This is a genomic window from Caballeronia sp. GAFFF1 (genome assembly GCF_023630705.1).
In the GTDB taxonomy this organism is placed as follows: domain Bacteria; phylum Pseudomonadota; class Gammaproteobacteria; order Burkholderiales; family Burkholderiaceae; genus Caballeronia.
On record NZ_JALQEM010000016.1, the window covers coordinates 1 to 55,520 of the forward strand.

The 55,520-nt window shown below is 64.5% G+C and carries 55 protein-coding genes, 2 tRNA genes, 1 other RNA gene and 1 pseudogene (1 of these 59 running past the window's edge); 29 read left to right on the plus strand and 30 right to left on the minus strand.

Going from position 1 to position 55,520, the window contains the following annotated elements; all coding sequences use genetic code 11:
- The 3 genes from NCR37_RS07465 to surE (NCR37_RS07475) all read right to left on the minus strand — a co-directional run.
- Positions 1-495 (minus strand): LysM peptidoglycan-binding domain-containing protein (locus NCR37_RS07465; RefSeq protein WP_250472452.1); only part of this gene is annotated, 495 nt, incomplete at its 3' end.
- Between the two features lie 5 nt (positions 496-500).
- Positions 501-1,517: a protein-L-isoaspartate(D-aspartate) O-methyltransferase gene (locus NCR37_RS07470; RefSeq protein WP_250472453.1), complete on the minus strand. Its 1,017-nt coding sequence runs from the start codon at positions 1,515-1,517 to the stop codon at positions 501-503.
- Complete coding sequence (surE, locus tag NCR37_RS07475; protein ID WP_250472454.1) at positions 1,514-2,272, minus strand: 5'/3'-nucleotidase SurE; 759 nt, start codon at positions 2,270-2,272, stop codon at positions 1,514-1,516. The genes NCR37_RS07470 and surE (NCR37_RS07475) overlap by 4 nt, the downstream gene beginning before the upstream one ends.
- A gap of 103 nt (positions 2,273-2,375) precedes the next feature.
- On the opposite strand from surE (NCR37_RS07475), the gene NCR37_RS07480 reads away from it, so the two are divergent.
- Entirely contained in the window at positions 2,376-3,350 is a 975-nt protein-coding gene (locus tag NCR37_RS07480) for an NADPH:quinone oxidoreductase family protein (protein ID WP_250472455.1), read from the plus strand.
- A 12-nt stretch (positions 3,351-3,362) separates the two neighbouring features.
- Here the strand turns inward: NCR37_RS07480 and NCR37_RS07485 are convergent, their stop codons facing one another.
- From NCR37_RS07485 to ffs, 9 genes are all read right to left on the minus strand, one after another.
- Positions 3,363-4,187 (minus strand): ABC transporter permease, encoded by an 825-nt coding sequence (locus tag NCR37_RS07485; protein ID WP_250472456.1) that lies wholly within the window; start codon positions 4,185-4,187, stop codon positions 3,363-3,365.
- 10 nt (positions 4,188-4,197) lie between these two features.
- Complete coding sequence (locus tag NCR37_RS07490; protein WP_250472457.1) at positions 4,198-5,028, minus strand: ABC transporter ATP-binding protein; 831 nt, start codon at positions 5,026-5,028, stop codon at positions 4,198-4,200.
- A gap of 3 nt (positions 5,029-5,031) precedes the next feature.
- Positions 5,032-6,069, minus strand: coding sequence for an ABC transporter substrate-binding protein (locus tag NCR37_RS07495; protein ID WP_250472458.1), 1,038 nt, complete (start codon positions 6,067-6,069; stop codon positions 5,032-5,034).
- A gap of 93 nt (positions 6,070-6,162) precedes the next feature.
- Positions 6,163-7,368, minus strand: coding sequence for a CaiB/BaiF CoA transferase family protein (locus tag NCR37_RS07500; protein WP_250472459.1), 1,206 nt, complete (start codon positions 7,366-7,368; stop codon positions 6,163-6,165).
- 31 nt (positions 7,369-7,399) lie between these two features.
- Positions 7,400-7,624, minus strand: coding sequence for a DUF1653 domain-containing protein (locus tag NCR37_RS07505; protein WP_244846502.1), 225 nt, complete (start codon positions 7,622-7,624; stop codon positions 7,400-7,402).
- Positions 7,625-7,634: 10 nt separating this feature from the next.
- Complete coding sequence (gene recR / locus NCR37_RS07510; protein ID WP_250472460.1) at positions 7,635-8,231, minus strand: recombination mediator RecR; 597 nt, start codon at positions 8,229-8,231, stop codon at positions 7,635-7,637.
- Between the two features lie 50 nt (positions 8,232-8,281).
- Positions 8,282-8,608, minus strand: a complete 327-nt coding sequence (locus tag NCR37_RS07515; RefSeq protein WP_159836360.1) for a YbaB/EbfC family nucleoid-associated protein — start codon at positions 8,606-8,608, stop codon at positions 8,282-8,284.
- Between the two features lie 135 nt (positions 8,609-8,743).
- Positions 8,744-11,437 carry a DNA polymerase III subunit gamma/tau gene (gene dnaX / locus NCR37_RS07520; RefSeq protein ID WP_250472461.1) on the minus strand — a complete coding sequence of 898 codons (2,694 nt, stop codon included), beginning with the start codon at positions 11,435-11,437 and terminating at the stop codon, positions 8,744-8,746.
- 163 nt (positions 11,438-11,600) lie between these two features.
- Positions 11,601-11,699, minus strand: an RNA gene (gene ffs / locus NCR37_RS07525) — signal recognition particle sRNA small type.
- A gap of 333 nt (positions 11,700-12,032) precedes the next feature.
- Between ffs and trxA the strand changes: the two genes are divergently transcribed.
- The 10 genes and pseudogenes from trxA (at position 12,033) to NCR37_RS07570 (ending at position 20,465) form a co-directional block, all read left to right on the plus strand.
- On the plus strand, positions 12,033-12,359 hold the full coding sequence (trxA, locus tag NCR37_RS07530) for a thioredoxin TrxA (protein ID WP_008349330.1): 327 nt from the start codon (positions 12,033-12,035) through the stop codon (positions 12,357-12,359).
- A gap of 262 nt (positions 12,360-12,621) precedes the next feature.
- Positions 12,622-13,887, plus strand: a complete 1,266-nt coding sequence (gene rho, locus NCR37_RS07535; RefSeq protein ID WP_159836362.1) for a transcription termination factor Rho — start codon at positions 12,622-12,624, stop codon at positions 13,885-13,887.
- Between the two features lie 150 nt (positions 13,888-14,037).
- Positions 14,038-14,865: a M90 family metallopeptidase gene (locus NCR37_RS07540; protein ID WP_250472462.1), complete on the plus strand. Its 828-nt coding sequence runs from the start codon at positions 14,038-14,040 to the stop codon at positions 14,863-14,865.
- 141 nt (positions 14,866-15,006) lie between these two features.
- Positions 15,007-15,261 carry a type B 50S ribosomal protein L31 gene (locus NCR37_RS07545; protein WP_250472463.1) on the plus strand — a complete coding sequence of 85 codons (255 nt, stop codon included), beginning with the start codon at positions 15,007-15,009 and terminating at the stop codon, positions 15,259-15,261.
- A 259-nt stretch (positions 15,262-15,520) separates the two neighbouring features.
- Positions 15,521-17,284, plus strand: a complete 1,764-nt coding sequence (locus tag NCR37_RS07550) for an ArnT family glycosyltransferase (protein ID WP_250472464.1) — start codon at positions 15,521-15,523, stop codon at positions 17,282-17,284.
- A 43-nt stretch (positions 17,285-17,327) separates the two neighbouring features.
- Positions 17,328-18,689, plus strand: a complete 1,362-nt coding sequence (locus NCR37_RS07555; RefSeq protein WP_250472526.1) for an MATE family efflux transporter — start codon at positions 17,328-17,330, stop codon at positions 18,687-18,689.
- 85 nt (positions 18,690-18,774) lie between these two features.
- Positions 18,775-18,915, plus strand: coding sequence for a hypothetical protein (locus NCR37_RS28695; RefSeq protein WP_502800499.1), 141 nt, complete (start codon positions 18,775-18,777; stop codon positions 18,913-18,915).
- An 8-nt stretch (positions 18,916-18,923) separates the two neighbouring features.
- Positions 18,924-19,136: pseudogene (locus NCR37_RS28700) on the plus strand (hypothetical protein); the annotation flags it as partial.
- Between the two features lie 266 nt (positions 19,137-19,402).
- Complete coding sequence (locus NCR37_RS07565) at positions 19,403-19,966, plus strand: ComEA family DNA-binding protein (RefSeq protein WP_250472465.1); 564 nt, start codon at positions 19,403-19,405, stop codon at positions 19,964-19,966.
- Between the two features lie 31 nt (positions 19,967-19,997).
- Entirely contained in the window at positions 19,998-20,465 is a 468-nt protein-coding gene (locus tag NCR37_RS07570; protein ID WP_175940464.1) for a YidB family protein, read from the plus strand.
- Between the two features lie 169 nt (positions 20,466-20,634).
- On the opposite strand, the gene clpB is transcribed toward NCR37_RS07570, so the two are convergent.
- Together clpB and NCR37_RS07580 are read right to left on the minus strand one after the other, a co-directional pair.
- A complete protein-coding gene (clpB, locus tag NCR37_RS07575) occupies positions 20,635-23,232 on the minus strand; it encodes an ATP-dependent chaperone ClpB (protein ID WP_250472466.1) in 2,598 nt (865 codons plus the stop codon).
- 186 nt (positions 23,233-23,418) lie between these two features.
- Positions 23,419-23,910, minus strand: a complete 492-nt coding sequence (locus tag NCR37_RS07580) for an Rrf2 family transcriptional regulator (protein WP_250472467.1) — start codon at positions 23,908-23,910, stop codon at positions 23,419-23,421.
- A 268-nt stretch (positions 23,911-24,178) separates the two neighbouring features.
- Between NCR37_RS07580 and NCR37_RS07585 the strand changes: the two genes are divergently transcribed.
- On the plus strand, positions 24,179-24,721 hold the full coding sequence (locus NCR37_RS07585) for a group III truncated hemoglobin (protein ID WP_250472468.1): 543 nt from the start codon (positions 24,179-24,181) through the stop codon (positions 24,719-24,721).
- A 10-nt stretch (positions 24,722-24,731) separates the two neighbouring features.
- Here NCR37_RS07585 and moaE read toward each other — a convergent pair whose 3' ends face one another.
- From moaE to NCR37_RS07600, 3 genes are read right to left on the minus strand one after another with little or no spacing between them, the layout of a single operon-like run.
- Entirely contained in the window at positions 24,732-25,205 is a 474-nt protein-coding gene (moaE, locus tag NCR37_RS07590) for a molybdopterin synthase catalytic subunit MoaE (protein WP_250472469.1), read from the minus strand.
- 1 nt (position 25,206) lies between these two features.
- A complete protein-coding gene (gene moaD / locus NCR37_RS07595) occupies positions 25,207-25,464 on the minus strand; it encodes a molybdopterin converting factor subunit 1 (RefSeq protein ID WP_250472470.1) in 258 nt (85 codons plus the stop codon).
- A 13-nt stretch (positions 25,465-25,477) separates the two neighbouring features.
- Positions 25,478-26,704 (minus strand): molybdopterin molybdotransferase MoeA, encoded by a 1,227-nt coding sequence (locus NCR37_RS07600; protein WP_350029053.1) that lies wholly within the window; start codon positions 26,702-26,704, stop codon positions 25,478-25,480.
- Between the two features lie 193 nt (positions 26,705-26,897).
- Here NCR37_RS07600 and NCR37_RS07605 point away from each other — a divergent pair, with 193 nt between their 5' ends.
- The 6 genes from NCR37_RS07605 to NCR37_RS07630 all read left to right on the plus strand — a co-directional run bounded on the left by NCR37_RS07605 (position 26,898) and on the right by NCR37_RS07630 (position 32,009).
- Positions 26,898-27,443, plus strand: a complete 546-nt coding sequence (locus tag NCR37_RS07605; protein ID WP_175940470.1) for an NUDIX hydrolase — start codon at positions 26,898-26,900, stop codon at positions 27,441-27,443.
- 16 nt (positions 27,444-27,459) lie between these two features.
- Positions 27,460-28,200 (plus strand): leucyl/phenylalanyl-tRNA--protein transferase, encoded by a 741-nt coding sequence (aat, locus tag NCR37_RS07610; RefSeq protein ID WP_250472472.1) that lies wholly within the window; start codon positions 27,460-27,462, stop codon positions 28,198-28,200.
- Between the two features lie 132 nt (positions 28,201-28,332).
- Positions 28,333-29,160 carry an arginyltransferase gene (locus tag NCR37_RS07615; protein WP_250472473.1) on the plus strand — a complete coding sequence of 276 codons (828 nt, stop codon included), beginning with the start codon at positions 28,333-28,335 and terminating at the stop codon, positions 29,158-29,160.
- A 96-nt stretch (positions 29,161-29,256) separates the two neighbouring features.
- On the plus strand, positions 29,257-30,288 hold the full coding sequence (locus tag NCR37_RS07620; RefSeq protein ID WP_250472474.1) for a quinone-dependent dihydroorotate dehydrogenase: 1,032 nt from the start codon (positions 29,257-29,259) through the stop codon (positions 30,286-30,288).
- 114 nt (positions 30,289-30,402) lie between these two features.
- Positions 30,403-31,203, plus strand: a complete 801-nt coding sequence (locus NCR37_RS07625) for a cystine ABC transporter substrate-binding protein (protein ID WP_250472475.1) — start codon at positions 30,403-30,405, stop codon at positions 31,201-31,203.
- Between the two features lie 146 nt (positions 31,204-31,349).
- Entirely contained in the window at positions 31,350-32,009 is a 660-nt protein-coding gene (locus tag NCR37_RS07630; RefSeq protein ID WP_175940475.1) for an amino acid ABC transporter permease, read from the plus strand.
- Between the two features lie 28 nt (positions 32,010-32,037).
- Here the strand turns inward: NCR37_RS07630 and NCR37_RS07635 are convergent, their stop codons facing one another.
- The 4 genes from NCR37_RS07635 to NCR37_RS07650 form a co-directional block, all read right to left on the minus strand.
- Positions 32,038-33,009, minus strand: coding sequence for a Gfo/Idh/MocA family protein (locus NCR37_RS07635; protein ID WP_250472476.1), 972 nt, complete (start codon positions 33,007-33,009; stop codon positions 32,038-32,040).
- Positions 33,010-33,165: 156 nt separating this feature from the next.
- Positions 33,166-33,927 (minus strand): FadR/GntR family transcriptional regulator, encoded by a 762-nt coding sequence (locus tag NCR37_RS07640; RefSeq protein ID WP_175940477.1) that lies wholly within the window; start codon positions 33,925-33,927, stop codon positions 33,166-33,168.
- 548 nt (positions 33,928-34,475) lie between these two features.
- A complete protein-coding gene (locus tag NCR37_RS07645) occupies positions 34,476-35,627 on the minus strand; it encodes a glycosyltransferase family 4 protein (protein WP_250472477.1) in 1,152 nt (383 codons plus the stop codon).
- Between the two features lie 126 nt (positions 35,628-35,753).
- Positions 35,754-36,287: a GNAT family N-acetyltransferase gene (locus NCR37_RS07650; RefSeq protein ID WP_250472478.1), complete on the minus strand. Its 534-nt coding sequence runs from the start codon at positions 36,285-36,287 to the stop codon at positions 35,754-35,756.
- 271 nt (positions 36,288-36,558) lie between these two features.
- On the opposite strand from NCR37_RS07650, the gene NCR37_RS07655 reads away from it, so the two are divergent.
- The 4 genes from NCR37_RS07655 to NCR37_RS07670 all read left to right on the plus strand — a co-directional run bounded on the left by NCR37_RS07655 (position 36,559) and on the right by NCR37_RS07670 (position 40,914).
- Positions 36,559-36,711, plus strand: coding sequence for a hypothetical protein (locus NCR37_RS07655; protein WP_250472479.1), 153 nt, complete (start codon positions 36,559-36,561; stop codon positions 36,709-36,711).
- Positions 36,712-36,793: 82 nt separating this feature from the next.
- On the plus strand, positions 36,794-37,780 hold the full coding sequence (locus tag NCR37_RS07660; protein ID WP_250472480.1) for a DUF1839 family protein: 987 nt from the start codon (positions 36,794-36,796) through the stop codon (positions 37,778-37,780).
- A gap of 958 nt (positions 37,781-38,738) precedes the next feature.
- On the plus strand, positions 38,739-39,485 hold the full coding sequence (locus NCR37_RS07665) for a Crp/Fnr family transcriptional regulator (protein WP_159836384.1): 747 nt from the start codon (positions 38,739-38,741) through the stop codon (positions 39,483-39,485).
- Positions 39,486-39,513: 28 nt separating this feature from the next.
- Positions 39,514-40,914 carry an undecaprenyl-phosphate glucose phosphotransferase gene (locus NCR37_RS07670; protein ID WP_250472527.1) on the plus strand — a complete coding sequence of 467 codons (1,401 nt, stop codon included), beginning with the start codon at positions 39,514-39,516 and terminating at the stop codon, positions 40,912-40,914.
- Positions 40,915-40,993: 79 nt separating this feature from the next.
- Here NCR37_RS07670 and rpiA read toward each other — a convergent pair whose 3' ends face one another.
- The 5 genes from rpiA to rnr all read right to left on the minus strand — a co-directional run bounded on the left by rpiA (position 40,994) and on the right by rnr (position 46,323).
- The gene (gene rpiA, locus NCR37_RS07675) at positions 40,994-41,680 is read right to left on the minus strand and encodes a ribose-5-phosphate isomerase RpiA (RefSeq protein WP_250472481.1); all 687 of its coding nucleotides are present in this window, start codon (positions 41,678-41,680) and stop codon (positions 40,994-40,996) included.
- Between the two features lie 79 nt (positions 41,681-41,759).
- Positions 41,760-42,155, minus strand: a complete 396-nt coding sequence (locus tag NCR37_RS07680; RefSeq protein ID WP_250472482.1) for a SirB2 family protein — start codon at positions 42,153-42,155, stop codon at positions 41,760-41,762.
- 23 nt (positions 42,156-42,178) lie between these two features.
- Entirely contained in the window at positions 42,179-43,003 is an 825-nt protein-coding gene (locus tag NCR37_RS07685) for an N-acetylmuramoyl-L-alanine amidase (protein ID WP_250472483.1), read from the minus strand.
- Positions 43,004-43,013: 10 nt separating this feature from the next.
- Complete coding sequence (gene rlmB, locus NCR37_RS07690) at positions 43,014-43,757, minus strand: 23S rRNA (guanosine(2251)-2'-O)-methyltransferase RlmB (protein ID WP_250472484.1); 744 nt, start codon at positions 43,755-43,757, stop codon at positions 43,014-43,016.
- A gap of 97 nt (positions 43,758-43,854) precedes the next feature.
- The gene (gene rnr / locus NCR37_RS07695; RefSeq protein WP_250472485.1) at positions 43,855-46,323 is read right to left on the minus strand and encodes a ribonuclease R; all 2,469 of its coding nucleotides are present in this window, start codon (positions 46,321-46,323) and stop codon (positions 43,855-43,857) included.
- Positions 46,324-46,564: 241 nt separating this feature from the next.
- Between rnr and NCR37_RS07700 the strand changes: the two genes are divergently transcribed.
- The 7 genes from NCR37_RS07700 to NCR37_RS07730 all read left to right on the plus strand — a co-directional run bounded on the left by NCR37_RS07700 (position 46,565) and on the right by NCR37_RS07730 (position 51,271).
- Positions 46,565-46,651 (plus strand) — tRNA-Leu (locus NCR37_RS07700).
- A 135-nt stretch (positions 46,652-46,786) separates the two neighbouring features.
- Positions 46,787-46,873, plus strand: a tRNA-Leu gene (locus NCR37_RS07705).
- A gap of 327 nt (positions 46,874-47,200) precedes the next feature.
- On the plus strand, positions 47,201-48,421 hold the full coding sequence (locus tag NCR37_RS07710) for an MFS transporter (RefSeq protein WP_250472528.1): 1,221 nt from the start codon (positions 47,201-47,203) through the stop codon (positions 48,419-48,421).
- Between the two features lie 140 nt (positions 48,422-48,561).
- Entirely contained in the window at positions 48,562-49,443 is an 882-nt protein-coding gene (locus NCR37_RS07715) for a DUF1571 domain-containing protein (RefSeq protein ID WP_250472486.1), read from the plus strand.
- A 170-nt stretch (positions 49,444-49,613) separates the two neighbouring features.
- Positions 49,614-49,853, plus strand: a complete 240-nt coding sequence (locus NCR37_RS07720; protein WP_175940487.1) for a hypothetical protein — start codon at positions 49,614-49,616, stop codon at positions 49,851-49,853.
- Between the two features lie 71 nt (positions 49,854-49,924).
- Complete coding sequence (gene surE / locus NCR37_RS07725; RefSeq protein ID WP_250472487.1) at positions 49,925-50,713, plus strand: 5'/3'-nucleotidase SurE; 789 nt, start codon at positions 49,925-49,927, stop codon at positions 50,711-50,713.
- A 108-nt stretch (positions 50,714-50,821) separates the two neighbouring features.
- Complete coding sequence (locus NCR37_RS07730; protein WP_250472488.1) at positions 50,822-51,271, plus strand: DUF2147 domain-containing protein; 450 nt, start codon at positions 50,822-50,824, stop codon at positions 51,269-51,271.
- A gap of 75 nt (positions 51,272-51,346) precedes the next feature.
- On the opposite strand, the gene NCR37_RS07735 is transcribed toward NCR37_RS07730, so the two are convergent.
- From NCR37_RS07735 to odhB, 4 genes are all read right to left on the minus strand, one after another.
- Positions 51,347-51,763, minus strand: coding sequence for a transposase (locus NCR37_RS07735; protein WP_250472489.1), 417 nt, complete (start codon positions 51,761-51,763; stop codon positions 51,347-51,349).
- A gap of 148 nt (positions 51,764-51,911) precedes the next feature.
- Positions 51,912-53,009 (minus strand): cell division protein ZapE, encoded by a 1,098-nt coding sequence (gene zapE, locus NCR37_RS07740; RefSeq protein WP_175940491.1) that lies wholly within the window; start codon positions 53,007-53,009, stop codon positions 51,912-51,914.
- Between the two features lie 89 nt (positions 53,010-53,098).
- Positions 53,099-54,529, minus strand: coding sequence for a dihydrolipoyl dehydrogenase (lpdA, locus tag NCR37_RS07745; protein ID WP_250472490.1), 1,431 nt, complete (start codon positions 54,527-54,529; stop codon positions 53,099-53,101).
- 87 nt (positions 54,530-54,616) lie between these two features.
- Positions 54,617-55,520 carry the 3' portion of a 2-oxoglutarate dehydrogenase complex dihydrolipoyllysine-residue succinyltransferase gene (gene odhB, locus NCR37_RS07750; RefSeq protein ID WP_250472491.1) on the minus strand. The gene runs 410 nt beyond the window's last position, so only the last 904 of its 1,314 coding nucleotides appear in the window; the start codon falls outside the window, past its right edge; the stop codon is at positions 54,617-54,619.

Consider the following 55,520-nt stretch of genomic DNA (forward strand, 5'->3'; position numbering starts at 1 on the left):
GCCGGAACTCGGCCCGTAGTAAGGCGGCTGCGCCGCGCCCGGCGTGGCGCCCGGCTGCTGCGCGCCGCCGTTGAGCGGCTGCGCTTCGACCGCGCCACCCCCGCTGGGCGCGGTCGACACGCCCGGCGTCGCAGCGGCGACATTCGCTCCCGGCGGCGCGACGCGCACCAGCTGACCGACCTCGATTTGGTTCGGGTTGGTCAGATTGTTCCAGGCAGCGATGTCGTGATAATTCTGACCGTTTTCCAGTGCGATCCGATATAGGGTGTCGCCCGGTTTCACGCGATAGAAGCCCGGCGGCGGCGGACCGTTGGACGCGGCGGCCTGGGCGGCATCCGTGCCGATGGGCGCGCCGGTTCTATCCACCACCGGCGCCATGTCCATGCGCGTCGAACACGCCGCCAGCACGGTTAGCGCAACGACGCACACGCTGCGCTGCGCCGCCGTCAGGCGAACGTTCGCACTCCCTACTCGCCAAGCACGCAAGATACTCATCGGTGTCAAATCACTCCGGATTTCAAAGGTACAAAGAAAACGCGATCCAGTTGCGACTCGCGCCACTGCGTCGCCGAAACACGCGTGACGAGCGTCAGCACCTGCGACTGCGCGGCCTGCGATCCGACCGGCGCGACGAGTCTGCCGCCGACCGCCAGTTGATCCAGCAAGGCTTGCGGCACGTCGAGCCCCGCGCACGCGATGACGATCGCATCGAACGGCGCGGCCGCAGGCAGGCCGAGACGGCCGTCGCCGTAGTGCAGCCGGATGTTCGGCACGCGCAGCGGCCGAAGATTGAGCTTCGCGCGCTCGGACAGCGGCCGCACGCGCTCGATCGAATAAACCTCGGTTGCGACCTGCGACAGCACCGCCGCCTGATAGCCGCAGCCGGTCCCGATCTCCAGCACCTTGTCGAGCGTGCGGCCGGCCGCGACCAGTTCGATCATGCGAGCGACCACGGAAGGCTTCGAGATGGTCTGATGGTGACCGATCGGCAGGGCCGCGTCTTCGTATGCCTGCGCGGCGAGCCCGGGATCGACGAACATGTGGCGCGGCACGACCGACATGGCGTTCAGCACGCGCGGATCGGTGATGCCGTTCCCGCGCAGCCGCTCGACCATACGCTCGCGCACGCGTTCGGAGGTGAGCGTCTGCGTGCTCGTCAGCGCGACGTTCGGCGCGCCCTTCTTCGTCGCGGCGTTGGCGTTGGCGTTGGCGTTGGCGTTCGCGTTCGCGTCGCGCTCGGCGGGACGCTGCATGGTGCGCAACGCGCTCGTTCTTGGATGCGGGGCCTGCGCCGGACTGCGCGCTACAGGAGAAGTCGCTGCGGGAACCGGTTTCCCGTTTGCCGTTTTGGCAGCGAAGGCGGACGCCGCTTTCTGCGCGCCGCCCGCCGAACGCAACGCGCCCGGCGTGACCGCGGGCTTCACGCGCGACGCATCGGCGCGGCCGGCCGGCTTGCGCGGCTCGCGTACCAGGTCCGCGAGCGCCAGCGGAAAGCGCTTGGCGCGCTCGTCCGTCATGAGCGGCGGCTCCCGGCGGCGGCCCATTCGCGCGTCTCGGCCATGAGCTTCGTGTGCGTCAGGTCGAGCTGCAGCGGCGTGATGGACACATAGCCGTTCGCCACGGCGTGAAAATCGGTGCCTTCGCTGGCATCGAGCGCATCGCCCGACGGCCCGATCCAGTAGATCGGATTGCCGCGCGGATCAGTCTGGCGGATGACCGGCTGCGAAGGATGCCGCTTGCCGAGGCGCGTCACGCGCCATTCGCCGAGCTGGTCGTACGGCAGGCTGGGAATATTGACGTTCAGCAACGGATGACCCGGCATCGGATGATCGAGAAAATGCGCAACGATTTCCGCCGCGACGCGCGCCGCATCTTCCAGATGAAGCCAGTCGCGGCCGACGAGCGAAAACGCGATGGCCGGAATGCCGAACATGAAGCCTTCGGTGGCGGCGGCGACCGTGCCCGAATACAGCGTGTCCTCGCCGACGTTCTGGCCGTTGTTGATACCTGACACCACGAGGTCCGGCTGCTCGTCGAGCATGCCGGTGAGCGCGATATGCACGGAGTCGGTCGGCGTGCCGTTCACGAAGTTGAAACCGTTCGCCGCGCGATGAATGCTCAACGGCCGCGACAGCGTGAGCGAGTTCGACGAGCCGCTGCAGTTCTGCTCGGGCGCCATCACGGTCACGTTGCCGAGCGGCTGCAAAGCGTCGTGCAGCACGTTGATGCCGCGCGCCAGATAGCCGTCGTCGTTGCTGAGTAGGATTCGCATCTGACGATTGTAACCGAGGAAAGATGACGCGCGAACGCGCGCGCGGGCTCGTCCGGACCGCTGCCGTGCCCTACACTGACCGCCTCGACGACGAGGAGACGACATGCGCGCCGTTCGCTGCAATCAACACGGATTACCCGACACGCTCACCATCGAGACGTTGCCGGACCTGCACCCTGAAGCCGGGGAAATCATCATCGACGTGAAGGCGGCGAGCGTCAATTTTCCGGACGTGCTCATCGTTCAGAACAAGTATCAATTCAAGCCGCCGCTGCCGTTCACGCCGGGCGCGGAGTTGGCGGGCGTGGTACGCGAAGTGGGCGCGGGCGTGACGCGCTTCACGCCCGGCATGCGCGTGGCCGCCTACACGGCGCACGGCGCGTTCGCCGAACAGGTGCGCGCGAGCGAGACGGCGTGCATCGCGCTGCCCGATCACGTCGATCTCGCACAGGCCGCCGCGTTCACGCTCGCCTATGGCACGTCGTATCACGCGCTCGTGGATCGCGGTGAGCTGAGAGCCGGCGACACGCTGCTCGTGCTCGGCGCGGCGGGCGGCGTTGGGTTGGCGGCGGTGCAGATCGGCAAGATCGTCGGCGCGAGGGTGATCGCGGCGGCATCGAGCGCGGAGAAGCTCGCGTTCTGCCGCGAGCACGGCGCGGACGATGTCATCGACTACACGAAGGAAGACTTGCGCGAGCGCATCAAGGCGCTGACAGGCGGCAATGGTCCGGATGTCATATTTGATCCCGTCGGCGGCGCGTATGCGGAACCGGCGTTTCGCAGCATCGCGTGGCGCGGGCGCTATCTCGTCGTCGGCTTTGCGAACGGAGAGATTCCGAAGCTGCCGCTCAACCTCGCGCTCCTGAAAGGCGCGAGCATCGTCGGCGTGTTCTGGGGCGATCACATGCGCCGCGAGCACGCGCTCGCGGACCGCGAATTCGCGACGATGGTCGAGTGGATCGAAGCGGGCAAGCTGCGCCCCGTCGTCACGAAGCGTTATACGCTCGAAGAGACGCCGCAAGCGCTCGAAGACATGATGAATCGCCGCGTGACGGGCAAGGTCGTAATCGAGCCGTAGACCGCTGCTATCTCACAGCTTCTCGGTATCGCCGGTTTTCGGCTGCCATTTCATGAGCCGCCGCTCGACGAGCGCAACGAGCCCGTCGAGCACCAGCGCGAACGCGGTCAGCACGAGAATGCCGGCGAACACGGTGTTGATGTCGAACGTGCCTTCCGCCTGCAGAATCAGATAGCCGACGCCGCGCGCCGAACCGAGATACTCGCCCACCACCGAGCCGACGAACGCGAGCCCGACCGACGTATGCAGGCTCGAAAACACCCAGCTCGTCGCGCTCGGCAGATACACATGACGCAGCAGTTGCTTGCGGTTCGCGCCGAGCATGCGGGCGTTCGCGAGCACGACAGGGCTCACTTCCTTCACGCCCTGATAGACGTTGAAGAACACGATGAAGAACACGAGCGTCACGCCAAGCGCGACCTTCGACCAGATGCCGAGCCCGAACCACACGGCGAAGATCGGCGCGAGAATCACGCGCGGCATCGAGTTCGCAGCCTTGATGTAGGGGTCGAGCAGTGCGCTAGTCGTCGGCGCGAGCGCGAGCCAGAGGCCGACCGCGAGCCCCGACACCGTGCCGATGACGAAGGCGAGCACCGTCTCGATCAGCGTCACCCAAAGGTGGATATAAATTTCGCCGCCGCTGAACCATTCCCAGATGCGCACGAGCACCTTCTGCGGCTCGCCGAAGAAGAACGCGGCCTTGTTTGCGTCGTCGAAATAGAAAGGCGGCAAGAGCGTCGGGCTCGTGAGCACGTACCACACGATGAAGCACGCGAGGAGCAGCAGCCACTGCCACAGAGCGAGATTGGCCCGATTGGGGCGCAGCTTGTTCCACATGTTCGTTTTCTTAATTTGCGACGGCGGGCTTCAATTGCTGCTGATAACCCTTGAGCACTTCTTCGCGCAGCACGCCCCAAATCTGCGCGTGCAATTCGACGAAGCGGGGATGCGAGCGAATCTCCGCGACATCGCGCGGACGCGGCAGGTCGATCGCGAATTCGCCGATGGGATGCGTGCCCGGCCCCGCCGACAGCACGACGACGCGATCGGACATGGAGATGGCTTCGTCCAGATCATGCGTGATGAAGAGCACCGCCTTGCGCTTCGCAGCCCACAGTTCGAGCAGCTCGTTTTCCATCAACTGCCGCGTCTGGATGTCGAGCGCGGAGAACGGCTCGTCCATCAGGATGATGTCGGGGTCGAGAATCAGGGTCTGCGCCATCGCGACGCGCTTGCGCATGCCGCCCGACAGTTGATGCGGATACCGGTCGCCGAAGCCGGACAGCCCCACGCGCTTCAGCCAGGCTTCGCCGCGCGAGCGCGCTTCGTCTTTCGGCATGCCTTCGAACGCGAGGCCCGCGGTCACGTTGTCGAGCGCGGAGCGCCAGGGCATCAGCGCGTCCGCCTGAAACATGTAGCCCGCGCGGCGGTTGATGCCTTTCAGCGGTTCGCCGAACACGCTCACCGTGCCTGACGACGACTGCAGCAAGCCCGCCGAGATGTTGAGCAGCGTGGACTTGCCGCATCCGGTCGGGCCTACCACGGACACGAACTCGCCCGGCGCAATCAAAAGCGTGGTATCGCGAACGGCGGTATAGCGGTCGCGGCGATTCTCGCGCGACGCGAACGTGCAAGTGACGTCCTGCAGCGCGAGCGCGGGTTGGTCGGGCGTCGCCATCGGCTACGCCTTGACCGAGGCGAGCGCCTTCTTCACGAAGTCGTTCGTCCAGGTCTTCGACACGTCGATCGGCTTGCCCTTCACGGTCTCGTCGAACGCCTGGAGCGTCTTGAGTGACGTGGCCGGGCCGTCTTCCGGCATCAGGCCATCGGGCGACATGGCTTCCTTCACGTGCTGCCACGAATCGAGATACAGCGCGCGGTCGCCGAGCAGATAGCCTTCCGGCACCGTCGCGATCAGTTCCTTTCCCGATGCCGTTTGCAGCCACTTGAGCGCGCGCACCATCGCGTTGGTCAGCGCCTGCGTCGTATTCGGATTCTTGCTGATGAAGCTCTGCGACGCGTAGAGACACCCCGCGGGCATGTTGCCGCCGAACACCGTGCGCGTATCCGCGAGCGTGCGCGTGTCCGAGACGATGCGAATCTCGCCCGCGCGGTCGAGCTTGGTCATCACGGGATCGAGGTTCGCCATGGCGTCGATCTGGCCGGACTCCAGCGCGGCGATCGCGCCCGCTCCCGCGCCGACGCCGATAAACGAGACGTCCGTCGCCTTGAGACCGGCCTTCGCGAGCACGAAGCTCGCCATGATCGACGTCGACGAACCCGGCGCCGTCACGCCGATTTTCTTGCCCTTCAGATCCGCAACGGACTTGTAGTTCGGCATCGCCTTCTTTGATACGGCGAGCACGATCTGGGGCGCGCGACCTTGCAGCACGAATTCGCGGAAATACTGGTTCTTGGCTTGCAGTAGCAGCGTGTGCTCGAACGCGCCGGACACGACGTCCGCGCTGCCGCCGACCGCCGCCTGCAACGCCTTCGCGCCGCCCGCGAAATCGGCGACCTCGATATCGAGTCCTTCGTCCTTGAAGTAGTTGCGGCGCTCCGCGATGGTGAGCGGCAGATAGTAGAAAAGGTTCTTGCCGCCGACGGCGATCGACACCTTCGTCTGTTCCGGCTTGCCTTGCGCGAACGCGAGCGGCATGCCCGACACTGCGCTACCCGCGAGCACGGCGCCGCTCGCGATGAACGTCCTGCGTTTCATCGTTGTTGTCTCCTGTCCACCGGATGTCGCATGAATTGCGCTCCGGTTGCTTGTCGTTCTCGTCTGCGCTGCCGGCCGGGTGACGCAATTCGCTCAGATCACCTTGGCCGCCCGCAGTCGCGCGATATCGTCAGGATGATACCCGAGCGTTGTAAGGACTTCATCGGTGTGTTCACCGAGTTGCGGCCCGAGCCAGCGCGTCTCGCCGGGCGTGTCGGACAGCTTCGGCGTGACGTTCGGCAGCGTGATCTCGCGGCCGTCCTGCCAGGGGAAGCGTTGCAGCATCTGCCGCGCGATGTACTGCGGGTCCGTGAACATGTCCGCGACGCTGTAGATGCGCCCGGCCGGCACGTCGGCGGCGTTCAGCACGGCGAGCGCCTCGTCGATGCTGCGCGTCGAAAGCCACGCGGCGATGGCGTCGTCGATTTCCTGCGTGCGCGGCACGCGCCCGTCGTTCGAGGCGAGCGCCGGATCGTTCGCGAGATCGGCGCGGTCGATGGCGGTCATCAGCCGCCTGAAGATGGGATCGCTATTGCCGCCGATGACGATGCTGCCATCGCGGCACGGATACGTGTTCGACGGCACGATGCCCGGCAGCGACGCGCCCGTGCGCTCGCGTACGAGGCCATAGACGCCGTATTCCGGCACGACGCTCTCCATCATGTTGAAGACGGCTTCGTAGAGCGCGACATCGACCACCTGCCCTTTGCCGCCGTTCACCTGCCGATGATGCAGCGCCATCAGCGCGCCGATGACGCCGTGCAGCGCGGCAATCGAATCGCCGATGGAAATGCCGATGCGCGGCGGCGGCAAGTCCGGATAGCCTGTGATGTGCCGCAGGCCGCCCATCGATTCGGCAATCGCGCCGAAGCCCGGACGGTCTCGATACGGCCCGGTCTGGCCGTAGCCGGAGAGCCGCACCATCACGAGACCGGGGTTTTCGGCTGAGAGCGTTTCATAGCCGAGACCGAGCTTTTCCAATAGACCCGGCCGGAAGTTCTCGATGACGATGTCCGCTTCCTTCGCGAGCCGCCGGACGATTTCCTTGCCCTCTTCGGCCTTCAGGTTCACGGTCACGGACTTCTTGTTGCGCGCCTGAACCGCCCACCAGAGCGACGTGCCGCCGACTTCTGGATACAGCTTGCGCCACTTGCGCAGCGGATCGCCGCCGTTCGGGTCTTCTATCTTGATGACGTCCGCGCCGAACTCGCCCATGAAGCGCGCGGCGAACGGCCCCGCGATGAGCGTGCCCAGTTCGAGCACCTTGACGCCGGCGAGCGGCCCCGCGATTGCGCTCATGTTGTCGTCTCCTTTGTTCTTGTATGGGCTTTCAGAGCGGCAGATCCAGCGGCTTGAAGCGCGGCGTGCCATCGGCGAGCGTCTCGTTGAACATCGCGGCGGGCCGCACCCACAAACCGCGCTCGTGCGGCCACAGGTGTTCGTAGACGATCATCGCTTCTTCCGTTTCGGAGTGCCGGGCCACGCCGATCACGCGATACAGCCCGCCCTTGTAATGCCGATGCGTGGCGAGCGCGAGTGCTTCGGTTTCTGTCATGAAGTCTTCCTTATACGGAGCGCCGGTCGAGCATCGCCCGCGCGATAGTGCCCGCATCGACATATTCGAGCTCGCCGCCCACCGGCACGCCGCGCGCGAGCCGCGTGACCTTCAGCCCTTTCGACTTGAGCGTCTGCGCGAGGTAATGCGCGGTGGCTTCGCCTTCGTTGGTGAAGTTCGTTGCGAGCACGACCTCTTGCACGGCGCCATCCAGCGCGCGGCTGATCAGGCGCTCGAAGTGAATCTCCTTCGGCCCGATGCCGTCGAGCGGACTCAACCTGCCCATCAGCACGAAATACAGCCCGCGATACGTGAGCGTCTGTTCGAGCATGATCTGGTCGGCCGGCGTCTCGACGACGCACAGCAGAGCCGGATCGCGCTCCGGATCCAGACAGACTTCGCAGATCGGCGCCTCGGTGAAGGTGTTGCACTTCTCGCAGTGGCGCAGATGCTCGGTCGCGAACAGCAGCGAATTGCCGAGCTTCTCGGCGCCGGCGCGGTCGTGCTGCATCAGGTGATACGCCATGCGCTGCGCGGATTTCGGGCCGACGCCCGGCAGCGCGCGCAGCGCCTCGACGAGCGCCGAGAGGGCGGAAGGTTGTTTCATGTGTCCTTCGTTGGCATCGAAACGCGCCGAATGCGCTTCGGCGCGCGCGATCAGAACGGCAGCTTGAAGCCCGGCGGCATCGGCATGCCGGCGGTCATGCCGCTCATCTTCTCTTGCGTGGTGGCTTCGGCCTTGCGCACGGCGTCGTTGAACGCGGCGGCGACGAGGTCTTCGAGCATGTCCTTGTCGTCCGCGAGCAGGCTCGGGTCGATCTGCACGCGCTTCACGTCGTTCTTGCAGGTCATCGTCACCTTCACGAGACCGGCGCCCGACTGGCCCTCGACCTCGATCAGCGCGAGCTGATCCTGCATCTTCTTCATGTTTTCCTGCATCTGCTGAGCTTGCTTCATCAGCCCGGCGAGTTGGTTCTTCATCATGGTGCGGCTCCTTCCTGAAAAGCGGATATGCGGATGGCGGCGAGCGCGCCGCGACGTGCGGCGGCGCGCTTCGGAATTTAAGCCGCACATGCGGCGAGTGTGCGGCGTGTCTTGCTGCTTACTGTACCGTGCCCGTCAGGCGGATGCGCCCGGCGTATGTCCGCCCGATTCGGCAAGCGGCCTGATCGAGCCTTGCACGATGCTCGCGCCGAAATCGCGGATGAGCGACTGCACGAACGGATCGCGCTGGATCTCCTGCTCGGCCTCCTGCTGCTTCTTCGCGCGTTCGGCTGCGTCGAGCGCGGCTGCCGTGCGGCGCGCGGGACCGACGCTCACGTTGACTTCGACGGCGCGGCCGAGCTTCTCGGCAAGCGCGCTCTTGAGCTTCGCGACGTGGCCGGCGTCCTTGTACATGGGCACGGCGACAGTGAGCGTGACCGAATTCGCGTCGCAGGCGGTCAGTTCGCTGTTGAACGCGAGTTGATACGCGACACCTTTGAGCGGCAGATCGACGGCGAGCGCCGCCCATTCGATGTCGACGCCAAGCGCATCGAGCTCGACGGCGGGCGGCAACGGCGCGGTGTCGACTTTCGGGACTGACTTCGGCGCGGGTTCGCTGCGAAAGCGCATGTCGTCGGGGCCGTTGTCGAACGCGGGGATGTAACCGTCGTCGGGCGGCATGAAGTACGCATCTTCCGACGATGCCGGGGCGTAGTCGTCCGGCGGCATGTCCTCCCACGGCGGAACGACTTTCGCGGCGGGTTTCGCTTGCGGCTCGGGCGCGGCTGCGGGTGCCGACGCAGGTGCCGACGCGGATGCCGCTTGAGCCGCCGGGCGGCGCGGCTCCGGGACCTGAACTTTCACAGCGGGCTTGGCAACGGGCTTGGGCGCAGCGGCCGGCGCGTTCCCCTGCCCTGCTGCCGATCCGCGCCCCGGGCGATCCGACGACAGCCGCAAGCCTGCGCTGCGCAGCACTTCGAGCGCGGCGCTCGCTCCGCTTCCGGCGCGGGAAGGCGCGGGAGATTCCACGGATGCAGCGGCGTCGACCGTCTGTCGGGCGGCGGCGGAAAGTGGCGCGGGCGCGGCTGGCGGATCGTCGGCTGCGTTGGCTGCGTTGGCTGCGTTGTCGTCTGCCCGCGTCGCGGAGACGAGCGATGCGGCTGGCGCTGCGTTGTCCGCATCGGCGGCTTTGTCTTCCGAGCGATTCGCGGAAACGCGCGACGCGGCTGACGGTGCGTTGTCTCTCTCGCCGGCTTTGTCTTCCGAGCGAGTCGCCGACACAAGCGACGCAGCTGGCGGCGCGTTGCCAGCATCGGCGGCTTCGTCTTCCGGGCGATTCGCGGAGACGCGCGACGCGGCTGACGGTGCGTTGTCTCTCTCGCCGGCTTTGTCTTCCAAGCGAGTCGCCGACACAAGCGACGCAGCTGGCGGCGCGTTGCCCGCAACGGCGGCTTCGTCTTCCGAGCGATTCGCGGAAACGCGCGACGCATCCGAGCGTTCGCCGTTCGCCGCGGATGCTTCGTCGCGACCATTCGATGCAGGCGATGCGTACGCCGAAACGACGCTACGATTACGGGCCTGCGCTTGCGGCTCGTGCGTCGCCGCAGATGCCCCGCTCGGCGCCTTTGCAGCAACCGGCGCGGGCGCCACCGCGCGTTCGGCCATCGCGCCGGCGAGCGCCGCGCTGCGCTGCGGCTTCGTTGCTTGCGGCGCGTTCACCGCGAGGCCGCCACCGCCGGGCCCGCCTGCAGGCTCGAACGCCAGCATGCGCAGCAGCGTCATCGTGAAGCCGGCGTATTCGTCCGGCGCGAGGCCCAACTCACTTCGGCCGACGGTCGCGATCTGATAGAACAACTGCACCTGCTCGGCGGACAGCGCATCCGCGAAGCGGCGGATATCGTCGGCTTCGGGCCACTCGTCCAACACCGACGACGGCGCGAATTGCGCCCATGCGATTCGGTGCAGCAAGCTCGCCAGATCCTGCAACGCAGTCGAGAACGACAGGCTGCGCAGCGCCATTTCGTCCGCAATGGCGAGCACGCCCGCGCCGTCGCCGGCGGCGAGCGCGTCGATGAGACGGATCAGATAGCTTTGATCGAGCGCGCCGAGCATGCCGCGCACGGCTTCTTCGGTCACCTGATTCGCCGAATAGGCGATAGCCTGATCGGTCAGCGAAAGCGCGTCGCGCATGCTGCCGTCCGCCGCGCGCGACAAAAGCCGCAGCGCCTGCGGTTCGAACGGTATGTGCTCTTCGCCGAGAATGTGCTCGAGATGCGAGACGATATGCCCCGCCGGCATCTGCTTGAGGTTGAACTGAAGGCAGCGCGAGAGCACCGTCACCGGAATCTTCTGCGGATCGGTGGTGGCAAGAATGAATTTGACGTGCGGCGGCGGCTCTTCCAGCGTCTTCAGCATGGCGTTGAAGGCGTGGTTCGTGAGCATGTGCACTTCGTCGATCATATAGACCTTGAAGCGCGCATCGACCGGCGCATACACCGCGCGCTCCAGAAGCGCGGCCATTTCATCGACGCCGCGATTGCTCGCCGCATCCATTTCCACATAGTCGACGAAGCGGCCTTCGTCAATTTCCCGGCACGCGCGGCACACGCCGCACGGCTTCGAGCTCACGCCGGTCTCGCAGTTGAGCGCCTTCGCGAAGATGCGCGAAAGCGTCGTCTTGCCGACGCCGCGCGTGCCCGTGAACAGATAGGCGTGATGCAGACGGCCGCCGTCGAGCGCGTGCGTGAGCGCGCGAACGACATGCTCCTGGCCGACGAGCGACTCGAACGATTTCGGCCGCCATTTGCGTGCGAGAACTTGATAGGTCATGCGCGAAATTGTATCAGCAACGACTTGCGGGAAACGCGCGAGAGCGGCATGCGGCAAGCGTCCAGGGAGGCTGTCGCCGCACTGGAAAAACCGGGGGAATGCTGGGGGGAAAGACGACAGGAAAAGCGGACAACAGGCAAGGCGAACAACAAGAAAAGCGGAAGGTGACGAGCCCGACCCTCGGCACTGGTGGAAAGCGGCTGTGGCTGCTTCGTTCCCGACCTGACCAGGTTGACCGCGCCACCATGCGAGGAGGCCCGTCACGACGAATTGTATCACGCACCGCGCGCCGCCCGGAAGGCTCGCCGCGAACCTCGCTGTAAAGGCGCGACCGTGCTCTTGTGCTTCGTGCTTTCGCCCTCAGATCGTCGCTATCGGGCACGGGCAACGGATAGCAAAGTAGGCTAAGATGGCATGTGACTTACCTGTGACCGTGCGTGCCCGGGCCCGAATCGGCGGGCGCGGTGGCGGGACATTCGTTCGCTCATGAACTGTAGATTCAGCGGCAAAATGAGCGGCGAAATCCTTTTTCAGTTTTCGTGTATCGTGGCGAGCATTCCAACGCGGGCCTCGAATCAATAGAGGTATTCAGACAATGAGCGAATCAATCAAGCACATCAGCGACGCTTCTTTCGAACAGGACGTCGTCAAGTCGGATAAACCTGTCCTGCTCGACTTCTGGGCCGAGTGGTGCGGTCCGTGCAAGATGATTGCCCCGATCCTCGACGAAGTCGCGAAGGATTACGGCGATCGCCTGCAGATCGCGAAGATCAATGTGGACGAACACCAGTCGACGCCGGTCAAGTTCGGCGTGCGCGGCATTCCCACGCTGATCCTGTTCAAGAACGGCGCGGTCGCCGCGCAGAAGGTCGGCGCCTTGTCGAAGTCGCAACTGACCGCGTTCCTCGACAGCAACCTGTAACTGCACCAACGGCGGGCGCCCGGCTTTCTGCGGCGCTCGCTTCGCGCGATTCCAATGAAAAGCGCGAGAACCGATGTTGTCGCACGACAACATCGGCCGAAAAGCCCCGCCCCCGGCCTATCCGAGGCCTGCGCGGCGTGTGCTATGCTAGAATCACAAGACTTCAAGAAGTATTAACTAGCAGTATTAAGTCTAGAGCGGTTCCGCTCACCTCTTCCCCAAATCTTTCTGTCGCACCTCTTCTCCCCGGCGGGAAATCCGTATGCATTTATCCGAGCTCAAGTCTCAGCACGTGTCTGCACTGATCGAGATGGCCAATGGCCTGGAGATCGAAAACGCGAACCGCCTGCGCAAGCAGGAATTGATGTTCGCGATTCTTAAAAAGCGCGCCAAGGCTGGCGACACGATTTTCGGCGACGGCACGCTCGAAGTGCTGCCCGACGGCTTCGGGTTTCTGCGCTCGCCCGAGACTTCGTATCTCGCGAGTACGGACGATATCTATATCAGCCCGTCGCAGATTCGCCGTTTCAATCTGCATACCGGCGACACCATCGAAGGCGAAGTGCGCACGCCGAAAGACGGCGAGCGCTATTTCGCGCTGGTGAAGGTCGACAAAGTCAACGGGCAGCCGCCCGAGGCCTCGAAACACAAGATCATGTTCGAGAACCTCACGCCGCTGCATCCGAATAAGCCTTTGCCGCTCGAACGCGAAATGCGCGGCGAGGAAAACGTCACGGGCCGCATCATCGACATGATCGCGCCGATCGGCAAGGGCCAGCGCGGGCTGCTCGTCGCGTCGCCGAAGTCGGGCAAGACCGTGATGCTTCAGCACATCGCGCATGCGGTGAAGGCCAATCATCCGGACGTCGTGCTGTTCGTGCTCCTGATCGACGAGCGTCCCGAGGAAGTCACCGAAATGCAGCGTTCGGTCGCGGGCGAAGTGATCGCCTCGACCTTCGACGAACCTGCCGCGCGTCACGTGCAGGTGGCCGAAATGGTCATCGAGAAGGCGAAGCGCTTGGTCGAAATGAAGCATGACGTCGTGATCCTGCTCGACTCCATCACGCGTCTCGCGCGTGCCTACAACACGGTCGTGCCGGCATCGGGCAAGGTGCTGACGGGCGGTGTCGATGCGAACGCACTGCAGCGTCCGAAGCGCTTCTTCGGCGCGGCGCGCAACATCGAGGAAGGCGGGTCGCTTACCATCATCGGCACGGCGCTGATCGAAACCGGCAGCCGCATGGACGACGTGATCTACGAAGAGTTCAAGGGCACCGGCAACATGGAAGTGCACCTCGAGCGCCGTCTCGCGGAAAAGCGCGTGTATCCGTCCATCAACCTGAACAAGTCGGGCACGCGCCGCGAAGAACTGCTGATCAAGCCGGATCTGCTGCAAAAGGTCTGGGTGCTGCGCAAGTTCATTCACGACATGGACGAAGTCGAAGCGATGGAATTCCTGCTCGACAAGATTCGTCAGACGAAGAGCAACTCCGAGTTCTTCGACCTGATGCGTCGCGGCGGGGGTTGATTCCCGTTCCGCTTCGCGCTTTCAAGGAACCGCCTGCATCGTCAGGCGGTTTTTTATTGACGCGTGGGCGCCCGGTCACGATGCCGCCGGGCTCGCATCCGTACAATCCGGTCTGTTCCTGCGCGATCCCGCGCACCACTCGACCGACCGATGCCCAACCTCTTCACCCGCTGGTTCGGCGCGCAACGCCGCGAACGCGCGCTGCGCAAGTACGCCATCGACGACGCCCTCTGGCAGCGCACGCTCGACGCCTTCCCGTTTTTTGGCCACCTGAGCGCGACCGACCGCGAACAGCTGCGCGAACTGACGAGCCTTTTCATCGCGCAGAAGTCGTTCTCCACCGCGCACGAACTGGAACTGACCGACGAGATGATCGTCGCGATCGCCGCGCAGGCGTGCCTGCCGGTGCTCAACCTGAGCCTCGATCTGTACGACGGCTGGGTCGGCGTGATCGTCTATCCGGGCGAGTTCGTCATCAGAAAGACCGTGGAGGACGAAGCCGGCGTGGTGCACGAGATCGAGCACGACGCGAGCGGCGAGGCGTGGGAAGGCGGCCCGGTCGTGCTGTCGTGGGAGGACGCGCAGATGGCGGACGGCTCGGACGCGTACAACGTCGTGATTCACGAGTTCGCGCACAAGATCGACATGGTGAACGGCGAGGCTAACGGGCATCCGCCGCTTTTTCGACGCTGGCACGCGCCGCTCGACCACGCCGCGTGGTCCGACGTGTTCGACAACGCGTACGACCAGTTCTGCGCCCGCGTCGACGCCGTGCCGAAGCGCCGCTGGAGCCGTTTCGAGCGCGAATCGCTGATCGATCCGTATGCGGCCGACCATCCGTCGGAATTCTTCGCGGTATGCAGCGAGGCGCTCTTCGTCACCCCGCAGGCTTTCGAGGCCGAGTATCCCGAGTTGTATCGACTGCTCGCGCGCTATTACCGCCAAGACCCGGCGAACGTGGGCGCGCTGGCGGGTTGACTCCTGCAGACGTCTCGGAAAAAGTATCAACCGACTGATTTTCTGGCATAATCTTTGTTTTTCGACCCCCAGGCAAGTGACTCGCTAAAGCCACCGTGAACGGTGCAGCGGGTTGGCTACCGCCAGATACCAGGAAAGATCATGAAAGAAGGCATTCACCCGAATTACCGCGAAGTCCTGTTCGTCGACATGTCGAACGACTTCAAGTTCGTGACCCGCTCGACCATCCAGACGCGCGAAACCGCCGAGTACAACGGTAAGACGTACCCGCTCGCGAAGATCGAAGTGTCGTCGGAATCGCACCCGTTCTACACCGGCCAGCAGAAGATCATGGACACGGCCGGCCGCGTCGAGAAGTTCAACAACAAGTTCGCGCGCTTCTCCACCAAGAAGTAAGTCGGGCTTCAGGTTTCAGCAAAAAGGGCAGCTTTGGCTGCCCTTTTTTGTCCCTGCATCTTTGGCAGCGCATCTTTCGGCGGCCGTCCGCGCCCGCCTCGTCGGCTGCAACGGGTAAGCGTCGTTGCGCGCGGTTACATGCCGACGCGGCAAGACGCTACGCAAGCCGCTGCCCGACTACAATGCCGGATGCTCCGGCCCCGCCGCGCTTTTTTGCGCACGCCTCTTGGCGGTCCGTCTCTCCATCAAGCCTTCTCGCATGCGATCTGTCGTTCGTCTGACCGCCTCCGCCACCAGCGCCCTGCCGCGCTGGCTCTTGCTCGCCATCTGCATCACGTATGCGTCGTTCGGCCTCTTCGGCCGCGATCCCTGGAAGAACGAAGACGCAGCGGGCTTCGGCGTGATGTGGACGATGGCCAACGGCGACGCCCGCGACTGGCTTCTGCCGAACCTGCTCGGCAAGGCGCCGACCGCCGACGGACCGCTGATGTACTGGCTCGGCGCGACGTCGATCCGCCTCCTGAGCCCGTGGGTCGATGCGAGCAACGCGTCGCGCGTCGTGACGTGCCTGCTCTTCTGTCTCGCGTGCGCGTTCGTCTGGTATTCGACGTATCTGCTCGGCCGCCGCGAAGAAGCGCAGCCTTTCAAATATGCGTTCGGCGGCGAGCCGGAACCGCGCGACTACGGCCGCACGCTCGCCGATGGCGCGCTCCTGATCCTGCTCGCGTGCTTCGGCCTCGCCGAGCGCGGCCACGAAACCACGCCGCAGCTCGCGCAGTTCGCCGGCACGGCCATGCTCATCTACGGCCTCGTGCGCAGCCTCGACAAGCCGGTACACGGCGCGCTCGTGTGGGGCGCGGCGATCGGCGTCGTCGGACTGTCGAGCTCGCCGGTGCTCGTCTTCGCGCTGCTGCTCTGCACGCTCGCCATGACGATCATCGTGCGTCAGGTGCGCGCCGCGCCCTTGCTGATCTACGGCCTTCCGGTCGCCGTCGTGCTGATCGCCGCCTGGGTGTTGCCGACGCTGCACTTCTTCCCCGACGACGGCGAGTGGTGGCTGCGTCAGTGGTGGCGCACGAGTTTCTATACGTTCTCCGGCCCGCCGTCCATCGTCTTCGGCTACGCGATGAAGAACCTGCCGCTCTTCGCCTGGCCCGCGTGGCCGCTCGCGGTGTGGGCGTTCGTGAGCTGGGGCGGCATGCGCCGCTCGCCGCACGTGGCGGTGCCGTTGTCGATCATCGGGCCGCTGCTCGTGCTCGTCGTGCTCCAGGCGCACGAGACCAACCGCCTCTTCCTGCTGCTTTTACCGCCGCTTTCCGTGCTCGCAACGTTCGCGCTGCCGACGCTCAAGCGCGGCGCGATCAACGCGATCGACTGGTTCGCGATGCTCAGCTTCACGATCATCGGCTCGCTGGTGTGGCTCGTGTGGACGGCGGGCATGATCGGCTTTCCGGCGCCGATGGCGCGCAACCTCGCGCGTCTCGTGCCGGGCTTTCACCCCGAGTTCAAGCTCATTTCCTTCGTGTGCGCGGTGGCCGTGACGGTCTGCTGGTTCCTGCTCGCCCGCTGGCGGCTTGCGCGTCATCCGAAGGTGCTGTGGCGCAGCGTCGTGTTGTCGAGCGCGGGCACCACGCTGATGTGGGTGCTGCTCATGACCCTTTGGCTGCCGGTCGTCAACTACAGCCGCACGTATCGCGACGTCGCCGAGCAGATCGCCGAGCATCTTCCGCCCGATTACACGTGCATTTCGCCCGTGCGTCTCGGCGATGCGCAGATCGCGACCTTCGCCTATTTCGGCGGCATGCACTTCGCGTTCGACGAAGATTGCGATGTGATCCTTCGACAGGACCGCGCCGATTACGGCGATCCGCCGTCCATCTCGACGTTCCAGTGGAAGCTCGTGTGGGAAGGCCGCCGCGCCGCCGACCGCGACGAACGCTTCCGCCTCTACGTGCGCATCCAGCGCCCCGCGCCGCCGGCAAAGAAGCCGCTGCGCCCGCGAGCGCTGCGCCGGACCCAGTAAGGCCATGCTCCGCAAGCTCTCGATTCCGAACGGCCAGGCCAGCATGTGGCGCGACGTGCGCACCATCGCCGCGCTCGCGTGGCCGGTGCTGATCGGCCAGCTCGCGGTCATCGCGTTCGGCGTGATCGATACCGCGATGGTCGGCCGCTTCTCCGCCACCGACCTCGCCGCGCTCGGCCTAGGCTCCTCGGTCTATATCTCGATCTACATCGGCCTGACGGGCATTCTCGTCGCGCTTCAGCCGATTGCCGGACAGCTTTTCGGTGCGGGACGCGAGAGCGAGATCGGCGAGGAGACGCGTCAGGCGCTGTGGCTCGCGGTGGCGCTGACGGTGATCGGCTTTGCGCTCCTCTTTTTCCCCGAGCCGCTTCTGAGTCTCGCGAAGGCGCCGCCCGCGCTGCACGAACGCACGGTGCAATATCTGCGCATCTTGTCGTTCGGCTTGCCCGCGAGCCTCGCGTTTCGCGTCTACAGTTCGCTGACCAACGCGGTCGGCAAGCCGCGGCTCGTGATGTTTCTGCAAGTCGGCGGCCTGCTTCTCAAGTTTCCGCTCAATACGTGGTTCATCTTCGGCGGCGCGGGCGTGCCGGCGCTCGGCGGCCCCGGCTGCGCGCTGGCGAGCACGCTCATCAACTGGGTGCTGGCGGCGGTCGGCATGACGGTGCTCGTGAAGTTCGAGTTCTTCCGCCCGTTCGGCATCTTCTCGCGCTTTTCGTGGCCCGTGTTCAGGCGGCAGGTCGCGCTCTTGCGGCTCGGCATTCCGATGGGGCTCTCTTATCTGATCGAAGTGACGTCGTACACGTTCATGGCGCTCTTCATCTCGCGTTTCGGCACGACCACGCTCGCGGGCCATCAGATCGCGGGCAACCTCGGCGCGGTGCTTTACATGACGCCGCTTGCCATCGGGATTGCGTCATCGACGCTGGTTTCGCAGGCGCTCGGCGCGCGGCGCTTCGACGAAGCCGCGTCGATCTCGCGGCACGGCATCGGCATGGCGTGCGTGCTGGCGTTCGTGTACGGCGTGATCCTGCTCGCCGCGCGGCCGCACATCATCGCGGCCTATACGCCCGATGCGAACGTCATCGCGGCCGCGATGCCGCTCGTGCTCATCATCGTCTTCTATCACCTCTGCGACGCGTTGCAGATCACCACCGCCTTCATTCTGCGCGCGTACAAGGTCACGCTCGTGCCGACCATCATTTATGCGATCGCGCTGTGGGGCATCGGGCTCGGCGGCGGTTATTTGCTCGGCTTCGATGTCGGCGGCGCGGTTCCCGCGTGGCTGCAAGGCGCGCGCGGATTCTGGATCGCCAATTCGCTGAGCCTCGGCGTGGCGGGCGTCGGGCTCTTCGTCTACTGGCGGCGCGTGAGCGTGCGGCATCTCGATACGGTGGACGCCGACTGAACGAGGGCGTGTCATCGAAATCGGGAGAAAGCGTCGAAAAGCGTCGATGGCCGGACCGCGGAAACGGCTTCGGCAGGAGTCCCCGATGAATCTCGCAGCGAGCTTCATCGTCACCGACATCCTCGCGGACAACAGCACCCACACGCGCATGTTCGGCTTCGACAGCGTGTTCGGGACGCGTACCTTCAGCGCGGTGAAGACCGGCACGAGTAAGGACGAGCGATAGCTGCGCGCCAGCGCGTGTGGTTCGAACGCACGGGCGGCGTCGGCCAACTCGGCTGGCGGCTCGACGGCAAGCCGTTCAGCCGCGACGCCCGCGCCGCGTGGCTGCCGTGGCCGGGCCGTCACCGGCTCGAACTCGTCGATGGGCGCGGCGAGGTGATCGACTCGGTCGCCTTCGAAGTGCGCGGCGCTTTTGCGAAAACTGCCGCGCCTGCCGTGAAATAGCTGCCGGCGCTGGCGCACCGTTGGCACGACGAAGCGTTTCAACAACTCATTTGCTCGCGGACACAATCCGGCCGTCCGTCGCACGCCCTGCAACGTTAAAGATTGTGCGCCGATAGAGCGCTTTCCCCGGCCTCATGCACAATGCGGACGGCCCGCGTTCGAAACACGGATTTGTCCTATGCTTAACGGCATCGTCCGTTTGCCGGACCGTGCGGCCTTCGTTTCCTTCGTTTCCTTCGTTTCGTTAATCTGCCTGGAGTGTCGTCATGCTGAGAAAGCTGTTGATGCTGTGCCTCGCGTTCATGCTGTCCATCGGCGCGGCGTTCGCCGCCGTCGATGTCAATACTGCCGATCAAGCCGCGCTCGATTCGGTCAAGGGCCTCGGGCCCGTCAAATCGAAGGCGATCGTCGACGAACGCACGAAGAACGGCCCGTTCAAGGACGCGGACGATCTCGCCAATCGCGTCAAAGGACTCGGCGCCAAGTCGGTTGCCAAGCTGGAAGAGAACGGCCTGACCATCGGCGGATCTTCGCTGCCGCCGACCGGCAAGGCATCGAACCCAGCCGCGACAGCTTCTCACGGCGCGGCCGCGCCGAACTCGACCATCAAGTCATCGGCGGCGGCGACCGCTGCGACATCGCCCGCCGCCACGACCGCGCAGACGCCCGCCGTCGTCCCGGCATCGGGCCCGGCGGGTGCTTCGGCTTCCACCACTGCTTCGGCCAAGAAGTCGAGCGCCACGGCTGCGGCGGCAACTAGCGACGCGAAGCCCTCGAAATCGAAGCGAAAGAAAGACAAGGCGGCGAGCGCGTCGGCTGCCAGCCTGTAATCCATCTGCAACCTTTAGTACTGAGACTGCCATGAGCCTACTCGATATCCTCGCCTCTTCCCTCGGCAATTCGTCGCAACAAGGCGGCCAGACTGGTCAACCGGGCCAGTCCGGTCAGGCCGCGCTGATCGCGGCGGCGCTCGAATTCGTGAACAGCCAGCCCGGCGGCATCATGGGGCTGATTCAGCGTTTCCATCAGAACGGCGCGGGTGATATCGTCTCGTCGTGGATCGGCAACGGTGAAAACAAGCCGATCAGCCCGGGCCTCCTGACCAACGTGCTCGGCGCGGACAACGTCGGCGCGCTCGCGCAGAAGGCGGGCGTTTCCGGCGATCAGCTCTCCGGCATGCTTGCGGCGGTGCTGCCGCATATCGTCGATCGCGCGACACCCAACGGCGAAGTGCCGCCCGAAGGCAAGCTCGACCTGACGGGCGTGCTCGGCTCGCTCGGCGGTCTCGCCGGCCTCTTCGGCAAGAGCGAAGAGCCGAAGCAAGGATAAGCGCGGTCGTCCTGTCGTACGTTGGCCCCGCGCCCGGCTCACGCCGGCGCGGGGCTTTTGCTTGTGCCTGCGAACCAGCCGCCCGCCCATCGCGGGCACAAAAAAAGGCAACGAATCGCTTCGTTGCCTTCGAGACTACGCTCCTTCGACTCGCGAAGGAGCCAGCACTTTAGTGCACCACGCGATCGAACACGAACTCGCCGTCCCGGACATCGACCGGAATGACGTCCTTCGGTCCGAAGCGCCCGGCGAGAATCAGCTTGGCGACCGGGTTTTCGATCTCCTGCTGAATTGCGCGCTTCAACGGCCGCGCGCCGAACACCGGGTCGTAGCCGACCTTGCCGACCTGCTCCAGCGCGGCATCGGACACGTCCAGCTGCATATCGAGCTTTGCGAGCCGGTCGTGCAGACGCTGCAACTGGATCTTCGCGATCGACTCGATATTCGCGCGATCCAGCGAGTGGAACACGACGACATCGTCGATACGGTTCAGGAACTCCGGCCGGAAATGCAGCTTCACTTCTTCCCAGACCGCGTCCTTCACGGCTTCCTGCGGCTCGCCGACCATGCCCTGAATCACCTGCGAACCGAGGTTCGAGGTCATCACGATCACCGTGTTCTTGAAGTCCACCGTGCGGCCCTGGCCATCCGTCATGCGGCCGTCGTCGAGCACTTGCAGCAGCACGTTGAACACGTCCGGGTGCGCCTTCTCGATCTCATCGAGCAGGATCACGCTGTACGGCTTGCGGCGCACGGCTTCAGTCAGATAGCCGCCCTCCTCGTAGCCGACGTACCCCGGCGGCGCGCCGATCAGCCGCGCGACGCTGTGCTTTTCCATGAACTCGCTCATGTCGATGCGGATCAGGTGATCCTCGGAATCGAACAGGAACGCCGCCAGCGCCTTGCACAGCTCGGTCTTGCCGACGCCCGTCGGCCCGAGGAACAGGAACGATCCGTACGGACGGTTCGGGTCCGACAAACCGGCGCGCGAACGGCGAATCGCATCCGCGACCGCGCCGATCGCCTCGTCCTGGCCGACGACGCGCTCGTGCAGCTTGCCCTCGATCTGCAGCAGCTTCTCGCGCTCGCCCTGCATCATGCGCGACACGGGGATGCCGGTGGAACGCGACACGACTTCCGCGATTTCCTCCGCGCCGACCTGCGTGCGCAAAAGACGCGGGCGCGTCGGGTTGTTCTGCTCCTCCGATTCCGCCTGCGTGACCTGCTTCAGGCGCGCTTCCAGTTCGGGCAGCTTGCCGTACTGCAACTCGGCGACCTTTTCGAGCTTGCCCTCACGCTGCAAACGCGCGATGTCGGCGCGCACCTTCTCGATCTCTTCCTTCAGTTGCGCGCTGCCCTGCACCGCCGCCTTTTCAGCGGTCCAGATTTCTTCGAGGTCGGAATACTCGCGATTCAGCCGGTCGATTTCCTCTTCGATCAGTTGCAGGCGCTTCTGCGATGCCTCGTCCTTCTCCTTCTTCACGGCTTCGCGCTCGATCTTCAGCTGGATCAGACGGCGGTCCAGCTTGTCCATCTCTTCGGGCTTCGAATCGATTTCCATCTTGATGCGCGACGCAGCTTCGTCGATCAGGTCGATGGCCTTGTCCGGCAAGAAGCGGTCCGTGATATAGCGATGCGACAGTTCCGCCGCCGCGACGATAGCCGGGTCGGTGATCTCGACGCCGTGGTGCAGTTCGTATTTCTCCTGCAAGCCGCGCAGGATCGCGATAGTCGCTTCGACCGATGGTTCATCGACCAGCACCTTCTGAAAACGCCGCTCCAGCGCCGCGTCCTTTTCGATGTACTTGCGGTATTCATCCAGCGTGGTGGCGCCGATGCAGTGCAGCTCGCCGCGCGAGAGCGCCGGCTTCAGCATGTTGCCCGCGTCCATCGCGCCTTCGGCCTTGCCTGCGCCGACCATCGTGTGAATCTCGTCGATAAAGACGATCGTCTGGCCTTCGTCCTTCGCGATGTCGTTGAGCACGGCCTTGAGCCGCTCCTCGAACTCGCCGCGATACTTCGCGCCCGCGAGCAGCGCCGCCATGTCGAGCGAGAGCACGCGCTTGCCCTTGAGCGTTTCCGGCACTTCGCCGTTGACGATGCGCTGCGCGAGGCCTTCGACAATCGCCGTCTTGCCGACGCCCGGCTCGCCGATCAGCACCGGATTGTTCTTCGTGCGGCGCTGAAGGATCTGGATCGAGCGGCGGATTTCGTCGTCGCGGCCGATCACCGGGTCGAGCTTGCCGGCGCGGGCGCGCTCGGTCAGATCGACGGTGTATTTTTTCAGCGCCTCGCGCTGGCTCTCGGCGTCCTGGCTGTTCACCTGCGCGCCGCCGCGCACGGCGTTGATGGCCGCTTCCAGCGCGCGCCGCGTGAGCCCGTGCTGCTTGGCGATGCGCCCGGCTTCGCCCTTGTCGTCCGCTACGGCGAGCAGGAACATCTCGCTCGCGATGTAGGTGTCGTTAAGCTTTTGCGCTTCCTTGTCGGCGTTGTTCAGAAGACCGGCGAGGTCGCGGCTCACTTGAACGTTTCCGTCCGTGCCCTGAACTTGCGGCAGGCGGCTGATCGCCTCGTTGAGCGCGGCCTGCAATGCCTGAACCTGCACGCCGGCATGCGAAAGCAGCGAGCGCGCGGAGCCGTCGCGTTGCGCGATCAACGCGGAAAGCAGATGCACGGGCTCGATGTACTGATTGTCGTTGCCGACAGCCAGGCTTTGCGCGTCCGAGAGTGCTTCCTGGAATTTGGTGGTGAGTTTGTCGATTCTCATTTTTGGTGAGCTCCAATTCGAATACGACCAAAATGAGGCGCTTTCGGGCGGTTTCAAGCGCGCAAACCGCTCATTCCGGGGATTTTTCTGCGAAACTGGCCGCGTCCGATCAGCGCGGCGGCGCTTTCGAAAGACCGCGCTGTGCAGGTTTCGTTCAGCGCCGCTCGATCGTGCGGGAAGTGTCGGTCAGGACGAAGCGGCGCGCGGGACGAGCGCAGTGGCGTACGGAGCATCACCGGGCGCGATGCCGAGCAGCCGCGCGAGCTCGCTCGGCGGCTCGGACAATTCGCCGACCGTGTGCTTGTCGAGTTCGGCGAGGAAGGCATCGCGGGCCGCCGCCAGCACGCCACGCAGGCGGCAAGCCGGCTGAATCACGCAATGGCGGCTGCTCGTCTGCGCGCCGAAGCAGCCGACGAGCGCGAAGTCGTTTTCCGTTACCCGCACGATCTCGCCAATGGTCAGCTCGCGCAAGCGCGCCGCGAGCCGCAGGCCGCCGTGACGTCCGCGCACCGTTTCCACCCAGCCGAGGTCGCCGAGTTGCTGGACGATCTTCATCAGGTGATTCTTGGAGATGCCGTAGGCGTCGGAAATCTCGCGAATAGTCGAGAGCCGCGCCGGCCGCACGGACAGATACAGCAGGACACGCAGCGCATAATCGGTGTAGTCGGTCAGTCGCATAGCGTGGCGCGTCGGACGGCGGAGTGAAGAGAACGCTGCGGTTTGGCTGATTCGATCGACGCGCGCACGAGGCCGACAAATCCGCGCGGCGGCCGGGGCCATCGCCCGCGCGAGCGTCTCAGGGTCTAATATCCGCTCGCGGCAGTCGCGACAGAACCGTCACGCGCCGGAGCACTGCTCAACATTCTGCGCCACTTGGGTGTTTTGCGTCAGCCAGATTAGCGCCGCTGTCCGCGCTCGCTGACGGACGATTTACTTGTTTGCAGCCATGAACCGAGACGAAACGAGCCACGCCATTACCCGCGAGCGCGAGCCCACGGAAACGAATATCCGCGCGCTGGTCGAGGCGTTTTATCGCCGCGTGGACGACGATCCGCTGCTCGGCCCGATCTTCGCGCGCCAACTGACCGGCCGTTGGGACGAGCATCTCGCGAAGATGACGACGTTCTGGTCGAGCCTCGTGCTCGGCTCGAAGCAGTATCGGGGGAACGTGCAGGAGGCGCACCGGCCACTGGAGGGCATCGAGCCGCAGCACTTCGCGCGCTGGCTGTCGCTGTTTCTGAACACCGTGGAAGCGCGCTACGAGCCCGCCGCGGCGGTGCAGTTCATGGAGCCGGCGTTGCGCATCGCGCAGAGTCTCCAACTGAGCAAATTCGGCTGGGACTACCGGATTCCCGAGGCGCAGGAAGCCCTGCTCGCGGCGCTCAAGCGCCAGCGCACAGGCGGCCGCGATGAGCCGCGTTTCCCCGAGCGCCCGGCAGGCGAACCGTTTCCGGCGACGTTCGTCGGCAAGCCGGCCGACGAAGACTGACGCGCGTAGTTCAACCCGCAGGCGGCGTCCAGCGCGCGAGGGCTGCGTCGTCGGATTCGCGGGCGTCGACCCAGCGCTCGCCCTGCTCCGTCTTTTCCTTCTTCCAGAACGGCGCCTGCGTCTTCAGATAGTCCATCACGAACGCGCACGACTCGAACGCTTCCGCGCGATGCATCGCCGTCGTCGCGACGAGCACGATCTGATCGAGCGGCTTCAGCTTGCCCACGCGATGCACGATGAGCACGTCGGAGCCGCGCCACCGTTCGCGCGCCTGATCGGCAATCGCTTCGAGCGACTTCTCGGTCATGCCCGGATAGTGCTCCAGTTCCATCGTCTCGACGGCGCTGCCTTCGTTCAGATCCCGCACCGTGCCGACGAAGCACGCGACCGCGCCGACCTTCGGATTGTCGGCGCGCAGCGCGGCCACTTCGGCGCTAATGTCGAAATCGGCTTCCTGCACGCGGACTTTCGCATGCTTTCCCATGTCAGCCACCCGTGACCGGCGGAAAGAACGCGACTTCGCAGCCATCGGTGATGCGCTGCGATGCGTTCGTCATCACGTGATTGCAGGCCATGCGCAGCGCGCGGCCTTCCGCGAGCGTCTCGGCCCACACGCCGCCGCGCATGCGCAGCCACGCGCGCACGTCGCCGACATTGACGACCGAATCCGGCACGCTGACCGTCTCGTTCGCGACGCCCAGCGCCTCGCGCACGCTCGCAAAAAATCTGAGTTCGACTTTCATGGGACTTCGTTCCTTACCGCATCAACTCTGAAAAGGGAATGAACCGTACCGTCTCGCCTGCGCTGATCGCGTGATTCGGCGGATTGTCGATGAGGCCGTCGCCCCAGACGGTGGACGTCAGCACCGCCGAACTCTGGTTCGGGAAGAGATCGAGGCCGCCGCCGTCGTTCACGCGCGCGCGCAGAAACTCGTTGCGCCGGTCGCCTTTTTTCTGCGTGAAGTCGGCGCGCATGGAGTAGACGCGCGGCGCGACATCCTCGACGCCCGCGAGCCGCAACACGAACGGCCGCACGAAGAGCAAGAACGTGCAAAAGCTCGAAACCGGATTCCCCGGCAAGCCGATGAAAAACGCCTTCTGCCCGCCTTCGCCGCGCCGGACCGCGCCGAACGCGAGCGGCTTGCCCGGCTTCATCGCGATTTGCCACATGGCGATGCGCCCTTCTGCTTCGACCGCCGGCTTCACGTGATCTTCCTCGCCGACGGAAACGCCGCCGCACGTCAGAATCAGATCGTGGTCGAGCGCGGCGCGGCGCAGGGTGTCGCGCGTGGCATCGAGCCGGTCAGCGACGATGCCGAAGTCCGTCACGTCGCAGCCGAGCTTCGCGAGCAGCGCGCGCAGCGTGAAGCGGTTCGAGTTGTAGATGGCGCCGGGCGCGAGCGGCTCGCCGGGCATGCGCAGTTCGTCGCCGGTGAAGAAAATCGCGACGCGCACGCGCCGCGTCACATCCAGCGCCGCGCAGCCGACCGACGCCGCGAGACCGAGCGCCTGCGGCGTCAGCCGCGCGCCGGCGCGCAAAATGACCGAGCCGCGCTCGATGTCCGCGCCCTGCCGCGTGATCCATTCGCCGGCAGCGGGCGGCTGCGTGAACGCAACGGTGCCATCGTCCGACGCCTGCGCCATTTCCTGCATCACGACGGCATCCGCGCCCGGCGGAACCGTCGCGCCCGTGAAAATGCGCGCCGCCGTGCCTGCTGCGAGCGGCTCGGCCGTGTGTCCGGCCGGGATGCGCTGCGAGACGCGCAGTTTGAGCGGCGCGGCGTCGCTGGCGGCGGCGAGAACGGCGGTGCAGACCGCGTAGCCGTCCATCGCGCTCGTGTGCATCGGCGGGACGTCGAGCGGCGAGGTCACGTCGGCGGCGAGCACGCGCCCGAGCGCGTCGAGCGTGTCGATACGCTCGGTGTCCGTCACCGGGCGCGCGGCGTCGAGCAGACGACCGAGGGCATCGGCTGTGGCGAGCATCGGAGGACGAGAGGAACCGGCTGACGGAGAGGACATGGCTTCGCTGGAGCGCGGCGCGCTGAAGGAATGGAAAAATGAGGCTATTGGCAACTATTGTAGCGACTCATCGCGCGGCACCCGACACCCGCCGCCGCGCGCGAAAGCTGCCCCGCCCCAGTGATACACTCGCAGCACACTTCCAGCGTCCATTTCCATGAAATTCTGTTCCGTCTGCGGCCACGAGGTCGGCCTGAGCATTCCGCCCGGCGACAACCGCGAGCGATTCGTCTGCAACAACTGCGGCACCGTGCACTACCAGAACCCGCGCAACGTCGTGGGCACCGTGCCCGTGTGGGACGACAAGGTGCTTCTGTGCCGCCGCGCGATCGAGCCGCGCTACGGCTACTGGACGCTGCCCGCCGGCTTCATGGAAATGGAAGAGACGACGAGCGAAGGCGCCGCCCGCGAAACGCTGGAAGAAGCCGGCGCGCGCGTCGAAATACAGAGCCTCTTCACGCTGCTGAACGTGCCGCACGTGCATCAGGTGCATCTGTTCTATCTCGCGCGACTGCTCGATATCGAACTGGATCCCGGCGAGGAAAGTCTGGAAGTGCGGCTCTTTGAGGAGAGCGAAATTCCGTGGGACGAGATCGCGTTCCCGACCGTCGGCCAGACGCTGCGCTTTTTCTTCGCCGACCGCGCCGCCGGCAACTTCACGCTGCATACCGGCGACATTTTCCGCACGCTGCGCGAAGGTTGAACGGCGCAGGACGATCATGGTTCCCTGGCTCGCTCACGACGATCCGTTTCCGCCGGTCGAGCGCGCGCTCGGCGCATCGAGCGGCGCGCCGGGCCTGCTCGCCGCGAGCGCCGATCTTCTGCCTTCGCGGCTCGTCGACGCATACCGGCGCGGCATCTTCCCGTGGTATTCGGACGGACAGCCCGTGCTGTGGTGGAGCCCCGATCCGCGCATGGTGCTCGTGCCCGCCGAGTTCAAGGTGTCGCATTCGCTGCGCAAGACGGTCAAACGCGTTCTTCGCGACGATGCATGGGAAGTGCGCGTGGACCACGACTTTCCCGCCGTGATGCGCGCCTGCGCCGACACGCCGCGCGAAGGCCAGCGCGGCACGTGGATCACGGCGGATATCGTGGAGGCTTATACGTCGCTGCATCGCGCGGGCGAGGCGCACAGCATCGAGACCTGGCGCGACGGCGTGCGCGTGGGCGGGCTGTATGGCGTATCGTTCGGGCGCATGTTCTTCGGCGAATCCATGTTCGCGCACGAAACGGATGCCTCGAAAATCGCGCTCGCGGCACTTGTCGGACACTTGCGCCGCCACAAAATAGAGATGATAGACTGCCAGCAGAACACGTCGCATCTGGCGTCGCTGGGCGGCCGCGAGATTCCTCGCCGCGCGTTCGTCGCGCATCTGCGCCGCGCGGTCGCCGAAGCGCCGATCCCGTGGCGCTTCGACAAGTCCGTGCTGATCGACCTCATCGGCACGGCCGCGCCCTGATCATCCCAAGCCCGCGCCGGGCGCACCGTTTGCGACGCAAGTACTCAGACAAGCACGATCCGCCGCGCACGCCTTCGCCGACAGCGAAGCGCACGCGGCAACGAAGAGACGACGCCTGCGAGAGCCGCCAAAGTGACACATCCGAACGAGCTGCCACTGTCACCGCTTTCCGCGCTGCAATTCTATGCAACAGCGCCTTACCCTTGCAGTTATCTGGAGGGCCGCGTGGCGCGCTCGCAAGTCGCGACGCCCAGCCACCTGATCAACTCCGACGTCTACACGGAACTCGTCAAGGGGGGCTTCCGGCGCTCGGGCGTCTTCACGTATCGCCCGTACTGCGACGGCTGCCGCGCCTGCGTGCCGGTACGCGTGCCCGTCGCGCGCTTCGCGCCGAACCGCGCGCAGCGGCGCGTGTGGAAGCAGCACGGCAATCTGATCGCGAGCGTCGCGCCGCTGCATTACGACGAAGAGCACTACGCGCTTTACATGCGCTATCAGTCGGCGCGGCACGCGGGCGGCGGCATGGACCGCGACAGCCGCGACCAATACGAGCAGTTTCTGCTGCAAAGCCGGATCAACTCGCGGCTCGTCGAGTTCCGCGAGCCCGCGTCGCCGGACACTCCGGATGCGCCCGGCGCGCTGCGCATGATCAGCATGATCGACATTCTGGGCGACGGGCTCTCGTCTGTGTACACGTTCTTCGAGCCCGACTTGCCGAAGACGAGTTACGGCACCTTCAACATCCTGTGGCAGATCGAGCAGGCGCGAAGCCTGGACTTGCCGCACGTCTATCTCGGCTACTGGATACGCGAGAGCGAAAAGATGGCGTACAAGGCCAATTTCCGGCCGCTGGAAGGGCTCGTCGATGGCCGCTGGTCCGTGCTCGACCCCGCGACGACGCACTCGGCCGGCGCCCTGCCGATGCCGGGCCGCGGCAACGGACCGGGCCAGCCGAAATAACGGCGTCCACGGGCCATTTCGTCCGGCTCCGGGCGCGCGTGACAAAGCCGTTAAAATAGCGGTCTTAAAAAAATTCGCCGTCGCCGGCGCTCATCCGTGTTCAGTTCTCTCTACCCGCTCGCGCGTTCGCGCCTTTTTCGCATGGACGCGGAAGACGCGCATCACCTGACCTTGCGCATGCTCCGCGCGGCCGGCCGCACCGGACTCGCCGGCGTGCTCGGCAAGCGCGGTCCCGATTCGCCGCGCACCGTGATGGGCCTCACGTTCAGCAATCCGGTCGGACTCGCGGCGGGACTGGACAAAGACGGCGCGTGCATCGACGGACTCGCGGCGCTCGGCTTCGGCTTCATCGAAGTGGGCACCGTGACGCCGCGCGCGCAGCCGGGCAATCCGCGCCCGCGCATCTTCCGCTTGCCGGAAGCGGACGCGCTCATCAACCGGATGGGCTTCAACAACGGCGGCGTCGATCAGTTCGTCGCGAACGTGCAGGCCGCGCGTTATCGCGGCGTGCTCGGGCTCAACATCGGCAAGAACGCGGATACGCCGATGGAGCGCGCCGCCGAAGACTATCTGTACTGTCTCGAACGCGTGTATCCGTTCGCGAGCTACGTGACGATCAACATTTCGTCGCCGAACACGAAGAACCTGCGGCAACTTCAGGGCGCGGGCGAACTCGACGCGCTGCTCGGCGCGCTGAAGGACAAGCAACAGCGTTTGTCCGATCTGCACGGCAAGCTCGTGCCGCTCGCGCTGAAAATCGCGCCCGATCTCGACGACGAGCAGATCAAGTCGATCGCGGGCACACTGCTCGCGCTTCGCATCGACGGGGTGATCGCCACCAACACGACGCTTTCGCGCACGGCCGTCGCGGGCATGGCGCACGGCGACGAAGCGGGCGGCCTGTCGGGGCGTCCGGTGTTCGATGCATCCAACGAAGTGATCCGCAAATTGCGCGCGGAAGTAGGCACGGAAGTGCCGATCATCGGCGTGGGCGGCATCTTCTCCGGCGCGGATGCGCGCGCGAAGCTCGCCGCGGGCGCATCGCTCGTGCAGATCTACACGGGGCTGATTTATCGCGGGCCGGCGCTCGTCACCGAATGCGTCGAGTCGCTCGCGCAGAGAATATAGACATAAGCAAACGATCTTACGCGCCGGTTGCAGTTTCTCTATGATGCCGCACCTATCGGGCGCGGCGCGGGAAGAAGCGGCGCGCCACTTTGCCAACACGAGGAGAACAACACGATGAACCTGTCCATGCTCAAAAAGCTCGTCGCCGCAAGCCTGATCGGCGCGGCGTTCACCGCGGTCACGGCCACGGCGCACGCAGAAGACCTGCTCGATCAGGTCAAGCAGCGCGGCACGCTGCGCGTCGGTCTGGAAGGCACGTTCCCGCCTTTCAACTCGAAGGCGCCGTCGGGCGAGCTCGTCGGCTTCGACGTGGATATCGCGAAAGCCGTCGCCGCCAGGCTCGGCGTGAAGCCGGAGTTCGTCACGACGGAGTGGAGCGGCATCATCGCGGGGTTGCAGGCAGGCAAGTTCGACGTGATCGTGAACCAGGTCGGCATCACCGACAAGCGCAAGGAAACGCTCGACTTCTCGCCGGCGTACACGTACTCGAACGCGCAGCTGATTCAGCGCGCCGACGACAAGCGTGATTACAAGTCGCTCGACGATCTGAAGGGCAAGAAGCTCGGCGTCGGCCTCGGCACGAACTACATGGACATGGCGAAGTCGGTGCCGGGCATCGACGTGAAGACGTACCCGGGCGCGCCGGAATATCTGCGCGATCTGGCCGCGGGGCGTCTGGACGCCGCGCTCAACGACCGCCTGATGCTCGCGTACTTGCTCAAGAACTCGCAGTTGCCGCTGCGCACGGGCGCGAACGTCGGCGCGGGCAATCCGTCGGGCATTCCGTTCAAGAAGGGCAATCCGAAGTTCGCGAAGGCGATCGACGACGCGATGACCCAGCTCGAACAGGACGGCACGTTCGCGAAGATCTCCGACAAGTGGTTCGGCATCGACGTGACGAAGCCGGCGAAGTAAGCACGCGACTGCGCACGCATGATCGGGCGGCATCGTCTAACGGTGCCGCCCTTCTCTTTTTCGCGTCCGGTTTATGATGTGCGCTTTCGCGCGCCGCCCGGTTCTTCGTTTCGATCCGCGCGCTTTCCGCTTACGTTTTTCCGTTCATGTCGACCACTTCCCTGCTGGTTCAATCGGCGCCAGTGCTGGCGCAAGGCGCGCTGCTGACGATCAAGTTCGCGCTGTACTCGATGTTCTTCGGCCTCATCGCGGCCACGGTGCTGGCGCTGATGGGCATCAGCCGCAACCGCGCGCTCGTCGGCATCGGCCGCGTGTACGTCAGCGTGATGCGCGGCACGCCGCTCCTCGTGCAGATTTTCGTGATCTATTACGGCTTGCCGAGCCTCGGCATCTCGCTCGAACCGACGCCCGCAGGCGTCATCGCGCTATCGGCCAACGTGGCGGCGTATCTGTCGGAAAGCATGCGCGGCGCGATTCTCGGCATTCACAGCGGGCAATGGCTCGCGGCGTACAGTCTCGGCCTGTCGCGCACGCAGACGCTGCGCTACGTGATCGGGCCGCAGGCGCTGCGCATCGCGGTGCCGAGTCTTTCGAACAGCCTCATCAGTCTTATCAAGGATACGTCGCTCGTGTCGGTCATCACCGTGACCGAGCTTTTGCGTAGCGCGCAGGAAGTGATCGCAGCGACGTATCAGCCGCTGCCGCTCTATCTGGCGGCGGCCTTCGTCTACTGGCTGCTGTGCAGCGTGCTGGAAGTCGTGCAACGCGTGTTCGAGCGGCGGCTCGCGCTGCCCGGGCGGCATTGAACGCACCCGCGTCTTCGATGGCTTGCGTTCAGTCTTCCTCGAACGGAAAGCGCACGCCCAGATCGCGCCGCGCGGCGTCCATGATCGCCATCATGCGCATCGACATGACATGCGGCATCACCGGGCTTTCGGTTAGACCCGCGCGCAGCAAGTCGCAGAAGTGCGCGGTCTCGTAGTTGAGGCCACCGCCCGAAAACGGCTCGTCGAGTTCCACCTTGCGGCCGTCCGTATAGGCGATGGTCGCGCGAGCCGGGTTCCACCAGTTCTCGTGAATCACCACGGTGCCTTTGGTGCCGCCGATGAGCGCGTCGCCGCGTCCTTGCAGGTCCATTCCGCAGAAAAGTTGCGCGATGCCGCGCGCGTGCTGCACGTTCAGGCTCGCGAAGACATCGACGCCAGTCGCGCCGACGCGACCGATGGTCTGCACATTGAGCGCCTCGCCGAGCCAGTCGACGGCGAGAAACGCCTCGTAGATGCCGATATCGAGCAACGCGCCGCCGCCCGCGTCCAGCGAAAACGACGGATGATCCGCCGGCACGTCCGCCATCGAGCAGCCCGCGCGCACGAGGCCGATATCGCCGATCGGATCGGCCTGCAAATGCTCGCGCAAGCGTCGATACAGCGGGTAGAACGGCGGCTTCATCGCCTCCATGAAGAGGACCTTCGCGCCGCGCGCCGCGTCGATCATCTGCTGCAAGGTGCGCGCGTTCACGGCAGCGGGCTTCTCGCATAGCACGGGCTTGCCCGCGGCGAACGCGCGCAACGCATAGTGCGGATGGCTGTCCTGCATCGTCGCGACGTAGAGCGCGTCGATGTTCGCGAGCAAGGTATCGAAGTCATCGAATGCGGCAGCGCCGAACGGCTCGGCGAGCGCGCGCGCCGACTCGGGCCGCCGCGAAGACACACCCGCGAGCGTCGCGCCCTCGACGTGTTGCAGGCTCTCGGCGAAGCGCCGCGCGATGCGCCCCGCGCCGACGATGCCCCAGCGTATCGATTCCATGTATGTTGCCTCCGGGATGTGTGTCGTGCGGGGATTGTGCCTGATCGCGCCGCGCGAAAACGACAAAGCCGGGCACGAGGCCCGGCTTTCATCGGACGATGCAGGTGCTCTGCGCCTTCGCGCCGACAGCGACAGCGACAGCGCGCTGAAGACCGCTCAGGCTCCGGCCGACGCGTTCACGTCCGGCGGCGAGACCGGCTGGCTCGGCTGAATCATGCGTTCGAGCGAGAATGCGCGTCCCACTTCCTCCGCCGCCAGATCGACGAGCGAGCGCGTCGCGCGTTCGGCGGCTGCCGGGTCCTTCGCCTCGATGGCCTCGACGACGCTGCGCTGCGCCGCGAGCGTCGCCTCGCGCACGGACTCGATACCGTCCACGATCGGGTTCACCGTCACGAGCGCGCCGCGCACGATGGCGGTCATCTGCCGGAAGAACTGGTTACCGCTCGCGGCCACGATGCGTGTGTGCAGCACTTCGTCGGCGGCCTGATACTCGGGCTCGCCGACCTGAAGGCGCGAAAGCGTATCGAACGCGTCGCGGATGCCGGCGATCTCGTCGGGCGTCGCGCGCGCAGCGGCGAGCGCGGCGGCGCGCGGCTCGATCAACATGCGGAATTCGATTACATCCCGCAAGAAAGTCTGATCCGGCTTCGCGCGAAAACGCCACGACACCACGTCTTCATCGATGAGACGCCAGTCGCTCATCGGCCGGATGCGCGTGCCGGTTTTCGGCCGCACGTCGAGCATGTGACGGGCGAGCAGCATCGAGAGCGCTTCGCGCATGACGGTGCGGCTCACGTCGAACTCTTTCGAAAGGATGTCTTGCGGCGGCAGTATCGCGCCGTATTTCTGCTCGACGATCCCCGAGACGAGCCCGTCCATGACCTTCGCCACCAGCGACCGCTCTTTGTTTTCATCCATCACGCTTCTCCCCTATCCGCCTGTCCGTAGCCCATGTGTGTCTGTGCGCGTCGCTCTCACGCGTCCCGTGGCGGCCAAGGCGACGAATTTCCGAACATCCATTCGTCGCACTACACGTTGCGTCTTCGTCGCGTCGAAAACCAGTGCGGAATTTCCTGACAGGGTATTCCCTCTGATCGCCGCGCCCGAGCCGCCCGCGCTCGCCGCCGTTCCTAATCGTTGCGCACGCGTTGCCGCATTCGTTGCGGTATTCGTACGCTCAATTTCCTGTGCTCGCGCCGCGCGGGCGCCGTCATTCCTCAGGGAAACTGATGAATGACGGCGTCGCAGCGCGGCGTTTTTGTGTGTTTTTTCGGCCAGAAAGCGTCAGCCGTTCATGCACTCATTTGAGCAAGCATCTCGTAGGCTTTCTGTGCGAACGCGAACGCTCGCTCGCGCGGGGGCGGCTATTGTATGACGCGATTACCTGAATTCTCATGCAGTGCTTAGTTCATGAGAATGCCGCTTTGAAACGCCTTCGCATCGTTCGGCGCGGCGTATGGGGGCGCTTACATGGCACCGTCGGAGGTGCGCGGACGCCTCGCGTGCATGCGCTGATCGCGGCGTTGAAGCGACTCGCGCTCGGCAAGCGTCTGCTGGTAGATGGCCACGTATTCGCTGCCGACCCTTTCGACTGAAAGCCGCTGAATGTCTTCCCGCGCGCGCGACGCATACTGCCCGCGGGCTTGCGAATCGAGCAGCAGCCAGCGCAGCTTCGCGGCGGCCTGCGCCGGATCGCCCGGCGCGACGAGCACGCCCGCGCCGCCGCCATCGAGCAATTCGGGGATGCCGCCCACGCGCGTCGCGAGAATGGCGCAGCCCGCTTCGCGCGCCTCGGCAATCACGAGCGGACACGGGTCCTGATGCGACAGGAGCGCAAAGACATCGGCGTTCGCGAGATAAGGGCGCGGGTCGGCCACGAAGCCCGTGAAATGAACGGCCGATTGCAGCCCGAGTTCGGCGGCGAGCGCTTCCATCGACTCGCGCTCGGGACCATCGCCGATCAGATACAGGTGCGGCTCCGCGATAAAGTCGCGCTGATGCGCCGTTTGTTCGCGCACGATCGCGAAGGCTTTCAGAAGATCCGCGATGCCTTTTCGCCGATACATCCCCGCGACGCAGACGACGCTCGGCCGCTTCATGGGCACCGGACGCGCCGCAGGACGACACGTGAGCCGCGGCGCGCCGACTGCGCCGTTGAGCACGACCGACACGCGCTCGCGCCCGATGCCGCGCTCCTCCAGCGTACGCGCGACGGCATCGCTCACGGCGACCATGCGATCGCCGGCGCGCACGAGCGACGCGCTCTTCTGCAGTTCGTGATGCACGGTGGTCACGAGCGCGAAACGGCGTCGCATGCTGCCGAAACGCGAGATGAGCGCGCCCGTCATCATGTGCGCGTGAACGATGTCGGGATCGAAGCGATCGATGAGACGATTGAAGCCCGCGATCATCGACGGCACGCGCCAGGGCTGTCTCGACTGCTGCAACGGAATGTGCGTGATGCCATGGCGCCGCAACAGCGGCTCGAAGCCCCCGCCCGACGAAGCGACGACCACGTCGTGTCCCATGCGCGCCTCCATGCATGCGAGATCGACCATCATGTTGACGGTGCCGTTGCCGATGATCTGCGCGTGGTTGGCGAGATGGACTATTCGCATGAGGGTACCGGTTGCGCGCGTGCCGGCATGCGTGCATACGCCGGCCGCGCGGTTCGTTATCGTTATGAAGAAGAGCTACGGGTACTGCACATGCGCGCGCCGCAGGACACGCGGCGCGTTCAAGGCTCAAAGCAGTTCGTACGTATTGGCGAACGCGTTGGCGCCCGTTTGCTGCGACTTGCTGGCGCTCGTTTCACGCGCCGTGCGGCTTTTTCTTGTCAGACCGATATACGGCATGCCGTGTTCGAGGAACGGTCCTTCCGTCTTGCGAAAGCCGAACGCTTCGTAGAACGCCCGCAGACTCACCGGCGCAGTGAGGCGCACGGCGCGGCCCGGCCAACGTTCGGCGCACACGTTGAGCACACGTTCGATGAGCGCGTGCGCGGTGCCATCGCCACGGCGCAGCGGACTCGTCAGAATCTTGTCCACGACGACTTCGGGATCTTCCATATCGCCTTCGTGAATGCGGGCGTAAGCGAGCACCGGCATCGGGCGCGTCATGTCGTCGGTGGCGAAGACGTGCGCGCCGGTTTCATCGCGGCCATCCGCATCGAGATGCACATGCGATTGCTCGACGACGAACACCGCACTGCGCGCACGCAGAATCAGATAAAGCTCGCGCGCAGTGAGCTGTTCGAAATCCAGGGTCTTCCAATTCATTGGTTGTTCTCCTTGCTGCCGGTTTCTCACCGGCGTTGCGACGATTGAACGTTACGTCCCGCGAAACAAGCTTTCAGTGCGGGGGCGCACCGACTCCAGGGCTTGCGGCCCCGTCAAATAAGGTCAACCACACAAGAGGGCGTCTTCGGGGAAAAGGACGCCTTCACGAACTCCATCACGACACGCATCGAGTCCTGCGCCACGCGCGGAAGGCTCGTGCGCGTGTCGCGATAGCACTCGCGTCGTTGCGCACCTTCATGGGAAAATCACAATGCAACCCGCCATTGAACGCGGCGCCTTAGAAAGCGAAAAAAGCGAACAAAGCGCAAGCGATAAAAACCAACGCGATAAACGCGCAGGTAAAAACAACGAATGCTTCGGCGCGCACGCGGTATCGGTTGCCGGCTTTTCAGGCCCGAGGTAAGCCCATGAGCGCGTTTCATACCAGCGGTATGACGAGTTCCGGCGTCAGTCGTTCACGCGTCGTTTCACTCGATCCCTTGCGCATGCGCGCGAAACGTCATCGCGCGCATGCGCTGCATCGTGCCGAACGCATCTGGCGCGATGGCGCAGACCCCGTCGACCTGTGGATCGAGCTCTTGCACGGCAACCAGCTCGAACCGCATGCCATGCTGGCCTACACGGTCACGCAGGACTTCGAGGACGATCAGTTCACGCTCGGCCGTCCGCCTTGCGAAGACATCGAAAAGCTGTACGGCCTGCAGGTGCAGGAACTCGCCGTGTTCGGCTCGCTCGAAGAACGCGCGCTCGTGCAAACGCGCCGCGGCAATACGATTCTCGTCGAGGTCGATGCCTTCTTTCTGCCCGACATGCGCGCGCTTTTCTATCGGCGCGACCATGTGAAGACGACCATCGCCATCGATGTGATCGATCCCAACGCACGACGGCTCGGTTACTTCCATCACAGCGGTTATCACCTTCTTCACGGCGACGACTACGACGGCGTGCTCGGAACCAGCGCTGCGCACGATACGGCTTCAACCGGTGCAGCGGGCACAACGCGTGGGCAAGCACTGTTCCCGCATGCCGAGTTCATCAAACGCGCGCGCGAATCGCTCGGCGGGACAGCGCTTGCGGAAGGATCGGCGGACCTTTTGTGCGCGCATCTGCTGCGCCGTCCCGTGCACAACCCGATATCGCGCTGGCGCAGCGCGTTTCCCGCGCACGTCGATACGATGCTCGAGCGCGGAGAAGCGTATGCGCGGCCCTATGGATCTCACGTGATGCGCCAGCTCGGCGGCAACTTCGAGCTGCTCGCGCATTACCTGGAATGGATGCGCGAACAGGGGTTCGACATTCCGGTGACGACCCATGTGGCCGCGCGCGCGATCGCAAGCGAAGCGAAGGCGCTGCAATGCCGGCTCGCGCGGGCGCTGGCAAACGGGCAGGCGGATCTCTGCGACGCCTCGTTCGACATCATGGAAGCCGCGTATGAGCGCGTGGTGCCCACGCTCGCGGCTATCGTCTGCTGATTGTTCGCCCTACGCGCGAGCGCCGCGCGTCACGCACACGCGTATGACATTGCGATGATTCTCCGTCGCGTCATGCGCATTTCACGCTCGCATGGTGAGATGCGACGTGCGCCAAGACCGATATTGTCCCCGATGAAACATTTCCGCGCCGCGTAATGGCGCGTTCCATGCGTTCGGCAGGGACGTCCGGATGTGGCGTCGAGACTCCCAACTCACGCAGCTTTCGCAAACGTTTGACGCGCGTATCGCGGTTTTGGAGGGAAAAGGCGATCGCTTCCATGCGCTATGTGGGCGAACTCACGCCCTCTTGCAGGCACGATTCACGCATTCGGGCGCGGCATGGCCCACAGACGAGCCGTTTCGTGCAGCAGGCGCAACGTTTAGCAGTTTGCGAAATTGCCATGGAACACATTCTTCACTCCGCGCGAAGCCTTGTGCAGCAAGGCTTTCGCGGGAAGCAAGAGGTCTCGCGCCGGCAGCACGTTCGTTAGGCCACGAACATGATGGAACACAGATGAATCAATTTTCAATGTCCCTACAAAAGGAGGGGTTCTCGCAGTGGGACGCAGGCCTCTGAGGCTTATCGCACGGTGATCGTCGAAGCGCCGCCCCGTCCGCGAGCCGTTTGCGCTGACGATACCCCTCCGGGCGCATGGGGATTCCTAAGACCAGCAATGTTCAAGACTGAAACAAAATGACGACGCTGCGCCGCATCACAGCAGGCGTTCGAACAGTGAGGCCCCACCAGCATTGACGTTCGACGCATTGGCACAGTCCTCGCTAAATGAGTCGTGCAACCCGAAGCGACGCGATCTACTAAATCAACTCAAGCGAAGCACGGGCGGCTAACGGGGCTGGTGTGAGACGTTTTCATAGCCGCGAAAGACGCGACCCGAGAACGATCACACCAGTAAAGAAAAAAGTGAAGCGCAACGCGCGAAGTTACGAGAGAACAAACATGCTGACCCTTCAGTCCGACCTGCACGGCAACCACCTCCTCGGCGCCCTTCCGGCGCATGAGTGGCAAGCTCTGACTCCGCATCTCGAACTGGTTCAACTCCGCACCGAGCAACTGCTCTGCGATTCGGGCCAACGTATTCATCACGTGTACTTCCCGACGACCGCCATCATCTCTCTGTTGCATACGATGGAAGACGGCGGCTCGGTCGAAATCGCCGCAGTCGGCCGCGAAGGCATGACGGGCGTGCCGGTGCTGACCGGCGGCGAAACCATGCCCACGCGCGTCCAGGTGCAGTGCCCTGGCTTCGCGTATCGCATGAGCGCTCAGGCTTTGCGCGAACAGTTCGGACGTTCGGACTTTCTGCGCCGTCTGATGCTGCTCTACATGCAAGCCCTGCTCACGCAGGTCGCGCAGACCGCAGCGTGTAATCGTCATCATTCGCTCAACAAGCAGCTGTGCCGGTGGCTCCTGATCGAAATCGACCGCACCGCGTCGAACGAACTGCAAGTCACGCAGCAGCTGATCGCCGACATGCTCGGCGTGCGTCGCGAAGGCGTGACCGAAGCGGCCGGCAAGCTGCACGATGCGGGCCTCATCCACCATAGCCGCGGCTGCATCAAGGTGGTGGATCGCGAAGGGCTGGAAGCGCGCGCCTGCGAATGCTACGGCCTCGTCAAACGTGAGTTCGACCGCCTGCTGCCGCGTCTGCGCGCGCAGGAGACGGCTTCGGCCTCCAGTGTCTGAGATGCGGATGCACAATAAAAGTCACGATATGTTCGGCTGGACGGCGCGCTGTCTGGACGTCTTCTTCGTCATCGCGGGCGGGGTGATCGCGCATTCGATGCGCTTTTCCTCGCTCGAATTCAGCGATATCGAGAAGCTCCTGATCGCATTCAATAGCGTGCTGGCATTGCTGTTGTTTCCGACGTTCGGCGTGTACGAAGCCTGGCGCGGCAAGCCGCTTCCGATGATGCTGGCGCGCGTCACGCTCGCCTGGATGACGGTGGCCGCCGCGGCGCTTCTGCTCGCCTTCACGCTGCATCGCATGGACGCCGTGTCGCGGCTGTGGTTCGCGTATTCGACGCTGATCTCCGGCGCGCTCATCGTGCTCGCGAAATGCGCGGTGTACGCGAGCCTGCGAATCATGCGAGGCCGCGGCTTCAATCAGCGCACGGTGGCGATCGTCGGCGCGCAGGGCTTCGCGCGCACGCTGCTCGCTCATCTGTCGAGCACGCCCGAGCAAGGCTTCACGCCCGTCTGCCTGCTCGACACGACGGGCGACGAAGAACTGCATGCAAGCGGTCTCGGCAGCCGGCCCGGCGCGTCCATGCGCCTGCCGGTGCTCAACGACTTCGACGAACTCGTCGAGAAGGTGCGCGCCGAGGACATCAACGAAGTGTGGCTCGCGCTGCCGCTTTCGCAGGAGCACACAATCTATCGCTTCGTGCATGCTTTGCGGCACGACTTCGTGAATCTGCGGCTCATTCCCGACACGCGCAGCATCTCGCTTTTCAATCACTCGATGACCGATGTCGCGGGCTTGGCGACGATCAACCTGACGACGTCGCCTGTCAGCACGTTGCAGATGTGGCCGAAGCTGCTGTTCGACCGCTGCTTCGCCGCCGCCGCGCTGCTCGCGCTCTCGCCGATCATGATCACCATTGCGATCGCGATCAAGGCGACATCGGAAGGGCCGGTGTTCTTCACGCAGAACCGCAAGGGCGCGGACGGACGGCCGTTCAAGATCTACAAGTTCCGTTCGATGGCCGTGCATCGCGAGAGCAACGGACACGTGACGCAGGCGACGCGCAACGACCCGCGCGTGACGAAGATCGGCGCGTTCCTGCGCCGCACGAGCCTCGACGAACTGCCGCAGTTCATCAACGTGCTGTTCGGCGACATGTCGGTAGTCGGGCCGCGTCCGCATGCAATCGAACACGACGATCTGTACAAGGATCTCGTCTACGGCTACATGTTCCGCTACCGCATCAAGCCGGGCATTACCGGCTGGGCGCAGGTGAACGGCTATCGCGGCGCGACCGAGAAGGTCGAGAAGATGCAGAACCGCGTGAAATTCGACCTGTTCTACATTCACAACTGGTCGTTCTGGTTCGACATCAAGATCGTCGCGATGACGCTGTTCAAGGGCTTCATCGGACGGAACGCCTACTAAGCGCGCTCCGCGTTGCATCGAGCGAAAACGGGCCCGGCGACTCGCGTTGCCGGGCCCGTTGTGCTGTTGGTGCGGCGCTTCAGTAGTCGATGCGCTCGACGCCCTGCTCCGTGCCGAGCAGGCACAGGTCCGCGCCGCGCGCCGCGAAAAGACCCACCGTCACCACGCCCGGCCACGCGTTGATCTGCGCTTCGAGTCCGCGCGGGTCCGTGATCGAGAGGCTCTTCACGTCGATGATCTCGTTGCCGTTGTCAGTAATGAACGGCATGCCGTCCTGCGTCACGCGCACGATCGGCACGCCGCCGAGCGCAGCGACCTTGCGGCCGATCGCGGTGCGCGCCATCGGCACGACTTCGATGGGCAGCGGGAACGTGCCCATCACGTCGACGCGCTTGCTCGCATCCGCGATGCACACGAACACCTCCGCCACCGACGCCACGATCTTCTCGCGCGTGAGCGCCCCGCCGCCGCCTTTGATCATCGCGCCGCTCGCATCAATTTCGTCGGCGCCATCCACATACACCGGCACGGTGTCCACGTCATTCAGGTCGAACACCTTGAAGCCGTGCGATTCGAGCCGCGCCGTCGTCGCGAGCGAACTCGATACCGCCCCGCGATAACGCGATTTCGAGGCGGCCAGCGCGTCGATGAAGCAATTGGCCGTCGATCCGGTGCCGACGCCGATGATCGAGCCTTCGGGCACGTGCGCGTTCACGTAGTCGGCCGCGGCCTGGCCGACGCGCTGCTTGAGTTCGTCCTGAGTCATGGGAATGGTGCTGCGCGTGAGGGGAAAACGCGATTTTATCGGAGCGCGCGCCGCCTTCCCGCGCTTTTTGCGCATCGGGTCAGAGGATGCTGTGCAGGAATCCGAGCGGATCGTGCGTGCGCGCGACGGACGCGATAAACGCGAACACAATGATCGCCAGCACGCCAAAGGCGGCGCGTGCGCCCTTCGTCCGGCCGCGCTTGAGGGCGAAGGTGCCGAGCACGATATAGACGACGAGGCCCGCGATCTTCGCGCCCAGCCACGCCGCGTTCGGCCCGAAGCCGATGATCGCGACGAGCGCAATCGCGCTCGCGAGCAGGAGCGTATCGACGATATGCGGCACGGTCTTGTTCGCACGCGCGGCGAGCAGGCGCGAGTCCGTCAGCATCCAGATACAGCGCAGCACGAAGCCCGCGATGCTCAGGCCCGCGCACGTCATATGGAGCGCGCGCAGCGGCAGGAAGTAGTCGCCCATTTCTTTTTTGTCTAACTCAACGGTCAGGGGAAGTACTTGTCCAGCAAGGCTTGCGCGATGGCGTCTGTTTGCGCGTCGGCGTCGCCCGCGTAGTCCGAGGGCCGGAAGTGCATCTGGAACGCGCCGAAGACGCGGCGCGTCTTCTCGTCGAGCATGCCGTCGGTGGCGACGTCGTAGCCGTAGCGCTTGAGCTTTTCCTGCAACGCGCGCACGTCGCACGGCGCTTTGGGATCGCGGCCCGCAAGGCGCGCGGCGACGGCGGCATCGTCGGGCCATGCGCCGATCCCCGCCTCGTACAGCGTGCGCCAAGGAAAGAGCGGACCCGGGTCGATCTTGCGCTGCGGAGCGATGTCGCTATGGCCGACCACGCGCGTGGGCGGAATGCCGTAACGCTCGACGATGTCGCGCGAGAGCTTCACGAGCGCATCGACCTGCGCGGGCGGATACGGCTGCCAGGTGCGGCCGGCGGGGGTATCGATCGGTCCGAGGTTCACGTTCTCGATGCCGATCGACGACGCGTTCAGCTCCGTCGCGCCCTGCCAGTAGCTCTGGCCGGCATGCCACGCGCGCTTGTCTTCCGGCACGAGTTGATAGACGACCGGCTCGCCGTTGTGGATGCGCGGCGCGTCCGGCACGACGTAGTGGACGCTGACCTCATCGCCCGTGAGGACGGCGAGCGAGCGCGCTTCGTCGATTTCCGTGTAGTGCATGACGAGGAAACGCACGCGCGAATCGGCGTTTTTCGCGTGGTGCTGCGTGTCGGCGATGTAGGTGCCGCGGTTTTGCATGGTGGGGGTGCAGGCGGTAACAAGAGCGCAGGCGAGCGCGAGAATGACGAGGCGAAGCATGCGAAACACCTTACTTCTTCACCATCCTCTGACGCACTGCCTCGAACAGGCACACCCCGCTCGCCACCGACACGTTGAGGCTCTCCACGGCGCCCGCCATTGGGATATGCATGATCTCGTCGCACGTCTCGCGGGTGAGGCGGCGCATGCCCTCGCCTTCCGCGCCCACGACGATTGCAACCGGGCCGTCGAGCTTCGTCTCATAGACGCTCGCCGTCGCTTCGCCCGCCGTGCCGATCACCCAGACGCCGGCGTCCTTCAGTTCGCGCAGGGCGCGCGCCAGATTCGTCACCGTGATGTACGGCACGCTTTCGGCCGCGCCGCTTGCCACTTTGGCGGCGGTCGCGTTGAGGCCGGCCGAACGGTCGCGCGGCGCGATGACCGCATGCGCGCCCGCCGCGTCCGCGACACGCAGGCATGCGCCGAGATTATGCGGGTCGGTGACGCCATCCAGCACGAGCAGCAACGGCGTTCCCGAGATGCCGTCGAGCAGTTCGGCGAGGTTCTGCGCGAGCGGCAAGTCGTGCGCGCGGGCCACGACGCCCTGATGCTGGATATTGCCCGCGAGGCCCCACAGACGCCCTTCGTCGGCGGCGATCAGGCGCACGCCCGCGTCCTTCGCGGCACGCAGGAAGTCCTGCATGCGCCGGTCCTTGCGAGTGGGGTCGTACAACACTTCCTCGATCGACGAGGCGTCCGCCCGCAGGCGCGCCGTCACCGCGTGGAAACCGTAAAGAACCTTGAGACGTGACATGACTGATTCGAACTCTCGTGATAACCATGAAAAGCACGACGCGGCCCGGCGCAAAGGGCACCGGACCGCGCGTATTCGTTGACGCGATGAGCGCCGGCTAGCGTTTCTTGCGCGCCGGCCGCCCCTGCGCCGCCGATTTCGACGCCGAGTTCGACGACCCTCCGCGTTTCTTCGCCGCGCCGCCACGCGCCGCCGGTGACGCGCCCTTCTTCGTGCCGCCGCGCTGACGCGTGCCCGGGGTGTCGTCGTTCAGCGGACGGATGCGCGGACCCGTTGCGCCATTCGCGCCCGAGGCGCCGTGATCGCCCGCGCCCGACGACGAACGCGGCGACGGCTTCACCGGCGTATCGCGCACCAGGCGGAAGTCGATCTTGCGCGCATCGAGGTCGACGCGGCCCACCTGCACGCGCACGCGGTCGGTCATCCGGTAGCGGATGCCGGTGCGCTCGCCGCGCAGCTCGTTCTTGATCTCGTCGTACTGGAAGTAGTCCGAGCCGAGTTCGGTCACATGCACGAGCCCTTCGATGAAGAGCGAATCCAGTTGCACGAAGATGCCGAACGACGTCACGCCGTTCACCATGCCGCCATATTCCTCGCCGAGCTTGTCGCGCATGAAATAGCACTTGAGCCAGGCTTCGACGTCGCGTGACGCTTCGTCGGCGCGACGCTCGTTCGACGAGCAATGCAGGCCGAGCTCTTCCCACACCGCAACGCTGTTGCGCGCCCGGCCGCGCGCGCTGTCGTCGGCCAGTTGCATTTCGCGCGCGGCTTTCGTCAAGCCCGTGCTCAGCGAAACTTCATGGCCGATATCCGGCACGTATTTCTTGCCCTGCAGGATCGCGTAAATGGCGCGATGCGTGAGCAGGTCGGGATAGCGGCGAATCGGGCTTGTGAAATGCGCATACGCCTCGTACGCAAGCCCGAAGTGACCGATGTTGTCCGGACTGTAGACGGCCTGCTGCATCGAGCGCAGGACCATCGACTGAAGCATCTGCGCATCGGGCCGGTCGCGGATCTGCGCGATCAGCGCCGCGTAGTCGCTCGCGTGCGGCTTGTCGCCGCCCGTCAGCGTCAGGCCGACGCCGCGCAGAAACTGCCGCAGGTTCTCGAGCTTTTCCTCGGTCGGCCCCGCATGCACGCGGTACAGGCCCGGATGCTTGTTGCGCTTCAGAAAGTCCGCCGCGCAGACGTTCGCCGCGAGCATGCACTCTTCGATCAGCCGATGCGCGTCATTGCGATGGCGCGGCAGAATCTGCTCGATCTTGCCCTGCGAGTTCACGACGATATACGTCTCGGTCGTATCGAAGTCGATGGCGCCGCGCTTCTGACGCGCCGCGTGCAGCGCCTTGAAGACGCCATACAGATTCTGTAGCTGGGGCACCAGTTCCGCACGGCGCGCGGCCTCGGGGCCCTTGGTATTGGCGAGCACGGCCGCGACTTCGGTATACGTGAGCCGCGCCGCCGAGTGCATCACGCCCGGATAGAACTGATACGCCTTGATCTCGCCGCGCGCCGTGATGACCATGTCGCACACGAGCACGCAGCGGTCGACGTCCGGGTTCAGCGAGCAGAGCCCGTTCGAGAGCTTCTCGGGCAGCATCGGGATCACGCGCCGCGGGAAGTACACCGACGTGCTGCGGTCCAGCGCGTCGACATCGAGCGGCTCGTTCGGGCGCACGTAATGTGACACGTCGGCGATCGCCACGAGCAGACGGAACCCTTGTCCGCGGCCGACGGCGACGGGCTCGCAATACACCGCGTCGTCGAAGTCGCGGGCGTCTTCCCCGTCGATCGTGACGAGCGGCACATCGCGCAGATCCACGCGATGCCGGATGTCCACCGGCCGCACTTCGTCGGGCAGCTTCGCGGCCGCGGCGAGCGCGGCATCGCTGAACTGATGCGGCACGCCGTACTTGCGCACCGCGATCTCGATTTCCATGCCGGGATCGTCGATGTCGCCGATCACTTCGGCCACGCGCCCGAGCGGCTGAGAATGGCGGCTCGGGAAGTCCGTCAGATCGACGGACACGACCTGCCCGACTTTCGCCTTCTTCGGGTTCTGCGTGATCAGAATGTCGTGGCCGATGCGCTTGTCTTCCGGCACGAGAATCAGCGCGCCGTTTTCATTCACGAGCCGCCCGATGATGCGCTTGTTCGCGCGGTCGGTGACTTCGACGATATGGCCTTCGGGCCGCCCGCGCCGGTCATAGCCGACGATGCGCGCGAGCACGCGGTCGTTGTGCATGACCTTCTGCATTTCGCCGTTGGGCAGGAAGAGATCGTCCTGGCCGTCATCGCGGATCAGAAAACCGAAGCCGTCGCGATGACCCTGCACGCGCCCCGCGACGAAGTTCGACGGATGCGTGAGCTGATAATGGCCGCGCTTGTCGAGCCGGATTTGCCCGTCGCGTTCCATGGCCGCCAGTCGCTTGAAAAATCCTTCGCGCTCCTGGCGCTTGATCGACAGGGCCTCGGCGATGTCGTTCGCGGAGTGAGGCGTTTCGCTCGTGCGCAGCACGCCGAGAATCTCTTCGCGGCTGGGAATCGGATACGGATATTTGCTCAAGGGCTTAATAGAGTTCTTCTCGTTGGACTGGACTTTCGCCGTGTTTTGCCGTTAGTCGTGCGGCAATCGTTGAAATCATTCTAACACTGCCTATTGTGGGGACTGCCGGCGCGGCCGCGCTCGCGCGTTGCGAGTGCAGCAAACGCTGGCCCCGCCGCGACCGGCGATGAAACGCTTGACAGCGGCTCCCGTCTCGCTATAATGGCGTTCTTTGCTGCTGATGCAGACAAAACGCACCCTTGCCCAGGTGGCGGAATTGGTAGACGCACTAGGTTCAGGTCCTAGCGGTGGCAACACCGTGGAGGTTCGAGTCCTCTCTTGGGCACCAGATGTCAGGAAACGCCACCTTCGGGTGGCGTTTCCTTTTTATGCGGAGACCGTGCTTTTCGGCTCCTGCCAGTCGTGAAGCGCAGTTGACACGGCTCGGCTTCCCGCTAAAATAGCGGGCTCGCTGTACCCCTTGGCCCAGGTGGCGGAATTGGTAGACGCACTAGGTTCAGGTCCTAGCGGTGGCAACACCGTGGAGGTTCGAGTCCTCTCCTGGGCACCAAGGTCCCTTTCTCGCGAAGAGCCCCACGCATATGCACGTGGGGCTTTTTGTTTTCTGCGCGCGGTTTTCTTTCTATACGCGGCTTCGCTTTGCTTTCGTTTTTATTCGGCTTCTGACCCGGATTAAAGCGAAATGAATGGATCGGCCGCGTTCTCGTCTTCTCTCTATCAGTAACGGTCAGCACGCTCTTAAACAGCGGCGTACACTCGTTGTGCCCGCGTGGCCGCCACGACCGCCGCGTGCCGATGCCGAATCGCGCATCGCGTGAGCCGCATCGCAACCGCATTGCATATCAAGCTGATCAATACTGATTCGGAGACCGAGGCGATGAGTTGGACGCGAGAACAAAGAAACGTAACGATTGCCGCTTATCTCGGCTGGACGCTGGACGCATTCGATTTTTTCCTGATGGTTTTCGTCCTGAAGGACATCGCCGCGGAATTCAACACAAAGATTCCCGAAGTCGCGTTTGCCATTACGCTCACGCTTGCGATGCGTCCCATCGGCGCGCTGATTTTCGGCCGGCTCGCGGACAAGTTCGGCCGCCGTCCGACGCTGATGGTCAATATCGCGTGTTATTCGTTGCTGGAATTGCTATCCGGCCTCTCGCCCAACCTGACGACGCTTCTCATCTTGCGCTCGCTTTTCGGCATCGCGATGGGCGGTGAATGGGGCGTCGGCTCTGCCCTGACGATGGAAACCGTGCCGCCCAAGGCGCGCGGCTTCGTGTCCGGCTTGCTGCAAGCCGGTTATCCGAGCGGTTATCTGCTCGCGTCGATCGTCTTCGGCGTGCTGTACCAGTTCGTCGGCTGGCGCGGCATGTTCTTCGTCGGCGTGGCGCCTGCGCTGCTCGTGCTTTATGTTCGAGCGCATGTGCCCGAATCTCCCGCATGGCGAGCGATGGAAAAGCGCAAGCGTCCCGGCCTTCTCGCGACGCTCAAACAGAACTGGACGCTTTCCCTTTACGCGATCGTTCTGATGACCGCATTCAATTTCTTTTCGCACGGCACGCAGGATCTTTATCCGACGTTTCTGCGCGAACAGCACCACTTCGATCCGCATACGGTGTCCATCATTACCATCGTGCTGAATATCGGCGCGATTGTCGGCGGATTGTTTTTCGGGTCGTTGTCGGAGCGAATCGGGCGGCGCGTCACCATTTTTATCGCCGCACTGATTGCATTGCCGGTGCTTTATCTGTGGGCATTCTCAGTAACTCCGGTTGCCCTGGCAATCGGCGCGTTTCTGATGCAGATATCGGTGCAAGGCGCGTGGGGCGTGATTCCGGTGCATTTGAACGAGATATCGCCCGATGAAATTCGCGCCACTTTTCCCGGGCTCGTGTATCAACTCGGCAATTTGCTCGCCGCAATCAATGCGACGATGCAGGCGTCGATTGCCACTTCTCACGGGAACAACTACGGCATGGCGATGGCGATCGTCGCAGGTACGGTTGCGGTGGTGATTGCGGGGTTGATTTTCTTCAGCCGGGAACGCAGGGGCATCGATATGACCCGGTCGGCGGAGGAAGTAGGGGCGACGGGATAGGGCTTGGGGCGTGCGGAGAGCGTCTGGCGAACCTGCTGGACGCGTCGCCCGACGACTCCCGCTTGCGCTCGACGGAAGAATGCTCGCGATTCGCCGTTTACACCTGGCCACTCCGGCACCGTCAAACGGCAAGAGACGTCATGACGCAAGCGCCTGCCCGCCGCATTCTGTACGTGACGCTCGCGTGCGCGCTGTCAGCGGCGATTACCGCTAGCCCGGCGCCCGCCCGAGCGACTACGCAGTCAGCGATCAACGAAATCGCCACCCAGACTGCCGACCAGCAAGCCCAATGGCTCGCACGCGCCGCCGCTGACGGCACGCTCGCGCGCCTCAGCGACGAAGAACTCGTCGCCCTCTTCCGTGCGCTCGATCCCGCGACGCTGGCGCGCTACCTGCGCGACGGCTTAGTCCGCTATGCGTCGTGCGAATTCACGATTCTTCGACGCGAGCGCATCGGCGGAAAATGGCCCAAGCGGCCCGACCACATGCTCGTGCGCGTCACGCGCGAACCGCTGCGCGTCTACGCCAGATGGTTGCCCGATGGCGCCCATGCGGGCCAGGAAGTCATCTACGACGAGTCCAAGCGCCCCGCCGAGCTCTACGGCCATGCCGGCGGCTTGCTCGGTGTGGTGTCGATGTGGACATCGCTGAACGGACCGCTCGCCCGCGCGCAATCGAACCATTCGATCCGCGAACTCGGCATCGATGCCGTGACGCAGCGTTTTATCGACGAAGGCAGGAAGTTCGCCGACGCCGGCATCACGCAGCCGTCGGATGTCGCAGTCGCGGCGGTCAATGGCGCGCGCGTTGTCGCGCTGACGTATGTCGCGCCGGCCGGGCAGCCCGGCTTCTATGCGAAGCGCGAAGTGATCGACCTCGATCTCGAAGCGCCGCTCATCCGCGCAGTCGAATCCTTCGACAACGAAGGCAGAGTGTTCGAAAGCGTCATCTTCGAGCACATCGAGCCGAAGGTGTTCGACGGCCTCGCATTCGATCCGCGCAACCCCGACTACCGCTTCTGAACCTCACGCTGACTGCGTGACATGCGCTGTAACACGCGCATCCCTGCCAACGCGCAGTGTTTAAGTCTCGCCTAAGTTTCGGCCGATACGCTTGCCGCACTTCATCATCGACATCCACGACGCCGCTCTGTCCGCGGCGCGAATCGTCATGTAAACCAAGGAGTTCGCGCATGAACCTCCGCTCTGCTTCGGCTCCCGTGCGAGCCATCAAACGGCTTTTGAGTCATCACGAGATCGCCACGCTGCTCTTGCTGATGCACGCGCCGATCGACGCGATGGCCGCGCCGCCCGATGTGACCTCGCTGCAGGAATACGGCTACGTGGAAATCGTCTCGCCCGGCGCAGACGGTCCCAAGGTGCGCCTCACCGAAGACGGCAACGCCGTCCTGCGCGGCCTGGGCGTCAGGTAAGCGCCCGTCTTTGCGTCGCGATCTCTGTAATAATCGGTCGACGTTCTTAACCGACCGAGGAGTGATTCGCGATGCCCGCCATGGAACCCATCGTTCAACGTGTGCTGCTGACCAACGACGACGGCATCGACGCGCCCGGCCTGGCTGTGCTCGAAGCTGTCGCCGCAGAGCTCGCACACGAAGTCTGGGTCGTCGCGCCCGAGCACGATCAGAGCGGCACTTCGCACTCCATCAGCCTGCATTCGCCGCTGCGCATCTCGCGTCAAGGCGAGCGGCGCTTCGGCGTTCAGGGCACGCCCGGCGATTGCGTCGTGATGGCCGCGCGGCATCTCATGAAAGACGCGCCGCCGACGCTCGTGTTGTCGGGCATCAATCGCGGCGCGAACCTCGGCGTCGAGACGATGTTTTCGGGCACCGTCGGCGCGGCGATGACGGGCCTTCTGCTCGGCCTGCCTTCGATTGCGCTCAGTCAAACCTTCTCCGACCGCGAAAGCGTGCGCTGGGATACGGCGCGCGCGCTCGCGCCCGGCGTGATCCGGCAGTTGCTGGCCATCTCACACGACGCGCCGACGTGTCTCAACGTCAACTTCCCGGACTGCGATGCGTCCGCGGCCGGTCCGCTCACCGTGACGCGACAGGGCGTCGGGCTCGTGGAAGGCATCGACGTGCTCGATGAAACCGATCCGCGCGGCATCGACTACTTCTGGCTGAGATTCCAGCGCGGTCAGCGCGAGAACGCGCCCGACAGCGAAACCGCCGTGGTCGCGAGCAAGCGGATTTCGGTGACACCGCTGCATTTCGATCGCACCGATTCGAGCACGTTCGCCACGCTTGAAGCCGGTCTGCGCGGCGGCGCGTAAGCCTAGAGCCTTTCCTCCCAGACGCGACCGGCGGTTTCTCGTATGCTGCGTCGGCAACGCGGCCGGCAACGGCTTCGGGCGCCACGATCACAAAAACAAGGAGGCAATATGAAGCACTTCGTCCGCATCGCGGCTGGCGCGCTCATCGCGATGTCGGCGGCGGGCGCGTTCGCGCAGACATCGACGCCCGTCGGCACCTGGCAAACCATCGATGACGCCACCGGCAAGCCGAAGGCAATCATTCAAATCATCGACGACGGCAGCGGGCAGCTCTCCGGCAAGGTGGTGCGCGGCATCGGCGAATTCGATCATCCGGACCGGCGCTGCACCGCGTGCACCGACGACCGGAAGGATCAACTGGTCAAAGGCATGACCATCATCACCGGCATGAAGCAGAACGGCGATACGTGGGAAGGCGGCCAGATTCTGGACCCGGAAAACGGCAAGCTGTACAAGTGCAAGATGAAGCCGGAAGACGGCGGGCAGAAGCTGGTAGTGCGCGGTTATATCGGCGTGTCGCTGCTCGGGCGCTCGCAAACGTGGGTACGGCAGCAGTAGCACTCTGCAATGCACTAGAAAAACGGGCGGAAGACTGCGTGTCTTCCGCCCGTTTCTTTTGGTTCAGCGCGCAGTTCAGGCTGCGTGACGGACCGGCTCATCGTCTTGCGGCGAGCGCGCCGCTGCGATGGCGCGCATCGGCTCCATGGTTTCCGCTGTCGCGACCGGCAATTCGGCCGGCACGCGCATGCGGGACGTCATGAGCCCGTACAGCGATTCACCGGCGGGGCCGAAGAGCTGCGTCATCACGCGCAGCAGCACGCCCGATTCATGCCACGCCTTGAAGCGCCGATGGCACGTCTGATACGACGGATATTTGCGCGGCAGCGTGGACCACGACGCGCCGCTATACATGACCCAGAGCACGCCGTTGAGCACAGCGCGGGTGTTGGCCAAAGGACGGCCGCGCAACTCCGAGCGCGGACGCAATTCCGGAAGCAGCGGTGCGACCATCTGCCATTCTTCGTCGGACATATCGCGGTAGGGTTTCACGGCATTCTCTCCAATTAGCTGCTGATTAACTGGCCAGAACGATACCGAGTGCCCTTCAACCGGCAAATCAGAGAGGTCCTAATCTTGAAAACCCGGCGAAAGCCTTATGCCATTTGGCTAGACGCCTGTTTTTGATTCTCGTATTAGCTCACGTGAGCGAAATGTTCGCGAGCCGCCGCGGCGCCTCCAGATACTCTTGCGACTGCATTTCGACGATGCGCGACACCGTGCGCGCGAACTCGTTCGCCATCGGCCCTTCGACGTACAAATCCTCGGCCGGCACCGCCGCCGACATCAGCAGCTTCACCTTGTGGTCGTAGAACACGTCGATGAGCCACGTGAAGCGGCGCGCCTCCGAGGCCATGCGCGGCGACATCTGCGGCACGTCCGAAAGGATGACCGCGTGAAAGCGATTCGCGATCTCCAGATAGTCGTTCTGCGAGCGCGGGCCGCCGCAGAGCGTCGCGAAGTCGAACCACACGACGCCATCGGCTTTACGCAGCGCCTTGATCTCGCGCTTTTCGATATGCAGGATCGGGCTTTCGTCGGGCACGGCCGCGAGCTTCGCGTAATCCGCGCGCAACGCCTTGTCCGCCGCCGCGCCGAGCGGCGTGTGATACGCCTGCACTTGCGACAGCGTGCGCTTGCGATAATCGGTGCCCGCGTCGACATTGAGCACGTCGAGATTCTTCTTAAGCAACTCGATGGCCGGCAGCAGCCGGTCGCGGTGCAAGCCCTCCGGATACAGCGTGTCCGGCTGGTAATTGGACGTCATCACGAACTGCACGCCGTTGTTGAATAGACGGTCCAGCAGGCGATACAGAATCATCGCGTCGGCGATATCCGAGACGTGGAATTCGTCGAAGCAGATCAGCCGATAGCGCTTCGCGATGCGGCGCGCCAGTTCGTCCAGCGGATCGGCTTGGCCTTTCAGTTCTTCCAGTTCCCGATGCACTTCGCGCATGAACTCGTGGAAATGCAGGCGCGTCTTGCGCTGCACCGGCACGACGGCGTAGAAGCTGTCCATCAGAAAACTCTTGCCGCGCCCGACGCCGCCCCACATGTACACACCGCGCGGCAACTCCGGATGCACCAGAAACTTCCTGATCGCGTTCGAGCGTCGCGCCTTGTATGCCACCCATTCTTCGTAGCAGCGTTGCAGGCGAGCGACCGCCGCCAGCTGCGCTTCGTCGGACTGGTAGCCCCGCGTGCGCAGTTCGTTTTCGTAGTATTCGGTGACGTTCATCTTCTGCCGTTCGATGTGACGAAGGCGAGCGGTTTGATCCGCTCGCCTTCGTGTGCGATGCCCTGCTGGTTGCCCGAAGTCGAGCCGAATTACATGTTCAACGCGCGCTTGTCGACCGCGAGTGCCGCTTCGCGCATCACTTCAGACAGCGACGGATGCGGATGGCAAATGCGGCCGAGGTCTTCCGACGCCGCCTTGAACTCCATCGCGACGACCGCTTCCGCGATCAGATCCGACGCGTCCGCTGCAATGATATGCACGCCGAGAATCTCGTCGGTCTTCGCGTCCGCGATCATCTTGACGAAGCCTTCCGCCCGGCCGATGCCCAGCGCGCGGCCATTGGCCATCATCGGGAACTGGCCGGTCTTGATCTCGCGGCCTTCGGCCTTGAGCTGCTGCTCCGTCTTGCCGACCCACGCGATTTCCGGTTCCGTGTAGATGACCCAAGGCACGCAGTTGTAGTCGATATGCGGCTTTTGTCCGTCGATGATCTCCGCCACCGCCACGCCTTCGTCTTCCGCCTTGTGCGCGAGCATCGGGCCGCGCACGACGTCGCCGATAGCGTACACGCCCGGCACGCTCGTCGCGCAGTGATCGTCCACGTCGATGAAGCCGCGCTCGTTCGCCTTCAGGCCGATGCTTTCCAGAGCGAGGTTGTCCGTGTTCGGCACGCGTCCGACCGACACGATCAGGCGGTCCGCTTCCAGCGTTTGCGCGTTGCCCTGATTGTCCGTGTACGCGATCGACACGCCGTTGCCGGTCGCCTTCACTTCGCCGATCTTCACGCCGAGGTGAATGTCGAGGCCCTGCTTCTTGAACTGTTTGGCCGCTTCCTTCGCGAGCGATTCATCCGCTGCGGCGAGGAATTGCGGCAGCGCCTCGAGCACTGTCACTTCAGCGCCCAGACGTCGCCACACCGAGCCGAGTTCCAGACCGATCACGCCCGCGCCGATCACGGCGAGCTTCTTCGGCACGGAATCGAACGAGAGCGCGCCTTCGTTGTCGGCGATCAGCTTGTTGTCGACCGGAATGCCCGGCAGATGACGCGCCTTCGAACCCGTAGCGATGATCACGTTCTTCGCCGTGACGGTTTCCGTTTCACCTTCGCCCGACACTTCGATCTGCACGCCGGCGTCCGTCTTGCCGGTGAACTTGCCATGACCCTTGAGCCACGTGATCTTGTTCTTGCGGAACAGGAACTCGATGCCCTTGGTCATCTTTTCGACGATGCCGTCTTTACGCGCCAGCATCTTCGACACATCGAGCTTCACGTCCGATACGCTGATGCCGTGATCGGCCAGATGCTTCGACGTATTTTCGAATTCTTCCGAGGACGCGAGCAGCGCCTTCGACGGAATGCAGCCCACGTTCAGGCAGGTGCCGCCGAGCTTCAGCGCGCCGGCCGGGTTCTTCCACTTCTCGATACACGCAACCGTCTTGCCGAGTTGCGCTGCGCGAATCGCCGCGATATAGCCGCCCGGGCCCGCGCCGATCACGACGACATCAAATTCCTTGGACATGACTTTCCTTGAGTAGACCCCGCTCTTGCGGAGACGCCTTCGAGCGGTGCGCGCGAGCCTATCGCGCGCACCGAAGGCACTGTGTTCTTACAGGTCCAGCAGCAGACGGGCCGGATCTTCCAGCGCGTCCTTCATGGCGACGAGCGACAGCACGGCTTCGCGGCCGTCGATGATGCGGTGGTCATACGACAGCGCGAGGTAGTTCATCGGACGGATCACGATCTGGCCGTTTTCGACCACGGCGCGTTCCTTCGTCGCGTGCACGCCGAGAATCGCGGACTGCGGCGGGTTGATGATCGGCGTCGAAAGCATGGAGCCGAACACGCCGCCATTCGAGATGGAGAACGTACCGCCCGTCATTTCTTCGATCGACAGCTTGCCGTCGCGCGCTTTCGCGCCGAACTCTGCAATCTTCTTCTCGATGTCGGCGAGGCTCATCTGGTCCGCGTTGCGCAGGATCGGCACCACCAGACCGCGCGGCGAACCGACCGCGATACCGATGTCGAAATAGCCGTGGTAGACGATGTCGTTACCGTCGATCGACGCGTTCACGAGCGGGAACTTCTTCAGCGCGTGCACAGCCGCCTTCACGAAGAACGACATGAATCCGAGCTTCACGCCATGTTCCTTCTCGAAGCGGTCCTTGTACTTGTTGCGCAGGTCCATGACCGGCGCCATGTTGACTTCGTTGAACGTCGTCAGAATGGCGTTGGTTTGCTGCGATTCGAGCAGACGCTCGGCGATACGCGCGCGCAGACGCGACATCGGCACGCGCTGCTCCGGGCGATCCTTCAGCCACTGATCAGCCGATGCCGGCGCGCCGACTTGCGGCAGCGAAGGCTTCGCAGCCTTGGCGGGCGCAGCAGCCGGAGCCGATGCTTTCGCGGCAGCGGGTGCGCCGGCTTGCGCGGCGAGCGCGTCGCCCTTCGTAATGCGGCCGTCGCGGCCCGTGCCCGACACCTGGTCCGCCGACACGCCCTTCTCGGCCAGA

What these genes read in the sequence shown, in the direction of transcription:
- NCR37_RS07470 (WP_250472453.1), bottom strand. Translation starts at nt 1,517, where the DNA reads ATGACGGACGAGCGCGCCAAGCGCTTTCCGCTGGCGCTCGCGGACCTG.
- surE (WP_250472454.1), bottom strand. Translation starts at nt 2,272, where the DNA reads ATGCGAATCCTACTCAGCAACGACGACGGCTATCTGGCGCGCGGCATC.
- NCR37_RS07480 (WP_250472455.1), top strand. Translation starts at nt 2,376, where the DNA reads ATGCGCGCCGTTCGCTGCAATCAACACGGATTACCCGACACGCTCACC.
- NCR37_RS07485 (WP_250472456.1), bottom strand. Translation starts at nt 4,187, where the DNA reads ATGTGGAACAAGCTGCGCCCCAATCGGGCCAATCTCGCTCTGTGGCAG.
- NCR37_RS07490 (WP_250472457.1), bottom strand. Translation starts at nt 5,028, where the DNA reads ATGGCGACGCCCGACCAACCCGCGCTCGCGCTGCAGGACGTCACTTGC.
- NCR37_RS07495 (WP_250472458.1), bottom strand. Translation starts at nt 6,069, where the DNA reads ATGAAACGCAGGACGTTCATCGCGAGCGGCGCCGTGCTCGCGGGTAGC.
- NCR37_RS07500 (WP_250472459.1), bottom strand. Translation starts at nt 7,368, where the DNA reads ATGAGCGCAATCGCGGGGCCGCTCGCCGGCGTCAAGGTGCTCGAACTG.
- NCR37_RS07505 (WP_244846502.1), bottom strand. Translation starts at nt 7,624, where the DNA reads ATGACAGAAACCGAAGCACTCGCGCTCGCCACGCATCGGCATTACAAG.
- recR (WP_250472460.1), bottom strand. Translation starts at nt 8,231, where the DNA reads ATGAAACAACCTTCCGCCCTCTCGGCGCTCGTCGAGGCGCTGCGCGCG.
- NCR37_RS07515 (WP_159836360.1), bottom strand. Translation starts at nt 8,608, where the DNA reads ATGATGAAGAACCAACTCGCCGGGCTGATGAAGCAAGCTCAGCAGATG.
- dnaX (WP_250472461.1), bottom strand. Translation starts at nt 11,437, where the DNA reads ATGACCTATCAAGTTCTCGCACGCAAATGGCGGCCGAAATCGTTCGAG.
- trxA (WP_008349330.1), top strand. Translation starts at nt 12,033, where the DNA reads ATGAGCGAATCAATCAAGCACATCAGCGACGCTTCTTTCGAACAGGAC.
- rho (WP_159836362.1), top strand. Translation starts at nt 12,622, where the DNA reads ATGCATTTATCCGAGCTCAAGTCTCAGCACGTGTCTGCACTGATCGAG.
- NCR37_RS07540 (WP_250472462.1), top strand. Translation starts at nt 14,038, where the DNA reads ATGCCCAACCTCTTCACCCGCTGGTTCGGCGCGCAACGCCGCGAACGC.
- NCR37_RS07545 (WP_250472463.1), top strand. Translation starts at nt 15,007, where the DNA reads ATGAAAGAAGGCATTCACCCGAATTACCGCGAAGTCCTGTTCGTCGAC.
- NCR37_RS07550 (WP_250472464.1), top strand. Translation starts at nt 15,521, where the DNA reads ATGCGATCTGTCGTTCGTCTGACCGCCTCCGCCACCAGCGCCCTGCCG.
- NCR37_RS07555 (WP_250472526.1), top strand. Translation starts at nt 17,328, where the DNA reads ATGTGGCGCGACGTGCGCACCATCGCCGCGCTCGCGTGGCCGGTGCTG.
- NCR37_RS28695 (WP_502800499.1), top strand. Translation starts at nt 18,775, where the DNA reads ATGAATCTCGCAGCGAGCTTCATCGTCACCGACATCCTCGCGGACAAC.
- NCR37_RS07565 (WP_250472465.1), top strand. Translation starts at nt 19,403, where the DNA reads ATGCTGAGAAAGCTGTTGATGCTGTGCCTCGCGTTCATGCTGTCCATC.
- NCR37_RS07570 (WP_175940464.1), top strand. Translation starts at nt 19,998, where the DNA reads ATGAGCCTACTCGATATCCTCGCCTCTTCCCTCGGCAATTCGTCGCAA.
- clpB (WP_250472466.1), bottom strand. Translation starts at nt 23,232, where the DNA reads ATGAGAATCGACAAACTCACCACCAAATTCCAGGAAGCACTCTCGGAC.
- NCR37_RS07580 (WP_250472467.1), bottom strand. Translation starts at nt 23,910, where the DNA reads ATGCGACTGACCGACTACACCGATTATGCGCTGCGTGTCCTGCTGTAT.
- NCR37_RS07585 (WP_250472468.1), top strand. Translation starts at nt 24,179, where the DNA reads ATGAACCGAGACGAAACGAGCCACGCCATTACCCGCGAGCGCGAGCCC.
- moaE (WP_250472469.1), bottom strand. Translation starts at nt 25,205, where the DNA reads ATGGGAAAGCATGCGAAAGTCCGCGTGCAGGAAGCCGATTTCGACATT.
- moaD (WP_250472470.1), bottom strand. Translation starts at nt 25,464, where the DNA reads ATGAAAGTCGAACTCAGATTTTTTGCGAGCGTGCGCGAGGCGCTGGGC.
- NCR37_RS07600 (WP_350029053.1), bottom strand. Translation starts at nt 26,704, where the DNA reads ATGCTCGCCACAGCCGATGCCCTCGGTCGTCTGCTCGACGCCGCGCGC.
- NCR37_RS07605 (WP_175940470.1), top strand. Translation starts at nt 26,898, where the DNA reads ATGAAATTCTGTTCCGTCTGCGGCCACGAGGTCGGCCTGAGCATTCCG.
- aat (WP_250472472.1), top strand. Translation starts at nt 27,460, where the DNA reads ATGGTTCCCTGGCTCGCTCACGACGATCCGTTTCCGCCGGTCGAGCGC.
- NCR37_RS07625 (WP_250472475.1), top strand. Translation starts at nt 30,403, where the DNA reads ATGAACCTGTCCATGCTCAAAAAGCTCGTCGCCGCAAGCCTGATCGGC.
- NCR37_RS07630 (WP_175940475.1), top strand. Translation starts at nt 31,350, where the DNA reads ATGTCGACCACTTCCCTGCTGGTTCAATCGGCGCCAGTGCTGGCGCAA.
- NCR37_RS07635 (WP_250472476.1), bottom strand. Translation starts at nt 33,009, where the DNA reads ATGGAATCGATACGCTGGGGCATCGTCGGCGCGGGGCGCATCGCGCGG.
- NCR37_RS07640 (WP_175940477.1), bottom strand. Translation starts at nt 33,927, where the DNA reads ATGGATGAAAACAAAGAGCGGTCGCTGGTGGCGAAGGTCATGGACGGG.
- NCR37_RS07645 (WP_250472477.1), bottom strand. Translation starts at nt 35,627, where the DNA reads ATGCGAATAGTCCATCTCGCCAACCACGCGCAGATCATCGGCAACGGC.
- NCR37_RS07650 (WP_250472478.1), bottom strand. Translation starts at nt 36,287, where the DNA reads ATGAATTGGAAGACCCTGGATTTCGAACAGCTCACTGCGCGCGAGCTT.
- NCR37_RS07655 (WP_250472479.1), top strand. Translation starts at nt 36,559, where the DNA reads ATGCAACCCGCCATTGAACGCGGCGCCTTAGAAAGCGAAAAAAGCGAA.
- NCR37_RS07660 (WP_250472480.1), top strand. Translation starts at nt 36,794, where the DNA reads ATGCGCGCGAAACGTCATCGCGCGCATGCGCTGCATCGTGCCGAACGC.
- NCR37_RS07665 (WP_159836384.1), top strand. Translation starts at nt 38,739, where the DNA reads ATGCTGACCCTTCAGTCCGACCTGCACGGCAACCACCTCCTCGGCGCC.
- NCR37_RS07670 (WP_250472527.1), top strand. Translation starts at nt 39,514, where the DNA reads ATGTTCGGCTGGACGGCGCGCTGTCTGGACGTCTTCTTCGTCATCGCG.
- rpiA (WP_250472481.1), bottom strand. Translation starts at nt 41,680, where the DNA reads ATGACTCAGGACGAACTCAAGCAGCGCGTCGGCCAGGCCGCGGCCGAC.
- NCR37_RS07680 (WP_250472482.1), bottom strand. Translation starts at nt 42,155, where the DNA reads ATGGGCGACTACTTCCTGCCGCTGCGCGCGCTCCATATGACGTGCGCG.
- NCR37_RS07685 (WP_250472483.1), bottom strand. Translation starts at nt 43,003, where the DNA reads ATGCTTCGCCTCGTCATTCTCGCGCTCGCCTGCGCTCTTGTTACCGCC.
- rlmB (WP_250472484.1), bottom strand. Translation starts at nt 43,757, where the DNA reads ATGTCACGTCTCAAGGTTCTTTACGGTTTCCACGCGGTGACGGCGCGC.
- NCR37_RS07710 (WP_250472528.1), top strand. Translation starts at nt 47,201, where the DNA reads ATGAGTTGGACGCGAGAACAAAGAAACGTAACGATTGCCGCTTATCTC.
- NCR37_RS07715 (WP_250472486.1), top strand. Translation starts at nt 48,562, where the DNA reads ATGACGCAAGCGCCTGCCCGCCGCATTCTGTACGTGACGCTCGCGTGC.
- NCR37_RS07720 (WP_175940487.1), top strand. Translation starts at nt 49,614, where the DNA reads ATGAACCTCCGCTCTGCTTCGGCTCCCGTGCGAGCCATCAAACGGCTT.
- surE (WP_250472487.1), top strand. Translation starts at nt 49,925, where the DNA reads ATGCCCGCCATGGAACCCATCGTTCAACGTGTGCTGCTGACCAACGAC.
- NCR37_RS07730 (WP_250472488.1), top strand. Translation starts at nt 50,822, where the DNA reads ATGAAGCACTTCGTCCGCATCGCGGCTGGCGCGCTCATCGCGATGTCG.
- zapE (WP_175940491.1), bottom strand. Translation starts at nt 53,009, where the DNA reads ATGAACGTCACCGAATACTACGAAAACGAACTGCGCACGCGGGGCTAC.
- lpdA (WP_250472490.1), bottom strand. Translation starts at nt 54,529, where the DNA reads ATGTCCAAGGAATTTGATGTCGTCGTGATCGGCGCGGGCCCGGGCGGC.